72 protein-coding genes, 7 tRNA genes and 1 pseudogene (1 of these 80 running past the window's edge) are annotated in these 55,862 nt (G+C 44.4%); 65 read left to right on the forward strand and 15 right to left on the reverse strand.

The genetic code is table 11. The annotated features are described in order from the left end of the window. The 4 genes from KGF65_RS07885 to KGF65_RS07900 all read left to right on the forward strand — a co-directional run. On the forward strand, positions 1-1,329 hold a 1,329-nt coding region (locus tag KGF65_RS07885; protein ID WP_216748300.1), incomplete at its 5' end, for a peptide MFS transporter. Positions 1,330-1,390: 61 nt separating this feature from the next. Beyond that, positions 1,391-2,224 carry a metallophosphoesterase gene (locus KGF65_RS07890; RefSeq protein ID WP_216748347.1) on the forward strand — a complete coding sequence of 278 codons (834 nt, stop codon included), beginning with the start codon at positions 1,391-1,393 and terminating at the stop codon, positions 2,222-2,224. A gap of 74 nt (positions 2,225-2,298) precedes the next feature. Further along, positions 2,299-2,381: transfer RNA gene (locus KGF65_RS07895), tRNA-Tyr, on the forward strand. Positions 2,382-2,390: 9 nt separating this feature from the next. Continuing rightward, positions 2,391-2,462 (forward strand) — tRNA-Gln (locus tag KGF65_RS07900). A gap of 153 nt (positions 2,463-2,615) precedes the next feature. Here KGF65_RS07900 and KGF65_RS07905 read toward each other — a convergent pair. Both KGF65_RS07905 and KGF65_RS07910 read right to left on the reverse strand, forming a co-directional pair. Continuing rightward, complete coding sequence (locus tag KGF65_RS07905) at positions 2,616-3,761, reverse strand: site-specific integrase (protein WP_216748301.1); 1,146 nt, start codon at positions 3,759-3,761, stop codon at positions 2,616-2,618. A 51-nt stretch (positions 3,762-3,812) separates the two neighbouring features. Beyond that, positions 3,813-4,595, reverse strand: coding sequence for a helix-turn-helix transcriptional regulator (locus KGF65_RS07910; RefSeq protein ID WP_216748302.1), 783 nt, complete (start codon positions 4,593-4,595; stop codon positions 3,813-3,815). Between the two features lie 5 nt (positions 4,596-4,600). Between KGF65_RS07910 and KGF65_RS17415 the strand changes: the two genes are divergently transcribed. The 15 genes from KGF65_RS17415 to KGF65_RS17035 all read left to right on the forward strand — a co-directional run bounded on the left by KGF65_RS17415 (position 4,601) and on the right by KGF65_RS17035 (position 15,225). After that, complete coding sequence (locus tag KGF65_RS17415; RefSeq protein WP_313819595.1) at positions 4,601-4,966, forward strand: helix-turn-helix transcriptional regulator; 366 nt, start codon at positions 4,601-4,603, stop codon at positions 4,964-4,966. Between the two features lie 12 nt (positions 4,967-4,978). Next, the gene (locus KGF65_RS07920; protein ID WP_216748303.1) at positions 4,979-5,659 is read left to right on the forward strand and encodes a Rha family transcriptional regulator; all 681 of its coding nucleotides are present in this window, start codon (positions 4,979-4,981) and stop codon (positions 5,657-5,659) included. Positions 5,660-5,711: 52 nt separating this feature from the next. Continuing rightward, entirely contained in the window at positions 5,712-6,005 is a 294-nt protein-coding gene (locus KGF65_RS07925) for a hypothetical protein (RefSeq protein ID WP_216748304.1), read from the forward strand. 312 nt (positions 6,006-6,317) lie between these two features. Continuing rightward, entirely contained in the window at positions 6,318-6,746 is a 429-nt protein-coding gene (locus KGF65_RS07930; protein WP_216748305.1) for a hypothetical protein, read from the forward strand. After that, a complete protein-coding gene (locus KGF65_RS07935; RefSeq protein WP_216748306.1) occupies positions 6,739-6,960 on the forward strand; it encodes a hypothetical protein in 222 nt (73 codons plus the stop codon). The genes KGF65_RS07930 and KGF65_RS07935 overlap by 8 nt, the downstream gene beginning before the upstream one ends. A 12-nt stretch (positions 6,961-6,972) precedes the next feature. Next, positions 6,973-7,752, forward strand: coding sequence for a bifunctional DNA primase/polymerase (locus tag KGF65_RS07940; RefSeq protein ID WP_216748307.1), 780 nt, complete (start codon positions 6,973-6,975; stop codon positions 7,750-7,752). Positions 7,753-7,763: 11 nt separating this feature from the next. Further along, entirely contained in the window at positions 7,764-9,182 is a 1,419-nt protein-coding gene (locus tag KGF65_RS07945) for a virulence-associated E family protein (RefSeq protein ID WP_216748308.1), read from the forward strand. A 612-nt stretch (positions 9,183-9,794) separates the two neighbouring features. Beyond that, a complete protein-coding gene (locus KGF65_RS07950; RefSeq protein ID WP_114637829.1) occupies positions 9,795-10,166 on the forward strand; it encodes a hypothetical protein in 372 nt (123 codons plus the stop codon). Between the two features lie 52 nt (positions 10,167-10,218). After that, complete coding sequence (locus KGF65_RS07955) at positions 10,219-10,593, forward strand: hypothetical protein (protein ID WP_027822221.1); 375 nt, start codon at positions 10,219-10,221, stop codon at positions 10,591-10,593. Position 10,594: 1 nt separating this feature from the next. Further along, on the forward strand, positions 10,595-11,008 hold the full coding sequence (locus KGF65_RS07960) for a hypothetical protein (protein WP_216748309.1): 414 nt from the start codon (positions 10,595-10,597) through the stop codon (positions 11,006-11,008). Positions 11,009-12,105: 1,097 nt separating this feature from the next. Beyond that, positions 12,106-12,432: a hypothetical protein gene (locus KGF65_RS07965; RefSeq protein ID WP_216748310.1), complete on the forward strand. Its 327-nt coding sequence runs from the start codon at positions 12,106-12,108 to the stop codon at positions 12,430-12,432. Between the two features lie 1,224 nt (positions 12,433-13,656). Beyond that, the gene (locus KGF65_RS07970) at positions 13,657-13,974 is read left to right on the forward strand and encodes a cupin domain-containing protein (protein WP_050339277.1); all 318 of its coding nucleotides are present in this window, start codon (positions 13,657-13,659) and stop codon (positions 13,972-13,974) included. A 44-nt stretch (positions 13,975-14,018) separates the two neighbouring features. Continuing rightward, complete coding sequence (locus KGF65_RS07975) at positions 14,019-14,354, forward strand: cupin domain-containing protein (protein ID WP_101874056.1); 336 nt, start codon at positions 14,019-14,021, stop codon at positions 14,352-14,354. 32 nt (positions 14,355-14,386) lie between these two features. Beyond that, the gene (locus KGF65_RS17030) at positions 14,387-14,749 is read left to right on the forward strand and encodes a metallophosphoesterase (protein WP_253954404.1); all 363 of its coding nucleotides are present in this window, start codon (positions 14,387-14,389) and stop codon (positions 14,747-14,749) included. Beyond that, a complete protein-coding gene (locus KGF65_RS17035) occupies positions 14,704-15,225 on the forward strand; it encodes a hypothetical protein (protein WP_253954405.1) in 522 nt (173 codons plus the stop codon). Before KGF65_RS17030 ends, KGF65_RS17035 begins: the two co-directional genes overlap by 46 nt. A 133-nt stretch (positions 15,226-15,358) precedes the next feature. Here KGF65_RS17035 and KGF65_RS07985 read toward each other — a convergent pair whose 3' ends face one another. Further along, positions 15,359-16,459 (reverse strand): SLC13 family permease, encoded by a 1,101-nt coding sequence (locus KGF65_RS07985; RefSeq protein WP_101874054.1) that lies wholly within the window; start codon positions 16,457-16,459, stop codon positions 15,359-15,361. Between the two features lie 279 nt (positions 16,460-16,738). Continuing rightward, positions 16,739-17,551: a nicotinamide riboside transporter PnuC gene (gene pnuC / locus KGF65_RS07990; protein WP_216748311.1), complete on the reverse strand. Its 813-nt coding sequence runs from the start codon at positions 17,549-17,551 to the stop codon at positions 16,739-16,741. Between the two features lie 364 nt (positions 17,552-17,915). Here pnuC and proC point away from each other — a divergent pair, with 364 nt between their 5' ends. The 3 genes from proC to KGF65_RS08005 all read left to right on the forward strand — a co-directional run bounded on the left by proC (position 17,916) and on the right by KGF65_RS08005 (position 20,646). Beyond that, entirely contained in the window at positions 17,916-18,704 is a 789-nt protein-coding gene (gene proC / locus KGF65_RS07995; RefSeq protein ID WP_216748312.1) for a pyrroline-5-carboxylate reductase, read from the forward strand. A gap of 80 nt (positions 18,705-18,784) precedes the next feature. Beyond that, positions 18,785-19,921 carry an N-acetylglucosamine-6-phosphate deacetylase gene (nagA, locus tag KGF65_RS08000; RefSeq protein ID WP_003637724.1) on the forward strand — a complete coding sequence of 379 codons (1,137 nt, stop codon included), beginning with the start codon at positions 18,785-18,787 and terminating at the stop codon, positions 19,919-19,921. 23 nt (positions 19,922-19,944) lie between these two features. Beyond that, on the forward strand, positions 19,945-20,646 hold the full coding sequence (locus KGF65_RS08005; protein WP_050339271.1) for a GntR family transcriptional regulator: 702 nt from the start codon (positions 19,945-19,947) through the stop codon (positions 20,644-20,646). 138 nt (positions 20,647-20,784) lie between these two features. Here KGF65_RS08005 and KGF65_RS08010 read toward each other — a convergent pair whose 3' ends face one another. Then, on the reverse strand, positions 20,785-21,522 hold the full coding sequence (locus KGF65_RS08010) for a WecB/TagA/CpsF family glycosyltransferase (RefSeq protein WP_050339270.1): 738 nt from the start codon (positions 21,520-21,522) through the stop codon (positions 20,785-20,787). 157 nt (positions 21,523-21,679) lie between these two features. On the opposite strand from KGF65_RS08010, the gene KGF65_RS08015 reads away from it, so the two are divergent. The 9 genes from KGF65_RS08015 (at position 21,680) to KGF65_RS08055 (ending at position 34,109) form a co-directional block, all read left to right on the forward strand. Further along, positions 21,680-23,158: a nicotinate phosphoribosyltransferase gene (locus KGF65_RS08015; protein WP_050339269.1), complete on the forward strand. Its 1,479-nt coding sequence runs from the start codon at positions 21,680-21,682 to the stop codon at positions 23,156-23,158. Continuing rightward, on the forward strand, positions 23,158-23,985 hold the full coding sequence (gene nadE / locus KGF65_RS08020; protein WP_003637728.1) for an ammonia-dependent NAD(+) synthetase: 828 nt from the start codon (positions 23,158-23,160) through the stop codon (positions 23,983-23,985). The genes KGF65_RS08015 and nadE overlap by 1 nt, the downstream gene beginning before the upstream one ends. Positions 23,986-25,549: 1,564 nt before the next feature. Beyond that, complete coding sequence (locus KGF65_RS08025; protein ID WP_216748314.1) at positions 25,550-28,204, forward strand: cation-translocating P-type ATPase; 2,655 nt, start codon at positions 25,550-25,552, stop codon at positions 28,202-28,204. A gap of 55 nt (positions 28,205-28,259) precedes the next feature. Beyond that, entirely contained in the window at positions 28,260-28,694 is a 435-nt protein-coding gene (locus tag KGF65_RS08030; RefSeq protein ID WP_050339268.1) for a hypothetical protein, read from the forward strand. A gap of 420 nt (positions 28,695-29,114) precedes the next feature. Continuing rightward, positions 29,115-31,295, forward strand: a complete 2,181-nt coding sequence (locus KGF65_RS08035) for a Tex family protein (RefSeq protein ID WP_105923659.1) — start codon at positions 29,115-29,117, stop codon at positions 31,293-31,295. Then, positions 31,288-31,746, forward strand: coding sequence for a SprT family protein (locus tag KGF65_RS08040; RefSeq protein WP_050339266.1), 459 nt, complete (start codon positions 31,288-31,290; stop codon positions 31,744-31,746). The genes KGF65_RS08035 and KGF65_RS08040 overlap by 8 nt, the downstream gene beginning before the upstream one ends. Before the next feature lie 52 nt (positions 31,747-31,798). Beyond that, complete coding sequence (locus KGF65_RS08045) at positions 31,799-33,085, forward strand: homoserine dehydrogenase (protein ID WP_101874051.1); 1,287 nt, start codon at positions 31,799-31,801, stop codon at positions 33,083-33,085. 8 nt (positions 33,086-33,093) lie between these two features. Next, the gene (thrB, locus tag KGF65_RS08050) at positions 33,094-33,969 is read left to right on the forward strand and encodes a homoserine kinase (RefSeq protein WP_101874050.1); all 876 of its coding nucleotides are present in this window, start codon (positions 33,094-33,096) and stop codon (positions 33,967-33,969) included. Between the two features lie 55 nt (positions 33,970-34,024). Next, positions 34,025-34,109, forward strand: a tRNA-Leu gene (locus KGF65_RS08055). A gap of 150 nt (positions 34,110-34,259) precedes the next feature. On the opposite strand, the gene KGF65_RS08060 is transcribed toward KGF65_RS08055, so the two are convergent. The 9 genes and pseudogenes from KGF65_RS08060 to KGF65_RS08095 form a co-directional block, all read right to left on the reverse strand. Continuing rightward, complete coding sequence (locus tag KGF65_RS08060; protein WP_050339263.1) at positions 34,260-35,417, reverse strand: site-specific integrase; 1,158 nt, start codon at positions 35,415-35,417, stop codon at positions 34,260-34,262. Positions 35,418-35,589: 172 nt separating this feature from the next. Continuing rightward, positions 35,590-35,680: transfer RNA gene (locus tag KGF65_RS08065), tRNA-OTHER, on the reverse strand. Positions 35,681-35,727: 47 nt separating this feature from the next. Continuing rightward, positions 35,728-35,910, reverse strand: a complete 183-nt coding sequence (locus tag KGF65_RS08070; protein ID WP_050339261.1) for a hypothetical protein — start codon at positions 35,908-35,910, stop codon at positions 35,728-35,730. Positions 35,911-35,936: 26 nt separating this feature from the next. Continuing rightward, positions 35,937-36,033, reverse strand: a tRNA-OTHER gene (locus KGF65_RS08075). Between the two features lie 5 nt (positions 36,034-36,038). Then, positions 36,039-36,112 (reverse strand) — tRNA-Ile (locus KGF65_RS08080). Between the two features lie 14 nt (positions 36,113-36,126). After that, positions 36,127-36,212 (reverse strand): annotated as a pseudogene (locus KGF65_RS08085). A gap of 190 nt (positions 36,213-36,402) precedes the next feature. After that, entirely contained in the window at positions 36,403-36,603 is a 201-nt protein-coding gene (locus KGF65_RS17040; protein WP_003641358.1) for a hypothetical protein, read from the reverse strand. Between the two features lie 64 nt (positions 36,604-36,667). After that, positions 36,668-37,081 (reverse strand): ImmA/IrrE family metallo-endopeptidase, encoded by a 414-nt coding sequence (locus tag KGF65_RS08090; protein WP_016511001.1) that lies wholly within the window; start codon positions 37,079-37,081, stop codon positions 36,668-36,670. Between the two features lie 6 nt (positions 37,082-37,087). Further along, on the reverse strand, positions 37,088-37,414 hold the full coding sequence (locus KGF65_RS08095; RefSeq protein ID WP_105961247.1) for a helix-turn-helix domain-containing protein: 327 nt from the start codon (positions 37,412-37,414) through the stop codon (positions 37,088-37,090). 256 nt (positions 37,415-37,670) lie between these two features. On the opposite strand from KGF65_RS08095, the gene KGF65_RS08100 reads away from it, so the two are divergent. From KGF65_RS08100 to KGF65_RS17280, 4 genes are read left to right on the forward strand one after another with little or no spacing between them, the layout of a single operon-like run. After that, positions 37,671-37,892, forward strand: coding sequence for a hypothetical protein (locus KGF65_RS08100; protein ID WP_015380504.1), 222 nt, complete (start codon positions 37,671-37,673; stop codon positions 37,890-37,892). A 14-nt stretch (positions 37,893-37,906) separates the two neighbouring features. Next, positions 37,907-38,605, forward strand: a complete 699-nt coding sequence (locus KGF65_RS08105; protein WP_216748315.1) for a Rha family transcriptional regulator — start codon at positions 37,907-37,909, stop codon at positions 38,603-38,605. Positions 38,606-38,616: 11 nt separating this feature from the next. After that, positions 38,617-38,826: a hypothetical protein gene (locus KGF65_RS08110; RefSeq protein ID WP_050339257.1), complete on the forward strand. Its 210-nt coding sequence runs from the start codon at positions 38,617-38,619 to the stop codon at positions 38,824-38,826. A gap of 12 nt (positions 38,827-38,838) precedes the next feature. Beyond that, positions 38,839-38,970: a hypothetical protein gene (locus tag KGF65_RS17280; protein ID WP_015380502.1), complete on the forward strand. Its 132-nt coding sequence runs from the start codon at positions 38,839-38,841 to the stop codon at positions 38,968-38,970. Here KGF65_RS17280 and KGF65_RS08115 read toward each other — a convergent pair. Next, positions 38,942-39,268 (reverse strand): hypothetical protein, encoded by a 327-nt coding sequence (locus KGF65_RS08115; protein ID WP_016058354.1) that lies wholly within the window; start codon positions 39,266-39,268, stop codon positions 38,942-38,944. The two genes, KGF65_RS17280 and KGF65_RS08115, sit on opposite strands and share 29 nt — an antisense overlap. A 67-nt stretch (positions 39,269-39,335) precedes the next feature. Between KGF65_RS08115 and KGF65_RS08120 the strand changes: the two genes are divergently transcribed. The 30 genes from KGF65_RS08120 to KGF65_RS08265 form a co-directional block, all read left to right on the forward strand. Then, complete coding sequence (locus KGF65_RS08120) at positions 39,336-39,614, forward strand: hypothetical protein (RefSeq protein WP_050339256.1); 279 nt, start codon at positions 39,336-39,338, stop codon at positions 39,612-39,614. Positions 39,615-39,748: 134 nt separating this feature from the next. Beyond that, positions 39,749-39,988, forward strand: coding sequence for a hypothetical protein (locus tag KGF65_RS08125; protein WP_050339255.1), 240 nt, complete (start codon positions 39,749-39,751; stop codon positions 39,986-39,988). A gap of 11 nt (positions 39,989-39,999) precedes the next feature. Further along, positions 40,000-40,200, forward strand: a complete 201-nt coding sequence (locus tag KGF65_RS08130; RefSeq protein WP_065674474.1) for a hypothetical protein — start codon at positions 40,000-40,002, stop codon at positions 40,198-40,200. Positions 40,201-40,211: 11 nt separating this feature from the next. Next, positions 40,212-40,436: a hypothetical protein gene (locus KGF65_RS08135; RefSeq protein ID WP_216748316.1), complete on the forward strand. Its 225-nt coding sequence runs from the start codon at positions 40,212-40,214 to the stop codon at positions 40,434-40,436. A gap of 48 nt (positions 40,437-40,484) precedes the next feature. Further along, positions 40,485-40,655: a hypothetical protein gene (locus tag KGF65_RS08140; protein WP_191982859.1), complete on the forward strand. Its 171-nt coding sequence runs from the start codon at positions 40,485-40,487 to the stop codon at positions 40,653-40,655. After that, on the forward strand, positions 40,656-40,961 hold the full coding sequence (locus tag KGF65_RS08145; RefSeq protein WP_088770050.1) for a hypothetical protein: 306 nt from the start codon (positions 40,656-40,658) through the stop codon (positions 40,959-40,961). It begins immediately after the preceding gene. 98 nt (positions 40,962-41,059) lie between these two features. Further along, entirely contained in the window at positions 41,060-41,854 is a 795-nt protein-coding gene (locus KGF65_RS08150) for a replisome organizer (RefSeq protein ID WP_216748317.1), read from the forward strand. Positions 41,855-42,009: 155 nt separating this feature from the next. Beyond that, entirely contained in the window at positions 42,010-42,723 is a 714-nt protein-coding gene (locus tag KGF65_RS08155) for an ATP-binding protein (protein WP_253954964.1), read from the forward strand. 156 nt (positions 42,724-42,879) lie between these two features. Continuing rightward, positions 42,880-43,188 (forward strand): hypothetical protein, encoded by a 309-nt coding sequence (locus KGF65_RS08160; RefSeq protein WP_050339248.1) that lies wholly within the window; start codon positions 42,880-42,882, stop codon positions 43,186-43,188. Beyond that, positions 43,181-43,348 (forward strand): hypothetical protein, encoded by a 168-nt coding sequence (locus tag KGF65_RS08165; protein ID WP_101809556.1) that lies wholly within the window; start codon positions 43,181-43,183, stop codon positions 43,346-43,348. Before KGF65_RS08160 ends, KGF65_RS08165 begins: the two co-directional genes overlap by 8 nt. Positions 43,349-43,428: 80 nt before the next feature. Continuing rightward, on the forward strand, positions 43,429-43,605 hold the full coding sequence (locus KGF65_RS08170; RefSeq protein WP_162985048.1) for a hypothetical protein: 177 nt from the start codon (positions 43,429-43,431) through the stop codon (positions 43,603-43,605). 266 nt (positions 43,606-43,871) lie between these two features. After that, on the forward strand, positions 43,872-44,063 hold the full coding sequence (locus KGF65_RS08175) for a hypothetical protein (protein ID WP_216748319.1): 192 nt from the start codon (positions 43,872-43,874) through the stop codon (positions 44,061-44,063). Positions 44,064-44,350: 287 nt separating this feature from the next. Continuing rightward, entirely contained in the window at positions 44,351-44,779 is a 429-nt protein-coding gene (locus tag KGF65_RS08180; protein ID WP_003638317.1) for a transcriptional regulator, read from the forward strand. A 700-nt stretch (positions 44,780-45,479) separates the two neighbouring features. Then, positions 45,480-45,551, forward strand: a tRNA-Ile gene (locus tag KGF65_RS08185). Between the two features lie 306 nt (positions 45,552-45,857). Beyond that, positions 45,858-46,166 (forward strand): hypothetical protein, encoded by a 309-nt coding sequence (locus tag KGF65_RS08190; RefSeq protein ID WP_216748320.1) that lies wholly within the window; start codon positions 45,858-45,860, stop codon positions 46,164-46,166. Continuing rightward, complete coding sequence (locus KGF65_RS08195) at positions 46,150-46,326, forward strand: hypothetical protein (protein ID WP_216748321.1); 177 nt, start codon at positions 46,150-46,152, stop codon at positions 46,324-46,326. Before KGF65_RS08190 ends, KGF65_RS08195 begins: the two co-directional genes overlap by 17 nt. 134 nt (positions 46,327-46,460) lie before the next feature. Next, positions 46,461-46,817, forward strand: a complete 357-nt coding sequence (locus KGF65_RS08200; protein WP_216748322.1) for a hypothetical protein — start codon at positions 46,461-46,463, stop codon at positions 46,815-46,817. A 46-nt stretch (positions 46,818-46,863) separates the two neighbouring features. Then, entirely contained in the window at positions 46,864-47,328 is a 465-nt protein-coding gene (locus tag KGF65_RS08205) for an HNH endonuclease (protein WP_225351371.1), read from the forward strand. A gap of 102 nt (positions 47,329-47,430) precedes the next feature. Further along, on the forward strand, positions 47,431-47,931 hold the full coding sequence (locus tag KGF65_RS17045) for a phage terminase small subunit P27 family (RefSeq protein ID WP_050339241.1): 501 nt from the start codon (positions 47,431-47,433) through the stop codon (positions 47,929-47,931). Then, on the forward strand, positions 47,924-49,801 hold the full coding sequence (locus KGF65_RS08215; RefSeq protein ID WP_056952840.1) for a terminase TerL endonuclease subunit: 1,878 nt from the start codon (positions 47,924-47,926) through the stop codon (positions 49,799-49,801). The genes KGF65_RS17045 and KGF65_RS08215 overlap by 8 nt, the downstream gene beginning before the upstream one ends. An 11-nt stretch (positions 49,802-49,812) precedes the next feature. Further along, positions 49,813-49,986: a hypothetical protein gene (locus KGF65_RS08220; protein ID WP_159257459.1), complete on the forward strand. Its 174-nt coding sequence runs from the start codon at positions 49,813-49,815 to the stop codon at positions 49,984-49,986. Between the two features lie 5 nt (positions 49,987-49,991). Beyond that, a complete protein-coding gene (locus KGF65_RS08225) occupies positions 49,992-51,164 on the forward strand; it encodes a phage portal protein (RefSeq protein ID WP_216788193.1) in 1,173 nt (390 codons plus the stop codon). Further along, positions 51,161-51,838 (forward strand): head maturation protease, ClpP-related, encoded by a 678-nt coding sequence (locus KGF65_RS08230; RefSeq protein WP_050339237.1) that lies wholly within the window; start codon positions 51,161-51,163, stop codon positions 51,836-51,838. Before KGF65_RS08225 ends, KGF65_RS08230 begins: the two co-directional genes overlap by 4 nt. Continuing rightward, positions 51,839-53,047 (forward strand): phage major capsid protein, encoded by a 1,209-nt coding sequence (locus KGF65_RS08235; protein WP_216748323.1) that lies wholly within the window; start codon positions 51,839-51,841, stop codon positions 53,045-53,047. Positions 53,048-53,072: 25 nt separating this feature from the next. Further along, the gene (locus KGF65_RS08240) at positions 53,073-53,426 is read left to right on the forward strand and encodes a head-tail connector protein (RefSeq protein WP_216748324.1); all 354 of its coding nucleotides are present in this window, start codon (positions 53,073-53,075) and stop codon (positions 53,424-53,426) included. Further along, positions 53,410-53,757: a phage head closure protein gene (locus KGF65_RS08245; protein WP_216748325.1), complete on the forward strand. Its 348-nt coding sequence runs from the start codon at positions 53,410-53,412 to the stop codon at positions 53,755-53,757. Before KGF65_RS08240 ends, KGF65_RS08245 begins: the two co-directional genes overlap by 17 nt. Then, complete coding sequence (locus tag KGF65_RS08250; RefSeq protein WP_216748326.1) at positions 53,750-54,187, forward strand: phage tail protein; 438 nt, start codon at positions 53,750-53,752, stop codon at positions 54,185-54,187. Before KGF65_RS08245 ends, KGF65_RS08250 begins: the two co-directional genes overlap by 8 nt. After that, positions 54,184-54,558 carry a DUF806 family protein gene (locus KGF65_RS08255; protein ID WP_159257450.1) on the forward strand — a complete coding sequence of 125 codons (375 nt, stop codon included), beginning with the start codon at positions 54,184-54,186 and terminating at the stop codon, positions 54,556-54,558. The genes KGF65_RS08250 and KGF65_RS08255 overlap by 4 nt, the downstream gene beginning before the upstream one ends. 14 nt (positions 54,559-54,572) lie before the next feature. Continuing rightward, positions 54,573-55,232, forward strand: a complete 660-nt coding sequence (locus KGF65_RS08260) for a phage tail protein (RefSeq protein ID WP_159257448.1) — start codon at positions 54,573-54,575, stop codon at positions 55,230-55,232. Positions 55,233-55,255: 23 nt separating this feature from the next. Further along, positions 55,256-55,862: the 5' portion of a hypothetical protein gene (locus KGF65_RS08265; protein WP_216748327.1), read on the forward strand. 278 nt of this gene lie beyond the right edge of the window; only the first 607 of its 885 coding nucleotides appear in the window; the start codon lies at positions 55,256-55,258; its stop codon lies beyond the right edge, outside the window.

Here is a 55,862-nt window from a genome sequence, read left to right on the forward strand (position 1 = left end):
AAGGGTGGCTTGGGATTCGACCAAGTCACCGCCGCATCAATCATGTCAATTTATTCGGCCTTAGTTTACGTTTCTAGTGTTCTCGGTGGCTTTTTAAGTGACCGGGTCTGGGGGAGCCGTAAGACCGTCTTTATTGGTGGGGTCTTCATCATGTTGGGGCATATCGTGCTCTCAACCCCATTTGGCGTTGGCGCACTATTTGTTTCCATCGCACTGATCGTTATTGGGACCGGGTTATTAAAGCCCAACGTTTCAGATATGGTTGGTCAATTATACACCGCTGAAGATACGCGCCGGGATGCCGGCTTTAGTATTTTCGTCTTCGGGATTAACTTAGGTTCACTGGTCGCACCAATATTAGTTGGCCGAATCGGATTGAGCGTGAACTTCCACTTAGGGTTCTCATTAGCCGCCATCGGGATGTTCTTTGGCCTGTTACAGTACTACTTTGATGGTAAGAAGAACTTAAGTACGGCTAGCCTTTACCCAACTGATCCATTGGAACCCGGTGATATGAAGAAAATCACCACACGGACCACACTGGGTGTCATCGGAATTGCGTTAATCTTACTCTTAATGTGGTTAATGCATGCCTTGACACTCGACAACGTGATCAGTTTGATCAGTATTCTGGTTATTTTGACCCCAATCGTCTACTTTATCTTGATGTTAACGTCTGAAAAGACGAATGCAACTGAACGTTCACGGGTTCGTGCCTACATTCCATTGTTTATTGCCGCAGCGTTATTCTGGGCCATTGAAGAACAAGGATCAGCCGTGTTGGCATTGTTTGCCGCCAACCGCGTTAACCTTAACATTGGTATTTTTCACTTAGCTGCCTCTGATTTCCAAATGTTGAACCCACTGTTCATCATGATTTACACCACACCGTTCGTTTGGTTATGGACGAAGTGGGGTAAGAAGCAACCTAGCTCACCAGCCAAGTTTGCGGTTGGGTTAGTATTCGCCGGTGCTTCATACTTGATCATGGCCATGCCAGGTGCGCTCTTCGGAACTGCCGGTAAAGTTAGCCCACTCTGGTTAGTGGCTAGCTGGGCAGTCGTTGAAATCGCCGAAATGCTGATTTCACCAATTGGGTTATCTGTGACGACTAAGTTAGCGCCAAAAGCGTTCGCTTCACAGATGATGAGTATGTGGTTCCTGACCGACTCTGTTGGTAGTGCAGTTAATGCGCAGATTGTTCGCTTCTACTCAACGAAGACTGAAGTGCCATACTTCGCAATTATTGGGATCGTCAGCGTCTTACTCGGGATCGTGCTGTTTACGATGGTACCGATGATCAAACGGTCAATGCAAGGCGTTCGTTAAACGCAATTTTAATGAAGGTATGTTATCTTATTGATAGCATATCTTTTTTTTGTGAGGAGGAATTGACATCGTACGGCTAGCTTTCAGTAGTGATAATCATTTTGATGTGAATCGGATCGATGCGGCCGCGATGATGCGCGCCCAAGCGACCTGTTTATTGCAACAAGGCGTTCAGTGGTATTTAGTTGCTGGCGACTTGTTCAATGATTTTCAGCGCAGCGAACAGTTTATTGTCGATTTACAGGCGTTATTAGGCGATCAGACCCACGTTTACTGGATTGCGGGTAATCATGACATGGTTCACGGTGTTTCGTTTGACGAGCTTGAAACGGGCCGATTTGCGGGCTATCTCCATAACCGCTACGTTGATATTCCCGGGACGGACTGGCGCGTGATTGGCAATAACGGCTGGTATGATTATCAGTACGCCGCCCAGGAGCCCGACACGACGACGGCCGACTTCTTGCACTGGAAAAATGCGTTTTGGATTGACCGGGCCATTAAACAACCAATGAGCGATGGGGAACGGACGGCGTTAATGCTGAATCAAGTCAAAGCGCAATTGGTCCTGGCAGCCGCTGAACAGAAACAAGTGGTGTTTATGACTCACTTTGTGCCGCGGGCCGACTACTTGCAGTTTGCAACCGGGAAGCGGTTTTGGAATATGGCCAACGCGTTGATGGGGACGCCACGTTTAGGCGAATTATTGGAACAGTTTAATGTCGCCCACGTCTTGTTTGGGCACTTACACGTTCATCCGAAGCCACGGACCTTTGGACAGACGACTTACTACGATCAGGCGGTCGGATATGGCCTCAAACGAATCAATGAATGGCGGGCAACTAATTTCATGGCAGAGTGGTATCAAGATACCCAAATCATTGATTTAAAATAAATTCAAAAAAAGTTTTGAAAAAGCCTTGATTTTTTATTCAAAATTATGTATTCTAATATAGTTGAATGATTCACGGAGGGGTAGCGAAGTCTGGCTAAACGCGGCGGACTGTAAATCCGCTCCTTCGGGTTCGGTGGTTCGAATCCACTCCCCTCCATTTCATTTTTGGGCTATAGCCAAGTGGTAAGGCAACGGGTTTTGATCCCGTGATGCGCTGGTTCGAACCCAGCTAGCCCAATAGATAACACACAATAGTCGTCAATGAGACTCAATGAGCCTTGTATGACGGCTTTTTTGTTGCCAATGACACACAATAAGGCACAATAGGGCACAAATAAAATGCACCACAATTGCACCAAAAGTGCACCACAGAATGCACCACGGATTTATATTAAATGTCCATGTAACGAGCTAGCTTAGAAGCCGCCTCGTTTCGTTGTTTTTTGGTAACGTGTAAATAGATCTGTTGTGTGATCTTTAAATCAGCATGACCGAGAGTTTTAGATACTTCGTTAATAGTGGCACCGGCTTCGAATGATAAAGTACAAAAAGTGTGTCTAAAAGCATGAATCTTTATGCGTCTTAGATCGTATCTTTTACAGATACTACGATTCCAATGGTCAGGCATACTCGGTGAAAGTGGTTGATTATCGTTGCTAGCAAAAACAAGCTGTTTAGGGCTTTTTGAATTGAATCCTAGTTCGAAGTATTGCCTAGCTTGGGTCATCCGCCACTTATGAAGCCATTGCAACGTCTTAGGGTCAATCGTGATAGTGCGATAGCTGCTGTTTGTCTTAGGCGTCTGCACAACAATTCGCCAGTTCTTACCTAGTGATTGTGTCTTATTAACCGTTATTTCGTTGGTTTCAAAGTTAATGTCCCGCCACTGTAATGCTAGTGCCTCGCCACGGCGTAGACCAGTGAACGCTAACAGACGGAACAACATAAAAGCTTGTGGGTTGTCATAATCGTAGGCACAATCAAGAAAATGCACTAGCTCGGACTTCTCATAAAAATCTATGTGAGGTGCTTGCTGGTGCTTCTTTTGTTTAGGAATACTAGTCTTAGCCATTGGGTTACGGGTAGTTAATTCCATCCGGACACCAAAATCAAAGACGCTGATGACATACGTCCTGAAGCGGCGGTACTGTTTGAGACCTTGATTAAGCCAGCTATGCACGATTGATTGGCATTGGGCGACAGTGATACGTTTAACCCGTTGAGATCCTAATACGGGCAATATATGCAATCTGAATATATCTGCTGTCTTAGCCCATGTTGATTCTTTGACTTGTGATTGGTAGTCCTCGCTGAACCACTTTTCGTATAACTCATTAAAAGTAATATCGTTGCTTGATACATAACCTTTTCTAGTAAAATCTGTCTGAACATTGGAAGTCCATAATTGGGCTTCTTTTTTTGTCTTAAAACCACGCTTGTGCATCCGTTTGGCTTTGCCGTTGGTATCTTTACCCACGGATGTAAAAGCCTCCCAGAAAGCACCAGACTTAGTTTTATACTGCTTGAATGTAGCCATATTGATTATTCCTTTCATACCAGCTGGCGGGCAAGGTATGTAGGGCAAAAGTTAAAACAGCACATCTTCGTGACGCATATATTCAACAACATCTCGTTGTTTGTAAACAGTAATAAATTCGTGTTCAGTAGCAGCTTCGTTTTCTTTCAACTTCCAATGAATAATATAGGCAGGTAACCCTGTATTTTTTATTTTCCAAATTTCATCGTTATATTTGCGCTTGGAATTCCCGATTACCATACAAAATCGAAGTAAAAACTCGATTGAAAAATCATGCACCAGTTTTTTTTCTAATTGATTTGATTCTTCCAAAAGATTAGAAAACCGATTGGATTGCTTATTATAAGTGCAATCTATATCTTCTAAATTGTGTGGAAGTGGCGCATGTAAGTAATTTTTAGTTGATAGCGTTGGAGTGTCCTTGGAGTTTGTTACCAGTTTGAAGAATGCAGCCCAATTATTTTCCCCGCTCACTGGGGTAGGACATGAGAAAGAAAACATACTATCGAAATACGTAAAGGTAGTTGTTAATAACATTGACTTGCTTTCATGAGTTGTTTTATTGCTGTGTTCAGCTAGAAAAGTTACAACGTTATCATCAGTAATTGTTAAAGCAGATATAGTGATAACTTCGTCACTGGAAAAACTTAATATTTCATTTGCAGACGTTCCAAGCACATTAATTAAGGTATTTAGTGTGGAAAACTTAATTCCGTTACTTTTATTATCTGCAAGCTGTGTCAGTGTTTTTCTGGATATTTTAGTTAATTTTGATAGTTCCGAGATTGATATATCGTTCCTGTTTAGAATTGAACGTAAATCACTTTCGATCATAGTGAATGGCTCCTAACTATATTGATTTATTACACATTATTGCACTTAAAGGTAACAAAATCAACAAATTATGTGAATTATGGGTTGCACAAGAATTGTCCTGGGTATATCGCATACATATAACAGATATAATGATACCCATAGGAAAGGAATACGCTATGAATAATAATTTTTCTGAAATCTTAGGTGCACGACTGATTTCAATTTCAACCGTACAAGAAGCAACGGGAATTTCGCGTAAAACACTTACTGATTTGTATTATAGAAGAACAAAAAACACTAAATTTGATACGTTACGGAAACTCTGCGACTATTTGCAGATTCCACTTAGTGAGCTGATCGAATACAAGCCGAAACCAGTAGCCAAGTAAAGGAGGCCAAGTATGAACGATTTAGTCACACTGACGTCACAGCGGTTGGACGCCACGGCGTACACGACATCCGATATTATTGCGGATAATACTGGAATTAACCGCCGTTCGTTAAAACGTACGATTCAAAACCATAAAGGACGGTTAGAACATTTTGGAAAGGTGGGAACGGTATTCACACCTTTATCAAGCGGGCAGACGGCAGTTTCTTATCAGCTAAACGAGCGTCAAACAATGCTGCTATTTTTCTATTTGAGCCACACGCCACAAGTTGAAAAGTTTCAGGAGCGACTAGTAAACCAGTTTGCAGTAATGAAACGCGAAATAATTTTGCGTCAGGCTAAGTTTGAACTGGGAAAGGACTTTTCTAAGTCATTGCATGAAGCAATTAGAGAAAGCCCGGCGCTAGGTGAACACGGCCATTTGTATGTGAATATCAACAAGTTGGTGTATAAGCAGGCACTGGGGGTTAACGTGAACGAGTTGCGCAAAGCTCGCGATATTCCTAAGACTGAGGCTATTACTCACTACTTAAGTTCTAGTGAGGCGGATGCAGTCAAGCGGGTTAAGCAGCAAATTAGAACGCTGCTTGAAATGAAGATGGACTACCAGCAAATCAAACAAGCATTGCAGATTCAAGGCGTGATTTACCGTATTGAGTTGCAATTGCCAGCTAAAGCATCCGTCAAATAGGCAAAATTGGCTTTACCGACACTGGAACCTGATTGATAAGGATTGAAAGGCGGTGAGGATAATTACAGAACCGATTAAGGTGTTATTAAGTGATGAACAGGCGCAGGCACTACGAGACTTCGTATACCAGCTAACTACGGATTCAATCAGTCAGGCTAAGCGTGATGTGGGTGCTAGTCAGCAGTGGTTACGCAAGAAGAAAGCGGCGGCGTATGCGGATGTATCAGAGGGAACGTTTGCAGGTTGGACGAAGCAAGGATTAGTAGGTCACGTCATTAATGGATCGGTGCTATTTAATAAGCACGACATAGATTTTTATATCAATCACAATGGGAAAATGAAGTAATAAAATCCGGCTGGCGGGCAATTGCGGTTGATGAACACATAATAAATTCGAGTGAGGATGGTAACTATGATTGGAACACTATTGATGAGTTTAGTTAAGTTTATGATTATTTCAGCGGTTGGCAACGTGTCATTTAAATTGATTGCTAATCCGGGTAAGTATTTCGGTTAGGTAGATTAAGGGGTTAGAACATGAATGAGCGTACAAAAAAGTCCGTGTCTTTACTTTGGCGAGTAACACGGACAGCCTGAAAACACTACTGTTATGGGCTTTTTGTATACTCATTTTACTACAAAATGAGGAGTAAACACAATGGGCAAACCAATTTATGAATTATCAAAGTTAAATGATATTAGTAAGGCGTGCAAGCAGGCCGCTATCACGATAGAACGGGTTAATGTGGCGAATGCTAGTATTTCAGCTATCAGCGAATTAGTTACCCCAACCTTGAAACAGGCAATCACTGGTGACGATAACGTTAATTATTTTGAATTAAATGACGACGAGTTGCGAGACTTCATCGATGAGCAAGGCAATACCATCTATAACACGATGTGTGTATTAACAGAAATGGACGAATTATCAGCGCTTATTGATAGCAAAACAGCCGCTATAAGCGGGGTTATTGATGACATTAATAGCACTGTAAACGGGATTAATGACGATATTAATTCTATTTTGGATGGTGTTAACTCGGATTACAGCGATGATAACTCACAGGGGGCGACTGATCATGAATAATGCGCAAACCCGACTAAACCATGCTAGACCGACTTTACAAGGTACTTTATTGCAACTGGACTACTTACAAGAGCTAGTCAATCAAACGGTAATGCGTGATAGTCAGCGGACTAAAATTAGCCAGCAAATCCATAACATTGAAGTGAACAACCAAGGCGCATTGAAACAACTTGCATCCGTCTATGAAGTCCCGTTAGTCGGGATAGCAAAGTAGGATGGTGAGCGAATGAAAACTAATGATAGACTGACGAGAGCACTACAGCTTGCTCGTGACGGTGTTGTGGTTTACCCCTTAGCAAGTAACAGCAAAGTGCCGTTAAAAGGCACACAGGGCTATAAGGACGCTACCACGGATGTAGAAACGATTAAAGGTTGGTTTGAGCATGTCCCAAGGGCGAACCTTGGCATCCGTTTAGACCAAGCTAAGTTAATCGTGGTGGATATTGACCGACATGGTGATATTGATGGCACGGAAACATTGAGAAAACTTAATCAGCAAGGCAAACCCTTACCGAGTGACACTTATATTGAGCAGACCCCGAATGATGGCTTACATTACTTCTTTAAGTTGCCGGTTAAGCTAGATATGAAACGGCGAACAGGTCTATATCCGGGTATTGATGTGCTGGCTGACTTCGTATTAGTAGCACCGAGCGTGATTAATGGTAGTGCTTATAGGGCGATTGAACCAACTAACGATATTGCTACGGCGCCCCAGTGGTTACTTAATGATCTGCTACCCAATCAACGGATGAACAAGACACCACAGCACGCCTCACAGATTCAAAAGACATGGGCGGGGCGGATGCTTGATGACTTAGTGGCTGGTACTGGCGAGGGTAGTCGCAACAGCTACCTGACTTCGTTATTAGGGAAGATACTACGGACTGGCTGTAATGGAATGACGGCCTACGAGCTACTGCAATATGCTAACGAGCGATTGCAACCGCCACTACCGGATAAAGAGGTTAATACCATTTTCAAATCTATTATTAAACGGACGTAGGAGGTGTCAATGTGTCAGAGGATAAGAACTTAAAGCAAGCCATCCAAGAGCATGACAAGCGGATTAATAACGTCACAGCTTTAAAGGGTGATGATTGGCAAGACCAACTCCGATTAACGACCCAAGGGGCTATTCGGCGGAGTTCGCTATACAATATTTTACTGTTTATTGAAAATGACCCGAATTTAAAAGGTGTGTTGGCCTATAACGAGTTCTCGGATCGAGTGGTGAAGTTACGTTCTAATGATAAAACGGGACTAAAAAAGGGCGATTGGCGAGATACGGATGACTCCTTACTACGGTTTTATTGTGACGCACAATATAACATTTTGCTGTCAAAGGATAACTTGCTGGATAGCATTGTTAAAGCGTCACAGGAACATGGCTTTGACCCGATGAAAGAACGGATTGAAGCAGTGCAGTGGGACGGCCAGCCAAGGGCGGAAACCTTTTTCATTGATTACCTTGGTGCCGAGGATAATCACTATACACGGATGGTAACTCGCAAGTGGTTAGCTGGGGCGATTGCAAGGGTTTATCTTCCTGGAGTGAAATTTGATATTATCCCAATCTTAGAGGGCGCTCAAGGGCTTGGGAAGAGTACCTTGGTGCGTCAGTTGGCACCCGATTACTTCAGTGATGACATGAAGAGCATGAAAGACAAAGACGACTACCAAAAGTTAATGGGGAGCTGGATTATTGAACTTGCTGAACTGTCAGCCATGAATAAGACTGATATTGAGAGCATTAAGAATTTTACTAGTGCCCAGTCTGACTATTACCGCAACACTTATGCACGCCGGCCAGAACAACATCCGCGCCGGAATGTCTTTATTGGTTCGACCAACCATCGAGACTATTTAAAAGACGCCACTGGTGAACGGCGCTTTTATCCAATTAAATGTGGGGTACAGCCCGTTACTAAGAACCCACTAAAGGCGAAGCAAGCTGATATGTTACAAATCCTTGCCGAAGCTAAGACTTGGTTTGACGCTGGCGAAAAGCTTTATTTTGACCAGCAGACGCTTAATGAGGCCAAAACCTATCAACAAGAAGCCCAAGTTATTGATCCCATGCGTGAGGCTGTGAATGATTATCTGACAATGATGGTACCGACTAATTGGGAAGAATTAACGATTAGTGTTAAACAATCATATTTCACGGCTATTGAGAATGGTAATCCGATTGATTCGGATTCAGAAAGCTGGCTACATGCAAAACTAGCACCGAATAAAGAACCAATTCAGCGCACGACTACCCGTGAGATCATGGCTGTTGTTTTTGACCATGCGACTAACAAGTATTTTAGTGGTCGGACTAACACCGAAGCTAAGAAGATTAAGTTGATTATGGATAATATGGAGGGCTGGGAATATAGGCGAACAAGAATGAGCAATAAACAGACACGAGGCTACGTAAGATTAAATTAATCTTTTTTTACTTGTTTAACGTGTCATCGTGTCACAGATAGTCTATAAACCTTGAAACAATAGGGCTAAGGCGTGTGACACGTACCCGTCACAACGTGTCACTACCCGGCACATATTGTGACACGTTATGACACGTTGAGACAGGTAACATCTTCACTTAAACGTTGTTATATCAAGCTTTGCAACACTGTGACGCGTGTGACACGTTTTTCGGCTTTTAAAAAGGTAAAAAATGAAATAAAGCTAATCATAGATCATACAGAGGGCTGGGAATACAGCCAAAATTTAGTTATTAACAGCAAGCGTAGTCGGGGGTATCAACGTCCTTAATTGGTACTTTAGTAAATAACCCGTGTAACCTGTGTAACGTGTGTAATCATTGATATATCAAGGTTTAGGATTCAGTGAACGCGTGTGATACGTGTGTTAACCCGTGTAGAAACTACACACGTTGAGACACGTTACACACGGCTATGGTTTGAAATAAACGTTGCTATATCAGCGTTTTACACAGGTACACACGTTACACGGGTATTTGAGTTTGTAAAAAGGTAAAAAATGAAATAAAGCAGATAAATGAAACGATAAAAAACAACATGGAGGAATTTAAAAATGAAAAAAGAGCGAATTTGGACAGTGCTTCATGGCAAAGACTTGGATCAATTAATTAACCAAGCACATACAGCCAAGCAAGGCAAAGATTATCAAGTTAACAGTATTCAAACCCAGTATTTAAACAATGAGTACGTGGTAACTGTGATTATGGAACGAGCTAAGCCCCAGCATTATGAATTAGTAGAAGACCAATGGCTAGACGGTAATGATTCGTTACCAGCTCCTTGCCGGTTGAGTGACCAGCTAAAGCAATTAGCAAAGAATGGTATGGATTTTGAAGTCGTCAGTTACACCAATGAGAACCGGATTAATAGTGATGGCCGCGATGTTGAATACTCAACGGCACTGTTACGAGTGTACGATGTCTAATCTGGGTGTATTGAGTTCATCCGTCAAATAAGAAAAGGTAGGTGCCATTAAAATGACGTTATCAATGACTGAATTTAAAGTGTTAAACATGTTGCCTCGTGGTGCAGGTTACCCAATGACAACACCTAATATCTGCAAGGTAACCGGGCTTAAAGAACGGGATGTCAGAGAAGCCATTAGTATCTTAATTAATCAACACGGCGTGCCAATTGTCGCTAACCGGAGCGGTCATAATACGGGGATGTTTATTGCAACGGATGAAGCCGAGTTGAATATCGGGGTCACTTCGTTTAAGAACCAAGTTACTACGATGAACGCCCGTATTAGAGCCATAGAGCAAGCTGACTTGAACGGCTGGGAGAAAGCCCTAAGACCAGACATTAAGCGCTTAGAGACACAAGTAAGCCACGATAAGGAGGCTAACTAGTATGCGAGTACTTTACCCTAAGTTAGTTGAAGAAGCCTATAATTACATTGCTAAGGCTGAACCAGCCGTTAAGAATGCGCCTAACGCTGTTAAGTCAGAGATATACAGCAAGATGGTTAATGACGGGATAATTGATGAGAATGGCGAACCAACACAGACAGCTATTGATCGGGGCTTCATTGATGGTGATAGCGAGCTAGATTATGAACCTGATACGCTGGCCGAGTTTAAAGCAATGCACCCATGCTATAAGGAGTATGATGATAGCCATTTCAGCCATACGAAGCAAGGCTGGGTGATTGACAGCTATGTGATGAAGTCGTTATCACTTAAAGCACTGCATGATCCGGACAGTAGCGAAGAACAACGCGCATTCGCCCGTCATGCGCTACAAGAGATTGAATGGTTTAGTTAATAAGCATAAACGAGTATCGTGCTAAAAAGTACGATGCTTTTTTTAGTTGAGCGAAGTTGTCCCGTTAGTTATTTATATGAAAATGGCTTGTTATATCAATGGTTAAAAGGCTTTGATGGCAATATAAAATATTGGAAAATAATGGAATCAAAATGTTAGAAAATGTTAGAAATAAAAAACGGGATAATGCTAACAATTGCTAACCTAAAAGCCGAATAGGGGTTACAAAAGTTTACTAAATGGATAGTATTGTGAAGACTGGAAAGCCTTATAAAGCCTTATGCGGAACGACCTATTAAAACCTATTATTGTTTTGCTGTGTAAACTGCTTGTTTCTGCTAATGTGTGGACTGCTCGTTGGATTGATTGTAGGTCGAAAATTTCGACTTGTCCTGTACAGAGTTAAAAAAAGTGATCGCTACAATTGATTAAGCACGTCTACAACTTGACAAAACATGACATTGTTTTGCAAACTCATAGGGTGCACCCCGTAACACCGATATTTCAACAATATGGTGCAACCCTATGTTGGTAAATGTTGATATTATTCGTACAAAACGGACACCATATAGTAAGTGAAAAGTAACCCGACACGGTTAGATGGTATATTTGGCCGGAGTGCTGTTATATCAACGCTTGATGGCTAATGAGAACTCGTAAAATGTCGGATTATGTCGGATTTTTTACTGGAAAATACTGGAAATTGAACATCACTAGTTAGTTAATAGCTTGAATGCTTGTTATGACTGGCCTTAGAGCTGTTTTAAATAAATGAAAATGTTGGAAAATGTAGGAATGTAAAAACGGATGAGTATGTCAGCTGGCTTAGATGGCGTTGGGTTACTGGTTGGGCTACTTGTGTGCATATAATGCAGACAGTCGTTCGTGAAGTAGCACGGACACCATGTTATAATTCGATTGTGGGGATTAATTGTAGCGTTGCCAGGAATGGCAACATACGTTAAAAGGGATGTTTGCGGGGTGGCTAGCGTCCCTTTTTTTGATGATTAGCAAGTGGTATGATGGGTTTAAGGAGTAGGGCTAGAAAACGTCAGCTGTAAATGCTGGCGCTTTTTAGTCTTTTAGGGAGCGAAAGCATGGAACAGTGGTATCGTAGCGCACGCCAATATTTAAAGCAGTACCGTTTTTACCATGGGATTGTTGAGCAGGCAGTTAATGACTGGGAAGGGGCAGAGAAGCCCAAGCGATTGCAACAAATGGAGTTGTATTGTCAGCGGGTTACTAATGCAATTGATAGCATCCGTGATGAACGTCAAGCCAATCTATTGCGTAATGAGTTCATTGTGGCGGATGGTAGCCAACGGGTGGCCTATGAACTATCGGGACTAAGTAAGTCGCAATATTATGTCATCCGTAAGCAGGCTATGCGTGAATGGTTGCAGTTAATCAATCAACACAAATAAGTTAGAGAAAACTGGAGTTTTAGCGTGTTTTGGATTAATCGTAAACACTGATATAGCAATGCCATTGAACTCTGTTATCATAGCCATAGCATTGTTATTTTATTAACAACCGTACAGAGGGTACGCCTGTTGTACCGATCCTAAAATGTTAGGAAATGTTAGGGTGCAAGTGTAACGGCTTATACGGTTGTAAATAATGGTGCAACAAAAAAGCCATCCGTTAAGATGACTTTATGTATTGCCCGCCAGCATGATTAATCGGTAAATTTATGTGTTTTGAAGATAAAATGCACCAAAAAGTGCACCACGGACTATTTTTGAAGCCTGAAAACACTCGTTATCATTGGTATATCAGCATTTATATATAAGACTGGTTCGAACCCAGCTAGCCCAATTAGGGAAATTCGATAACCGGCAATCAGGTGTAAAAGCCTTGATTGCCGGTTTTTTTGTCGCCAAAATTGCAATTTGCAAGTGCTCGAAACGGCTACGCTGAGATGCAAAGGGTTCCGGCTCTTCGTCAAGTGGAGTTGAGACAATCTTTATGAAGTAGGGTCCCAAGTTCAAATATCGTCATCTCCCTTGGTGATTGAATCCGTATCGGATGGTGCTAAGTGCTAGAGCAGGATTTAAGGACGACATTAGATGCAACCGAATGCTGTGAATGACTTCAACTCGAGCAGAATGTGGGCGATTGATCATGGCTTTCGGTGTGATTAGCTTAGCCGCTGAGCAGCCGCCATTTTAATTGCTTCATTCGAAGATATCCTCAAAAAGAATGAATTTTTATACGCAAAACTGGTATCGCTTTCTTTGCTGATACGGTAAGATAAGATTGAAGTTGGCAGTTAAACCTCGCCTGGAGCAACAAAACCAGCATTACGATAATGCGCTTGGAGCACCTGAACAGCGCCACTTTTCACGCCTTAAAGGGATAGTGACGGCGTTTAAATCCAAGTTCGGGTATAAATGGATATAGGCCAAGTAGATGTCACTGGTAAATGGCAGTTTACGGGCTTGGCGAGCGTTACTATGTGCGTTTGTAGAGTTTGGTGCCTTTTTATCCATGATTAGTGGGACGCACTTTAAGGAACTTTTCTAGGCTGATGGGGGACAAATTGCCACTCGCGCAAAATTACCGTTAGCGGTAAGCTTAGTTCAAGCCTGATTCGTTTTTAGCGAAGCAGGCCTTGCTAACTAAATCATGACGAGGAGGAACCACGAATGCCAGTTACAAAAATTAAGTTACATGAAACCATGACCTACCGCGAACATGCGATTACGAGTAAATCATTTTCCCGCAAACTCGGTATCGACTTACCATTTGCAATGTACGCGATGGCCGCCGGTGAAAGTATCAGTGCCGAACAGTCGACCTTGACGCGACTCTTTGAAGTTGTAGATGGAACGTTGACCGTACAGTTTGCGGATGAGAGCCAACAGACCGTCGCCACTGGAGAAATGCTGGTAGTACCTGCGAATACGGTGCATACTTTGCTCGCAGCGCAGCCCTGCCAGTTTATTCAATTCGAGACCAAGTAAGGTACTATCAAGTTAATCAGTAAGCCTATTGAGGAGGAATTTCAATGAGTTTAATCGACAAAATCGACCATGCCAAAGTGCTTAAATTGACGGACCAAATTCCACTAGATGAGGATCAAGTTAATAGTCGGACGTTGGTTCAGCGTGACGATTTGAGTATGACGCTTTTTTCAATCGCGACCGACCAAGAGATTGGCGGTCATTCGGCGCAAGGTGACGCCATGGTCAATGTTTTGAGCGGTATCGCGGAAGTGACCATTGAAGAAACGGTATATCGCTTGACGGCGGGGCAGTCCATCGTAATTCCTAAGGACGCGCGGCATTCGTTGTATGCGGTGGAAGGCTTTCAGATGTTGCTGGTGGTCGTCAAACCAGCTTAGACGGGTGCTTATGGGAAAGGGACGGTGGTCCGATGGCCGAATATACCTTCATTGGTGACATTCACAGTGCGGCGGATGACCTGGCCGTATTGCTAGCTGATACGAGCATTACGCAAACGCGGCTGATTTTCCTGGGTGATTACATAGATGGAACGGCTGGTCGTCATTTGGGCCATCTCACGCAACCAGCACCGCTGGATCCGTTGGGTGTGATAGCTCAAGTTCAGCAGCGGGTCAGAGATTATGGTGACGTGGCATTGTGTGGCAACCACGATGATTTTTGGGTGCAAACGGCCCGCGGTGATGATGAGGCTGCCGCGACCTGGGTTTTGAATGGCGGGCACCGAACTTGGCGCAAACTCGGCGCAAACTCGGCATTTATACCTCGAATCTGAACACGGTGCGGCGTGCGCTGAATCAGGAACCACTATTAGCGGCGACTAAATTTCTGGCAAGCTTACCAACGATTTGGCAACAAGGACACTTAATTGCGATGCATGCAGGCGTGGATTGGCGATGGCCGTTGGCACAACAGACCCGCGATACGCTACTTTGGATTCGCGACGACTACTATTTTGATAGCGGCGGCCAGCCACACCGCAATTTATTTGACCGAGTACTGGTGACCGGTCATACCCCGGTTCAAAGCTTCGAAAATCCGCAGATGGGGTACGTGAAGCTTCAGGCGGATGCAGAGGACACGCCTCGTTACGTTATCGACGGTGGAAGTCGTTCCGGATTGTTTGATGGTGGTATCTGTGCGCTAACACTGACAACGCAAGGTAAAGTGGCCCGGATGAAACGGGTCATCAACCGTAAAATCTACGACGGCCAACAACTGGTGACGCCGGAAATGGTTAGCGGGAGTTAGTGACGTTCCGTAGTCCTGCATAGATGAAAGTTAATGGCACCTCACACACGCATAAACGTCAGTAAAACGGCCACCATCGGTCAATTGAAGCCGATGGTGGCCGTTTGTGCACGCTGACTAGCAACCGTATCCCTTATAAGAGATACAGCCAGCCTAAGCCACCTAGAATAATTAGAGCCAATAAATTAAGACCAGTAAAGACTTTTAAGAAGTGTCGGAGTGGTTGTTGGTCATCAAAGGACAATTGTTTGAGTGCCAGCAAGTTCGCCAGGGATGCCACTAGTGACCCTAAGCCACCGATGTTGACGCCGATAAATAGCGCTGGCAGCTGCTGGGTGAAGTGGGCGAGTAAAATGACAGCGGGGACATTGCTGATGACTTGGCTTGTCAGGATACTCGTCAAATATACGGTTGATGGCGTCTGAGTTAGCCAAGCCACCCCTTTCGTGACCGTCGTGTTATGGCTGATGGCGCTCACGGAGACGAAGAAGCAGATGAAGGTGAGTAACAGTGCGTAGTCAACTTCATAAAAAGTTTGGCGGTTGATTCCAGCGGCAACGAGCATGCTGATCAGGACCACTAACCAAATCGGTATCAGGCCGAAGATACCCGCCATTATGAGAATTAAGAGCGCACCTGTCAATAGTGCTTTGTTGGTGTCGACAGATTGACACTCTGTTTGCGGTGGCACTAGTGGTTGTCGTGGTAACCAGTGACTAAGGACCAATAATAAGCCGAGACTCGCTAACATGAGCGGGGTCGATAACTGAAAAAATTGCCCTAAGTTGACGTGGAAGAAGGTTACGAGAAACAAGTTTTGGGGATTGCCAATCGGCGTAAATGCACTGCCAAGATTAGCAGCCATGACTATTAGGGTGACTGGGTAAGCAATTGACAAACGTTGCTGCCGTGCAACGACCGTAAAAAGTGGAATTAGTGTTAAAATCGCGACATCGTTAGTCAATAGCATGGCACCGCCAAAGGCCAGTAAGATGAAGAACTGACACATTTGCCGGGTGTTTGCAGATTTTTGAAGAAGCCAGTCACTCAAACGATTGAGCAGGTGTAGTGCGCGCAATAATTGAACGCAGAGCATCAAGGCAAATAGCGTGCCGATAGTTGTCCAATTGATGTCCTGGATGCTCGGCGTGCCAATCAACAGACTCATAATGGCACAAGTTAAGGTAATCAGGAAGATTTTGTCGCGTAACGTTCGCTTCAGAATGGTCGCCAAGGCCCGCACCTCCTCGTAGCTAGATTGGCCTTAACTTAACCATACTGAAGGTGGACCTGTAAACTGATATACATCTCCCTCTCGTCAAACCTCGCTTAGCTGGCGGACTGTGGGTGACGTATCCGAGGCCATTGCAGGAATCAGCTTGACAGTGGATGTTTTGCTAAGCAGTGTCGGGGGTGCAATGGGAACCGGGCATGTTAAAGTAAAAAAAAACGGTTTGAAGCTCGCAAACTTCAAACCGTTTTGATTTGTTATCGATTATTGTTCATCATATAATCAGGCGTCATGCCGGTGTGCCGACTGGCCAAAGAACCACAGATAAGCGCCATAAATCGCGTTGGCCAACATCACGAGTTGGAGTGCCAACATCGATGCCGCGGCTGGACTGAAGCCTCTCAATTGGTTGAACCAAATGATGACGTTAATGACGTCCAACGTGATCCAAGCGACCCACTGAGAACGATAGCCGTTGACCATCAACACGCTACCGACGATACCTAGTGGGAGTAACGTCGCATCTAAGTAGATTTGATTCCCGTTCAGTTGCTTACTAAAGTGTAAGACGATCGCATAGACGAGTACTGCTAAGATGAACCAGCTCAGCCCAGCAAGTTTGCTGAGCTTGCGGCCAGTCAATTCACTGGAGTCCGCTTGGGCTGCCATTTTGCGGTGCCAGACAGTGATTCCAACAAACTGCATGACGAGGTAAAAGGACTGCGCTGCAATGTCACCAATCAGCCGATTCGTGATTGCAGTGGTCAGCCACGCCGCACAGGCAATGATGCCCCAGCTGTAGTTGGTCAAGCGACCCTGGTCAACTAAAATCAGGTTGATGACCACGGTAATCCCGGTGAGTAGACCGATCCAGCCATGCAAGCTGTAGTCTTTTCCCAAGATAAAGCCTAAAATCGTGACGATCAACATGGTGGCCATCATCAGTTTGGTCGCTGGGCGTAGCGTTCTTAATTCGGTAACGCCCCGTTGCCAGTTGAAGACGGCGCGCATCGCCGTTGGTAGCGTGGTGACATCCTGCTTGAGTTGCCGGACTAGCATGTTCAAATTGTGCAGTGCCCGTTTGCTTTGATTCATATTAAATAACACTCCTTAGTTGTTTTTAGACAGCCGTGATCGGAAGCAACGCTGTTTATTTAATGTTACACGTTAGCCCGTTTGTGGGGGGCTGTCAACAGTGGGGCGGGCCAGTTAAACCGTGTTATTAATACGTTAATGGGGAAGAGGCTATTCATAACCAAGAGATGCCCCGTTCAACTCTGTAGGCAATATTTATTTATTCATGGCACGATTCAGTTTGCCGAGCGATTAATCACCCACATTGACTGAAATATTGGTATAGTAGAATAGTAACCGGGAATCGAGTCTGAGTCTCGGATGGTACGAAGATTGGTTTATAATAATCACAATAAATTGTCATTGATGAAGGAGCGGTTTACGGATGAAAATCGGATTTATTGGTGCCGGGAACATGGGACGGGCCATTATTGATGGGTGGCTGAAACAACAAGCAGTCACCCCAGCAGATATCTACCTGCACAGTGCCCATGCGGCGAGCTATCAACCCTACGCGCAAGCAAATGGGTTGAACGCCTGTGACACGAACCTGGCCGTCGCACAAGCGGCAGACGTGATCGTACTCGCGGTGAAGCCCAACATTGCGCTTGACGCACTCAAAGAAGTTCAATCAGCTTTAACGGGCAAGTGGGTCATCACGATGGTCTCTGGACTCAATTTGGCAGACTATGCGACGGTCATGCTTGACTTGCCAGTACTGCGGATCATGCCAAACGTCAACGTGGCGATTGGTGCCGGGATGACGGCGCTAGTTGGTAATGACGCCTTGACGACCGAACAATATGCGGCGGGACAACGGTTGTTTGATGCGATTGGTGCGACCAGCGCAGTCGCTGAAAAGGACTTTCCAACCTTTTCAGCCTTGGCCGGCAGTTCGCCAGCTTACATTTACTTCTTTATTGATGCGATGGCGCGCGCGGGAGTCAAGCATGGGCTAAGCAAGGATGCTGCGACCAAAATCGCCGCTCAGGCAACGTTGGGCAGTGCCCAAAATGTCTTAGCTTCAGACAAAATTCCGTTTGATCTGATCGACCAGGTCTCGTCACCGGGTGGCACAACGGTCGCTGGTTTATTAGCGATGGAAGAAGCTGGCTTTATGACGGCTGTCGTGAAGGGAATCGATGCGACGATCGCCAAAGAACTCGGCGAATAACAAAATACTTGGTGCTGGTGGTTGCAAGCTTGGTCTATACCGATTATAATTAAACCAGTAAATCCAAGGAGGAATTGTTCATGAGCAAAGTGTTAAAACATGCCATCATTTATACGGGGTTAGAAAAAATTGATGACGGCTACATTCGTTTCGGTAAGGAAATTGAAGCGGTTGGTCCAATGGATGAATACGTGGCCCAACCCGACGATGATATCGAATTTGTGAGTGGCAAGACGATTGTACCGGGCTTTATCGATGTTCATAGCCATGGTGGTTATAGTTTTGATTCAATGGACGGGAATCCAGCTGAAATTAACGAAATGGTTAATGATATGGTTGCCCGTGAAGGGATTACGTCATATTTCTGCACGACGATGACCCAATCCAACGAAAACTTAGATCATTCGATGGAAGGCATCAATAAGGCGGCTGAAGAAAATCCAGTGATCCAAGGGGTTCATTTGGAAGGCCCATTCATTTCTGCCACGTTTAAAGGCGCCCAACCAGAAAAGTATATTAAGAATCCTAACGTTGACTTACTGGACAACTGGAACAAGTTATCTGGTGGCCGCGTCAAGTTAATTACTTACGCACCAGAAGATCCTGGTTCGCGTGAATTCGAAAAGTATTGCTTGGAAAACGGTATCGTGCCTTCAGTTGGACACAGTAACGCGACTCGTGAACAATTATTAGCAAGTAAGGCGACCCACGTCACTCATTTATACAATGCGCAACGTGAATTTAAGCACCGCGAACCAGGGGTTACTGGCCATGCCATGCTTGAAAACAACATGTATTGCGAATTGATTTGTGATGGCTTCCATATCGTTCCAGATATGATTAAGTTAGCCTATGAACAAAAAGGGGTCGACCGGATCGAATTAGTCACTGATTCAATGCGTGCCAAGGGTGAACCTGATGGCATTAGTGAATTAGGTGGCCAAAAAGTGATCGTTAAGGATGGTCAAGCGCGCCTTGAAGAAGGTAACTTGGCTGGTTCAGTCTTAACATTTATCAACGCCTTCAAGAATATTCAAAAATTCACTGGCTGTGGTATTGCGGAAGCCGTTAAGATGGCCTCAGTTAACCAAGCGCGTGAATTTGGATTAACGAAGAAGGGGACTTTGGAAGCCGGCAAGGACGCGGATATCAACATCCTGGACGGTAACCAAGACTTAGTCGCAACTTATAGCTACGGTAAAAAAGCAGCTAAATAAATTAGAAGTAAGGGATGAGTACCATGAGTTCGCCAATTTATATTCAAATCCACAACCAAATTAAGCAGGCGATTGAAGCAGGTCGGTGGGCCGTTGGTGACCGGATTCCGTCCGAGCGGGAACTGGCCGGTCAGTTCGATGTGAGTCGGATGACCCTTCGGCAAGCAATCCAAACGTTGGTTGACGAAGGAATATTAGAGCGGCGAGTCGGCGCCGGCACGTTTGTCGCCAACCAAAAGGTACAAGAAAAGATGTCCGGTGTCACCAGTTTTACTGATTTAATGCTGGCTCAGGGCAAAGTCCCATCGAGTAAAACGATTTCTTACCACGTGACCAGTCCGTCACTGTCTGAAAGTGAAAAGTTGGCCCTGAAAGCCAACGAACAAGTGCTACGGATGGAACGGATTCGCTACGGCGATGATGTGCCGATTTGTTTTGAGGTTGCGACGGTGCCAGAACGGCTCGTTAAGCAATTTACAAAGGATGAAATCACCAGTTCGCTATACCGGACATTAGAAGAAAAAGCGAGTTTGATGCCCGGCAAGGCCCAACAAACGGTTTCAGCGATGTCAGCGTCCGAACGAATCGCGGAATATTTATCCGTTCGCCGTGGCGACGCCCTCTTACGATTACGACAAATTTCGTATTTACAAACGGGTGAACCGTTTGAATATGTGCGTACGCAATACGTGGGCAACCGGTTCGAATTTTATCTCGAAAAGTAACCAGTGACGTGCTGACTCAGTGGTCAAACCGTTACCGGTGGTGAAAAGGTCAAAATAAATAGCTCGGCTAGAAATTAATCTAGTCGAGCTATTTTGATGCCTAAAATACATGCCCCACTCATCAGTTAGACTGATTGACTAGTGGGCTTGCTGCCGGGCGATCTTTTTGACCAGCCGCAAGTAACGGGGCAAGACCAGCATGCGTTTGAAACGCGTTGGTTCTTGAATTAAGCGGTACAGCCATTCGATATGATGCTTTTGCCAGAATAACGGCGCACGTTTGACCGCACCTGCGATCACGTCGAAGCTACCGCCAACACCCATCCAGAGCGCATCGACGCGTTGTCGATATTGCGCAATGAAGAATTCCTGCTTGGGGAAGCCAGTCGCGACAAAAATCATGTCAGGTTTGGCGGCAACGATCTCATCCACCACGGCCTGTTCGTCATCATAATAGCCATCCCGTGCGCCCGCAACAACGATCCCGGGATAGTCGCGCTGAACGATGGTTGCAACTTGTTGTAAGACGGCTGGTTTGGCACCTAATAAAAAGATGCGTTGGTGTTGTTGGCCACCCCATTTCAACAACGTTAATAGCGTATCGTAGCCGGTAATCCGCTCTGGTAATGGCGTGCCCAGAATCTGAGCGCCCTGGATGACACCGATGCCGTCGGGCGTAATATAATCGGCTTGGGTGAGCACGTGCTGATAATCAGGATGTTCACGGGCATACATCAGAATTTCAGGATTGGCGGTCACCACGAACCGGTTATGGTGGGCCAAAATATCCGTTTGGAGTTGCTGGACGAAGCCAGCGTTAGTTGTCTTGATAAACGGGACGTTTAAGATGGCAACCGTGTCAAAAGGTGCTGACATAAGGAACCTCGCTTTCTAATCATAATTAAAGTATAGGTAAATCACGGAATTCTGCAACTTTTTGAGTACTTAAGCGCATTCCTTTTATAAAAAATGCTAAAATAAGCTTAACTTACTGTAAATACGGTTATTACCTACGAAATGGAGAATTATACTCATGACGCAAATCTATCCGGATGATAGTTTCACCTTGCATACGGATGCTTATCAGATCAATATGATCCAAACCTACTGGGAACAAGGAATTCATAACAAGCATGCGGTGTTTGAAGTGTTCTTCCGTAAGATGCCGTTCCAAAATGGTTACGCGGTGTTTGCGGGTCTGGAACGAGTAGTTAATTATATCAATCATTTACATTTTACGGCAACCGACATCGCGTACTTACGCGAACTCGGCGGTTATTCAGATGGCTTTTTAGATTATTTAAAGAATTTTAAATTTGATGCCACGATTCGGGCCGTTCGTGAAGGGGACCTAGTCTTTAACAACGAACCGCTATTACAAGTCGAAGGGCCACTGGCAACCTGCCAATTGATTGAAACAGCGTTATTAAATATTATCAATTATCAGACGTTGATCGCGACGAAAGCAGCGCGTATCAAGTCGGTCGTTGGTGAAGACGGCTTGCTAGAATTTGGGACGCGGCGTGCCCAAGAATTCGACGCGGCGATTTGGGGCACCCGGGCCGCTTATATCGGTGGCTTCGATGCCACGAGTAACGTGCGGGCCGGCAAAATTTTTGGTATTCCAATCAGCGGAACGCACGCACACGCGCTCGTGCAGACTTATCGAAATGATTATGAAGCGTTCAAAGCCTACGCCGAAACACATCACAACTGTGTCTTCTTAGTCGATACGTACGATACGCTACGTAGCGGGGTGCCAAGTGCGATTCGGGTGGCCAAGGAAATGGGCGACAAGATCAATTTCCAAGGCGTCCGCATTGATAGTGGTGATATGGCGTACTTGTCTAAACGGGTGCGGGAGCAGCTGGACGAAGCTGGTTTCCCAGATGCCAAGATTTATGCCTCGAACGATTTAGACGAGAAGACGATTCAAAACTTGAAGATGCAAGGCGCCAAAATCAGTGTCTGGGGCGTCGGAACTAAACTCATCACGGCGTTTGACCAACCAGCGCTGGGGGCCGTCTACAAGATGGTTTCGATTGAAAATGACCACCATCAGATGGTCGATACGATCAAACTGTCGAATAACGCGGAAAAAGTTTCAACGCCGGGCCAAAAGCAGGTGTGGCGGATTACGAAACGTGCGGATGGCAAGTCTGAAGGCGATTACGTGACCTTGTATGACGAAGATCCTCGTAACGAAGAGTCGATTTACATGTTCCATCCAAGCTACACGTATATCAACAAAACGGTCAGTGACTTTGACGCGCGGCCATTACTCGTACCAATTTACGACCGGGGCCAACAAGTTTATCAACTGCCGACCTTGGATGAAATTCGTCAGTATTCGTTTGAAAGTCTGGATGCCTTGTGGGATGAGTACAAGCGTGACCTGAACCCTCAGGATTACCCAGTCGACTTGTCACAGAAGCTGTATGACCATAAAATGAATATTATTAATACAGTTAGAGACTATGTTAACCACAAAGATGAGGAAGGAGCCTACTAATGCGGGCATTACAAGCTGAAATTATCAAAGCGTTACATGTAGCACCAACGATTGATCCAGAAACCGAAATTCGGCGGAGTGTGGACTTTTTAAAAGCCTACCTCAAGAAAAACACGTTTTTGAAGAGTTACGTCCTCGGCATTTCAGGCGGGCAAGACTCGACCTTAGCTGGTAAATTAACGCAAATGGCAATCACCGAAATGCGCCAAGAGACGGGCGATGACAGTTACCAATTCATCGCCGTCCGGTTACCATACGGCAATCAAGCGGATGAAGCGGATGCGATGGCAGCGATTGACTTCATGCAAGCCGACGTGACGGATCGTGTTGATATTCAACCGGCAACGGATGCGATGGTCACGGCACTTGAAGCCAACCAACTGACGATTCACGATTTCAATAAGGGTAATATTAAAGCCCGTCAACGGATGATCGTTCAATATGGGATTGCAGGCGAGATGCACGGGGCGGTGGTCGGAACTGACCACGCTGCCGAAGCCGTGACTGGTTTTTATACTAAATACGGTGACGGGGGTGCCGACGTGGTTCCGCTATGGCGGCTCAACAAGCGTCAAGGGAAGCAATTACTGGCAGCCCTGAATGCACCTAAGCACTTGTACGACAAGGTCCCAACCGCTGACCTGGAAGAAGACCGGCCAGCCTTACCTGATGAAGTTGCACTTGGCGTCCGTTATGATGACATCGACGATTACCTTGAAGGGCGGACTATCAGTGACGCGGCTGCAGAAAAGATAGAAGCCTGGTACTTGAAGACGGCTCACAAGCGGCACGCAGCCATTACGGTATTTGACGATTTCTGGAAGTAACCCCAGTTCGTCTGATTATGACAATTGAGATTCAAATGATTAGTTAAAAACGAGATTCGGATGAGCCTTTTGAAGCGGCCCATGCGAATCTCGTTTTTTAGGTGCTTGTGTTCAAACCAGTTATATCACAGGTTTATTTATTAGCGTTGGAACTGAAACGTGGTCTATTGTAAGCAAACGCAGATGCCTTTTGAAACGTGCTGGTTCTTAAGTTCAAATGCAGCCAGCTTAGACCCGCTGGAAGCAGTGCGAGTTACCGTAAACTTTCTGTTGTAGTTGCGTCCTAGTCCGGCTTCCAGGCATTCTGGGCAATGGCCGGAACGTGATGGACGCAGATTTAAGCCGACAAACCACGTCTTAAATACTGGTCTTTCACTAACCAAGCACAAAACGCTTGCTAAGTGAAATTTCACCACTGGGCCTTGCCCCAAATACCTTCCAGCCGGGACAGTATTCGAAAGGCAGACATGGGTGTACCCAGCTTTTTAATGAAATGTCCGCTGATTTGCAGTAAACAGTCGTTTTGACCTTCAACTGTCAGACTTGTTCATAATGATAGCTAAACTTTTTCCCTAGTCTTTAGGTCTTCAAATCATCGGGTTCACTGGACTTTCCATACCTTTCTATGTTGCCTAAGATAATAAAACCGTGAATTCTAAACGAAGAGAATTTTATCGATTAAATTCAAGACTAGTGTCCGTTGAAATTAATGAATCATATTTTAGCAATCTTCTCAGTACTTAAATGTCGTAAAGTATCAACGATACCACTTTAAAGTTTGCCTGAAAGGCCGGTCTTCCAACATTCAGTGGTCAATTGCACCCAAATAGGTGGCCGTTTATCAGCCATTCGAGCGGGTTCCCGACTGTCCGGCCCGCCGGACAATGATCAGTAGCCAAATTATTCTTAGTCGGAAGTGGGCTGCTTCCGGCTTAGAATAAGACTCGTATTTGAAATTGCGCAGTGGGTTTCTGCGTGAGTTCAAATCGATGTCGGCTTACGTTCCAGCAATTGTCAGCCGGCCCCAGAAGTCGGAGTAGGATGCGCAAATGCTGACGAACATTACACCAACTAACTGGCACGTTTCAATCATGAGCCATGACATCGATTCTCACACGCATCATAACGGAACTTGGACCATAAGCGCACACAGCCGTTTTATCTAGCGTTTGATACCGTTTTCGTGGCTTTGGGCTAATATAAGTATTAAAATTGAGGTTAACAAAATAAGTGAACATTTGACTGTACTAGAACAGGAACATCATAAGTTATCACGGCGTTGACGGTATAAAGTGCGCAGGAGTTGAAATCGCGTGATTGATCGTTCAAGCGATTATTTTGCTAGACAGCCCCCATAGAATCTGTTATTCTTACGTTACAATCATAAGGGAGTAACTAGCAGAGTCATTCTGCGGCAATATCGTCAGCAAGAAGCCAATCCGGTATTGTCTTAAATAGTGAGACTTATGCATGTCCACACAATTTTGCGTGCATACATGAGTCTCATTTTCTATCTGGAGAACATTTAGGAAGTGGGGCTCGGATGCCAGAAAAGGAGCATAAGATGAGTACAAAACCTGAGTATCAACAGTCATTGCCAGCCATATATCAGGAGTTAGAAACTGATGAACATGGGTTGCAGCAAAGCGCCGCTACCCAACGGCTAGAACAATATGGTCCGAATGCGTTGAACCAGCAGAAGACCACGTCCCTGCTACAAAAGTTCATCGCCCAATTCAAGGACTTCATGATTATCGTGTTATTAGTGGCTGCTTTAATCGCCGCGTTTACCGGGGAAGCCGTTGATGCGGTCATCATCCTGTTAGTAGTCGTTTTGAACGCGATTTTTGGGGTTTTCCAAGAATCCAAGGCAGAAGAGGCCATCAACGCGTTGAAGGAGATGTCGGCGCCGGATGCCACGGTGTTACGTGATGGTCAGTTACAAACGGTCAAGAGTGATGCGTTGGTTCCTGGGGATATCGTTTCCTTGGAAGCCGGTGACATCGTTCCAGCTGATTTGCGATTGATTGAAAGCGCGTCTCTCAAGGTGGAGGAATCCACACTGACCGGGGAATCCGTTCCGGTCGAAAAACAGGCTGAAATGGTGGCTGATGGCGAATTGCCAATCGGGGACCGGTTGAACATGGCCTATATGAACAGTAATGTTACCTATGGTCGTGCAACGGGGATCGTGGTTGCTACTGGGATGCAGACTGAAGTTGGTCGGATCGCCGGCATGATTGAAGCCGCTGATGAAACGACGACGCCACTGCAAGCCAACTTGACCCAATTAGGGAAGTCGTTGACCATCTTGATTCTGGTTATCGCGGCTGTCGTCTTTGGGATTGGGATGTTGCGGGGCCAAGAGAGCCTGATCAACATGCTGCTCACGGCGATTTCGTTAGCGGTGGCGGCCATTCCAGAAGGACTCCCCGCAATCGTGACGATTACCTTGGCTTTAGGAACGCAACGGATGGCCAAACGCCACGCCTTAGTTCGTAAGTTGCCAGCGGTTGAAACGCTTGGTAGTACTGATATTATTGCTTCCGATAAGACCGGGACGTTGACACAAAATAAGATGACGGTTGAAAAGTTAGTCCTCAACCAGGAATTAGTCGATGCCCGCACGACCGAATTACCGCTTGATAGCCACTTAGCACAAGTGATGATTTTAAGTAATGATACGAAGATCATGTCGGATGGCTTAGCTGGTGACCCGACCGAAACGGCTTTGATTCAATATAACCTGGATCAGAACTACCCAGTCGACCAGTTATTAGAACAACGTCCGCGGGTCAACGAAGTACCATTTGATTCAGAACGGAAGTTAATGTCGACGGTTCATCCGCTGGAAGACGGCCGCTTCTTGGTCGCTGTTAAGGGTGCGCCGGATGAATTGCTCAAACGGGTGACGCAGGTCGAAACGAACGGCGAAGTTGAACCGTTAACTAAGACCAGTCGTGACCAGATTTTAAGTGTTAACCACGAATTAGCAACGCAAGCCTTACGAGTGCTCGCATTTGCTTACAAAATTGTGACGTCAGTGCCTGCTACCGTCAATAGTGACACGCTCGAAAATGACTTGATTTTTGCCGGGATGGTCGGGATGATCGACCCTGAACGGCCAGAAGTTGAACAAGCCGTTGCTGAAGCTAAGTCTGCGGGGATTCGCCCATTAATGATTACGGGTGACCACCGGGACACGGCTGAAGCGATTGCGGTTCGTTTAGGAATCATCGACGAGGGCGAAGACGATGCCGTGATTACTGGGGCAGAGTTGGACGCCATGAGCGATGATGAATTTGGTAAAAAAGTTGGGGACTATTCCGTGTACGCTCGAGTGGCGCCAGAACATAAGGTCCGAATCGTGAATGCTTGGCAAAAACGTGGGAAAGTCGTTGCCATGACAGGTGACGGGGTCAACGATGCGCCCGCCTTGAAAGCCGCTGATATCGGTATCGGAATGGGAATCACCGGGACTGAAGTTTCCAAAGGGGCCAGTGATATGGTCTTGGCGGATGACAACTTCGCGACGATCGTGGTGGCCGTTGAAGAAGGACGGAAAGTCTTTGCCAACATTCAAAAGGCCATCCAATACCTCTTGTCGGCTAACTTAGGTGAAGTCTTAACACTGTTCGTCATGACGATGCTTGGTTGGCAGATTTTAGCGCCAGTCCACATCTTGTGGATCAACTTGGTCACTGATACCTTGCCAGCGATTGCGTTAGGGGTCGAACCAACTGAAAAGAACATTATGCAGCACAAGCCACGGGGCCGTAATTCGAACTTCTTCTCCGGCGGGGTCTTCAGTAGTATCATCTACCAGGGGCTGCTCGAAGGTGGAATCACGCTATTTGTTTACTGGATGGCGTTAACGTACCCTGTTCATGCAAGTGCTAGTTTGGCCCACGCGGATGCCTTAACGATGGCCTTCGCAACCTTAGGATTGATTCAATTGTTCCACGCCTTCAACTCGAAGTCGATTCACGAATCACTCTTTACGGTCGGCCTGTTCCGCAACAAGTTCTTCAACTGGGCCGTCCTGATCGCCTTTGTCATGTTGGCAATCACGATCGTTGTTCCTGGGTTGAACGGCTTATTCCACGTGACCCACTTGGACGCTTACCAATGGGGGATCGTCGCTGCCGCCGCACTTTCAATGGTAATCATCGTTGAAATTGTTAAGTTCTTCCAACGTCGGCACATGCGGCGCGCCTAATCCACATAATTGGCGTAGAATGAGACTAACTAATTAATAGAAAAGAGTTCTAACCATGAAAAAAGCAACGGTTCAAACGTATATGCCGGTTCTATCAAAGATCATCGAAAGCACGGAAAAGATGGGGGAAGAATTGAATCCTTCGTTTGAAAAACTCCGCAAAGCTATTGATGACGACGCGGTCGCCGAAATGGTTCCCGCTGAGTTCAGCGATATTCAACTGGAATTCAGTGACGGAACGGAACAGTACGAACAGAATTTGGCCCAATTGAAAAAGGTCGGTGTTCCGGCGCGCTTGATTGGTCGGCACCGTAATTTGATCAACGCCTATGAAGCTTATACCAAGGCGTGCGCGGCCATGACGGCTAGCATGGACCTCGAAAATCAGACCATTGATGTCGCTGCTTTTAACCAAGCGGAAAGCGACCAGGAAACTGAAATGGGCCGGATTTCGAACAACGTCCAACGCATTATGTCGACTGTGATGTAAGCTAGTTCGGTAGTACGCCTTTGGACGATTAAAAATTAATCACGTCGTTAAACGCTCAGTAACGGTCCGCTGTTGCTGGGCGTTTTTGGGCGCTTCGTCAAGTGGCGTTGTTTATGAAGTATCTGGACCTAAGTTGGTCTAGGTGCTTTTTTGGCCCGACAATTTTTAAGTCCACCATCAATTGTTTTTGGCGGTGGGGACGCGGAAAATCGGACTAAAACGCGTATAATATAATAGAACATCGGCTGGCAAAATCGGCTGGAAGGTTGCGACTGGTTATCGGCTGAGACAAGTCGAACCGCAGTCGTTCAAGGTTGGTGGCTGTTAGTCGTGATGGCTATCTAGGTTGTTAACCGAAATTAGTGGTGACGACCTGCCATCCCGGTGATGAGTGATGAGATTAAAAGATTGGGTGAAATAATGGATAATCAGATTTTAACGTTAGTGAACCGCGCGCTAACGAAGTTTAAACCGCAACAGATCAAAGCGGTATTAGGCCTCATGGATGAAGGCAATACGGTTCCATTCATTGCCCGGTATCGGAAGGAACGCACCGGCAATTTAGATGAAGTTGAAATTCGGGAAATCAAGGAAAATTACGACCGGCTCGCTAATTTGGAGAGTCGCAAGGCCGACGTCATGAAGTTGATTGCTGAGCAGAATCACTTGACGCCCGCTTTAAAACAGGCCATCGAGAAGGCCGATAAGCTGCAGGACGTCGAAGATTTGTATTTGCCGTATAAACAAAAACGGCGGACGAAGGCAACGATTGCCAAAGATGCTGGGCTGGAGCCGTTAGCCGCATGGTTGTTGCGTTTTCCAGCGAGTGGCATTGAAGCCCACGCCGCACAGTTCGTTAACCCTGACCAAGAGGTGGCGGATGTGGACGCTGCATTGGCAGGTGCTCACGAAATATTGGCGGAAGCTTTCGGTGATAATGCTAGTTTACGTAACTGGGTGCGGAACTATACTCGGGACCGGGGCTCAGTTGTCGTGAAGGTCAAACCTAAGGCGGAAGCGCTGGACGAACAGGGTGTCTATCAACAATATTATGATTTCAGCAGTCGCATTAAGCAGATGGTGCCGTACCGAGTCCTCGCCATCAATCGTGGTGAGTCTGAAAAGGTGCTGAAGGTCAGTATTGACGTGGACCGGGCCGGTATCGACCGTTACTGTCATTTCCGCTTCGTCGGGCAACACCAAGGGCCAGCTGTCGAGTTGATAGAAGCGGCGTACCAGGATGCTTACAAACGGTTCATTGGACCAGCCATCGAACGTGAGTTGCGCAATGAACTCAGTGCGACCGCCGACGAACAGGCCATCAAAGTCTTTGGCGATAATCTGTATCATTTACTGATGCAGGCGCCGTTAAAGGGCCGCGTCGTTCTCGGGTTTGATCCGGCTTACCGGACTGGTTGCAAATTAGCAGTCATGGATGCTAACGGGAAGTTCTTGGACAAACTCGTGATTTATCCCCATAAACCAGCGCCAACGGCCAAACGAGAAGCAGCAGCCGGCGAATTTAAGGCCTTCCTCGAAAAGTATCAAGTCGAAATGATTGCGATTGGGAACGGGACCGCTTCACGTGAATCCGAAGAATTTGTCGCCCAAGTCTTAAAGACGCTTTCGCGGCCAGTTTACTACGTGATCGTGAACGAAGCCGGCGCTTCCGTTTATTCAGCGAGTGCCAAGGCGCGGGCAGAATTCCCAGAATTGCACGTTGAACAACGGAGTGCCATCAGTATTGGGCGTCGGCTGCAAGATCCGTTAGCGGAATTGATCAAGATCGACCCGAAGTCCGTCGGCGTGGGTCAGTATCAACATGATGTGCCCCAAAAGGCGTTGACGGCACAGCTGGATACCGTGATTGAAACGGCAGTCAACCAGGTCGGGGTTAATCTGAATACGGCTAGTTCAGAGCTATTGACCCATATTTCAGGGCTGTCCAGTACGATTGCCCAGAATGTGATTGCTTATCGCGATGAGAACGGTGAGTTTACCAGTCGGCCGCAATTGAAGAAAGTGCCGCGCCTTGGACCTAAGGCGTACGAACAGTCCGTGGGGTTCTTACGAATCATCGATGGCAAGAACGTTTTCGATAACACCGATATTCATCCGGAAAGTTATCCGGCTGCTAAGGCCCTGCTAGCTGCGGCTGGGTTAAAGACGACTGATGTTGGAACCGCAAAAGCCCAACAGCTGAATCGGCTTGACTTGACGCAACTGGCAACCACGACCGGTGTGGGTGAGTTAACGCTGAAAGATATTATCAGCAGCCTCCAAAAACCAGGTCGGGACGTTCGTGATACGATGCCGGCACCACTATTACGGCAAGACGTATTGAAGATGAGTGATTTGCGACCAGGAATGCAGTTGCAAGGAACGGTCCGCAACGTCGTCGATTTTGGCGCGTTTGTGGATATTGGTGTCAAACAAGACGGGTTGGTCCACGTTTCCAAGCTGACGGACAAGTTCCTGAAGGATCCACGGCAGGCCGTTGCTGTCGGTGATATTGTGACGGTGTGGGTCGAGACCGTCGATGAACAGCGGCAACGCATCGCTTTGACGATGATTGCCCCAAGTGAACCTGCTAATGACTGATTCAGAACTCCAACAACTCGTCATGACGATTTCACAGCAGGATTTTCACCGGCCGTTTCGCCACCGGGCTTATTTTAACGCACGCTTACGGACGACGGGTGGTCGCTACCAGTTGGCCTCACACGACATTGACATCAACCCGAAGATGCTGACGGATTTTGGTGAAGCGACGCTGATTGGGGTCATCAAACACGAGTTGTGTCATTACCACTTGCACCTGAGTCACCGTGGATATCAGCATCGAGATCCCGCGTTTAAACAGCTGTTAGCTCAAGTGGGCGGCTCACGGTATGCGCCGGCACCCAAGCATCCCAAGGTACAACCGTATCGTTACCTATACAAGTGTCAGGATTGTGGGCAGACCTATCCACGTAAACGGCGGATGAATACGGACCGCTATCGTTGCGGCCGTTGTCGTGGACCGCTTAAGTTCGTTGAAAAGGTTTGCTAAAGCGGTACGCTTCCGATAGAATTAGCTTAACTATTGATATGGAGGGATTAAGATGGAAACGATTAAAATTGGTGTGGTCGGACTAGGAACGGTCGGCACCGGCGTTGTTAAAATGCTTCAAGCGCATCAGGAGAAGATTTCGGAAATCACCGGTCGCAAACTCGAACTGGCCTGCGTGGTTGTCCACAACTTGAAAAAGCACGAACAAGTTGATTTGGGGGACGTGCAGTTGACCGACCAAATCGCCACCGTCCTTGATGATCCGTCCATTCAAATCATGGTCGAAGTCATGGGCTCGATTCATCCGGCGAAGGAATACATCACACAAGCGCTGCAAGCTGGCAAACACGTGGTAACGGCCAATAAGGACTTGATTGCCCAGTACGGGCGTGAATTAGTTCAAATCGCGCGTGAGAACCATCGTGACCTCTTTTATGAAGCGAGTGTTGCTGGTGGGATTCCAATCTTGCGGACAATCGACAATAGTTTTGCTGCCGACCGCATTCAGCGGGTGATGGGCATCGTCAACGGGACGACTAACTACATCATGACGCAGATGTTGACCAAACACTGGTCATACGACCAGGCCTTGAGTTCTGCTCAGGACTTGGGTTTTGCGGAAAGCGACCCCACCAATGATGTCGAAGGACTAGATGCAGCCTACAAGATGATTATTTTGACCCAGTTTGCGTTTGGCATGAGCCTGTCCTTAGACCACGTCAAGGTCCAAGGGATTACCAAAATCAGCCCAGAAGATATTGCAGAAGCCCATCAACTCGGCTATACGATCAAGCTACTCGGGATTGCGGAAGAAGTCGATGACCGCATCGCCGTGTCAGTCGGGCCGGTGCTCGTCTCGGATCAGCACCCATTAGCGACGGTTCAAAATGAGAACAACGCCGTGATGGTAACGGGGACTGCAGTTGGTAATACGATGTTCTACGGCCCTGGTGCTGGTGAATTACCGACTGCCAACAGTGTGTTGAGTGATATTACGACCGTGGCGAAAAACATCGCGCTGGATACGACCGGGAATACGTTTAACTCCTACCGGCAAGAAACGGTCTTGGCGACGCCAGAAGATGTCGTTTACCCGCACTTCATTGCGTTGAAGATGCGGGACGTTCCTGGGATGATGATGCAGTTGACGGCAATTATGACGCGTGCAGAAGTGTCGTTCAGTCGGATCATCCAAAATCAACTCGGCGACGGCAATGCCCGGGTCGTTATCATCACTCATGAGATGAACGACCAACAGTTGGCCGATATCACCCGTGAAATCGGTGAACAGGATAATATGCAACTGTTGGCAAGCTACAAAGTTTTGAAGAATGCGTAGGTGAGTCGATGTTAACCATTTCTGTTCCAGCAACTTCCGCTAATCTCGGACCTGGGTTTGATTCAATCGGCTTGGCGCTCGACATGCAGCTGACGTTACAAGTCTTGCAGCCGAGTGATCACTGGCAGATCGATCACCCATTTGGGGCGGATGTTCCGACGGATGAACGTAATCTGATCATTAAAACCGCGTTGCACTTGGTCCCAGACTTGCACCCGCAACACTTACAGATGGCGTCCAAGATTCCGCTTGCGCGCGGACTAGGAAGCAGTTCGACCGCGATTGTTGCAGGCCTCGTTTTAGCGAATGAATTGACGGGGGCAACGCGCTCCTCAGCCGAGTTATTGGCAGTGGCGACCCAGTTAGAGGGCCATCCTGACAACGTGGCGCCAGCGCTCTTAGGCGGCCTGGTAGTGGCAACCTATGTGGGCGAACAAGTGCGCGCCGTCAAATTACCATTGCCGACCCTGTTTGCCAGCGTTTACGTGCCCAATGAACCCTTACTGACCAGCGCCAGTCGCCAAGCGTTACCAGCCGAATTAGATTATCATCAGGCGGTAGCGGGTAGCAGCGTGGCAAATACGCTAGTCGCAGCCTTAGCGACGCAAAATTGGGAGGTAGCCTTGCCGCTGTTAGAGCAAGACCAATTCCACGAGCAGTATCGCGCTAAGCTCGTGCCAGCACTACAACTGGTGCGCGAACAGGCGCATGCACTCGGGTTGACGGGGACGTATCTAAGTGGTGCCGGTCCGACCGTGATCACATTAGGCGACTACGGTCAGCTGGCCACTTTACAGACCAAATTAAGTCAGGATGACCGGTTGAACGGGCAATTATTCTTATTGCCGATGGACGCAACCGGAGTAAAAGTACAAAAATCTTAAAATAAGCTTGTCAGACTCACAAAATTTTGTTATTATATTTTTTGTGAGTTGTGATGCGGCCATGGCGGAATTGGCAGACGCGCAAGATTAAGGATCTTGTCGGGGTTAACCCGGTGGAAGTTCGAATCTTCTTGGCCGCATTTTTTATGCAGAATAGTCGGTATTGATACGATTAATCGTTGATATACCGGCTTTTCTTTTATACATGATAGTGAATAATACGGAATAAAACGGAACAAAAACGATACTATTTTGACAAAAGCGATACCAGAAACGATACCAGATTTTGATTATTGAGCCAGTATTTTACTCATATCGTAGACCTGTGCAGACAGTTCCTGTTGGGATAGATGAGCATAAATATTGAGCGTAATTTTAATATCACTATGACCCATTTGCATTTGTAGTGCTTTGACGTTGATATTATTTGCAACTTGAATTGATGCAAACGTGTGACGTAACCCGTGGACTGTGATTGTGGGTAAGTCCGTTTCACCTATCAAGGCCTCGAGCCAATGGTTGGGTGTCATCACTGACATGATTTGGCCTTTCTTGTTGGTAAAGATAAGATCTTTAGCCCGCGGGATGGCTACTAACGACTTGCGATACTTTTTAAGTCGGTCGATTGTTGAGCTATCCAGTGAGAGTGTGCGGTAGGCATTTCTAGTTTTGGGTGTTGATATTATCTGATGGTTATCAATTGAACGAGAGATAGTTTTACTGATTGTTACCATCCCATTCTTAAAATCAATATCCGACCATGTTAACGCAAGTGCTTCACCTTTCCGCATACCTGTGGTAGCAAGTAAATAAAACAGTGCACTACGGTCATACCGTGGTTGTGTTCTGTGTCCGTCGGTAGCATCAACAACTGATAGAAATGTAGCCAATTGCTCAGCAGTCCAAAAATTATCAGCTGCTTTATCCTTTGAATAGTCAACGGGAACTTTTGGGACGTCAACTAATTTCATTGGGTTGGTAGTAATAACGCCCATTTTTTGAGCTGTCCGGAAAACTAGTGCTGCATATTGGGATAGCTTATTGAACTGCTTAACACTCTCACGCCACTTTAAAGCTTCTTCTTGGCACTTTTGCCATGTAATCGTATTAATCCTCATGCCACCGAAAGAAGGCATTATATGGTGCTTAAAGATGCCTTCAACGCGATTCAAAGTACTTTCTTTTACGCCTAGCTTGTAAGTCTTTAGCCATACTTCGTAAACTTCATCGAAAGTAGGATTATCCATAATAGCAGCTGGATTGTTTTTACGCTGATCAAATTCAACTTTGGCGCGATCAAACGCTAACTTAGCAGCCTTACTACTACTAAAGCCCCCGTGGTGATAGGTTTTAGTTTTGGTGTTACCGTTAATATCAGTATACTTTCCAAGGTAGCCACGAACGTCATATACCCGTTTGCTACCAATTATTTTATGTGTAATTTTCATTTTATTTTTTCCTCCATATTGACTATGCGAGGGGCCAAATTATTGGAAAAAATATTGCAAGCAACACCTTCTTTCAGTAAAATAGAGTATACAAAAGGGGTACATGATTAATGTATTCTGGTGCAAGCACATCTCAAACTTTGACCGGTGGGGATGTGCTTTTTTGTTACAACGCGAGCGGCAGGAGTTGGACCTGCATAGTAGTCCAAGAAAGAATGGGCTTCAAGACTTGGAATAATGTTCTACCGCTGAACTACGCTCGCAAGATGCCAACTGAAATGATTCAATTGGCTTGACTGGCAAAATTTTACTATTCCTCTCTTTGCTTGAAGCGTGTCACCAAATCGTCTTTAATTCCTTTAAGCATACGGTCGTATTCTGCTTCGGAATAGCTATCTTTTGATAGGTAGAGAATGGCGTCAGATTTTACAAAGGCTGTTAAGTCACTGATAATATCTTCTATTAGTTCGTACCTTGAAATATCTTGATGCATAGTATTGCCTTCTTTCTTTATTTTAATGCGAGCGGCAGGGGTCGAACCTGCATCTGAATAGTAGTTTGAGTTATTTAATCGAGGGAAAATAAAGCAACCGTTCTACCGTTGAACTACGCTCGCAAAGATGGACCTTGTTGGACTCGAACCAACGACCGGACGGTTATGAGCCGTCTGCTCTAACCAACTGAGCTAAAGGTCCAATGAAAATTTAAATGCGAGCGGCAGGAGTCGAACCTGCATCTGAAAGTATCTAGTCAGCAACTCAAAGGAGTACTATTCTACCGTTGAACTACGCTCGCATGTTGCCCGCTAGGCTGGTAGTGGGCGAGGGTGCTACTTTCGTTTATGAATCCAGTAAACTAACATGACGACTAGCGCTATGAAGCAAATGATGCCAATTGCAATGGTAAAGTCGAACACGTGTGTGCTGTACGTTCCTACATACAATTCCATAGCTTTTACCCCGATTAAAATATATTTATAATAGTTCTACTTAGCATGTTTATACCCGGCCAAACCGATAAAATATAATATCGCGATTGGCACCCAAATTACCATAACGATTGCTTGTGAAGGAATCCAAGTCGCCAGGATAAATAACACGGCCAATATTGGTAAAAAAATGTGGCCTAGTGTTCCTAATATCTTCCATAGCGCTAGAAAGATGACGATCATTATTAGTAGTCCCATTACAATTATTCCTCCAAATTCCCCAGCTTTTACCGACATCCGTATCTGGTCAGTAAGTTAACTTCTAGTTACTAACATTAGTGCGGAAGGCGTTAACGACATCATCTTCTAATCGTTTGGGTATACCAAAATTTTCCATAAACGGCATGACACTATTGTCAGCATACGTATCAACTTCGCTTAAATAAATTGGAATAAGTATTTTCAATGCTTCTAAATTAGCCATGCGCTCGTATTTAGATTTATTGCTAAAACTAGAAAAATATAATATTCCTTCATCATGGTTGATAACGTGGCCTAGTTCATGTGCCATTTGAAAGGCGATTTCAGACGGATTGTGCCATTTTAGGTTAATTAAAACGATGTTATTTTCCGGTTTGGCTGACGACGGAGTGTATGCATCTAGTTTGTCTGTTAAGATGCAAGATATTCCATGATCCCAAGCATACTGCATTAAACGCTTGATGTAGATATTCAAATATTATCAGTCCTTCCCACCGTTTAAGATGCGTTTGATGTACTCCATATCTTCAGGAGGGATAGGCTTACCCTGATAGGTCATAATATAGTCGTCATCTGTAATATCAACTTGTTTGGGCTTCATTGAAGTAGAATTGTCATCCGTTTTGCCCAATAAGTAATCAACAGAAACATTTAGAACATCGGCAACGGCTTTGACCTTGTCGACAGAAGGTGTTTTTGTTTTCCATGAATAAATAACGTTATGTTTAAATCCCACTTTTTCGTTTAATTGGGCGAGGGTTAACCCTCTCTTTTTAGAAATTTCTTTTACTCTATCAAACATTGTCATAATGGTATTTCCCCCATGTTTGATGAACAAAAATAAACTTTAGTTATAAAAGCCTTGCAATAATTAAACTATAGTTGTATTATTAATTCATCAAGTAATCAAGCAACAAATCATAAGCCTATCAAAACAATAACTTTGGCGAGGAATTGCGGTATTAGTAGGCTTTGAACTGCTTATTTAATATGCCTTAATATTAAACTATAGTTTAATTAAAGTCAATAACTTGATGAATAAATTATGTAAAGGAGGAGTAAAAATGCCAGAACAAACAATCGAAGATGTCGCATTGGAAATTGAAATTAAATACAAAACTGCATTGAGCCGCCACAAAATTTCTCAAAAAGAAATGGCTGAAATGCTTACCACTAAGTCCGAAAAGGTCACACCGCCACAAGTTAACCGTGCAATCAAAGGTGGCAACGAACCCAAGTCAAGACGGATTCGGTCACAAATGGCCAAAATTTTAGGGATTCAATGAAAGGAATGATCCACATGAATGATTTAGTAATTATGAAGAACCAACAAGCCGTTACTAGTAGCTTGCAAGTAGCTGAAACGTTTGAGAAAGAACATCGTAATGTATTAGCAACAATTGGGGGTCTGCTTAAAAATAAGCATACCCAACACATGTTCGCAAAGGAGACATATATTAACGAACAGAACGGTCAATCTTACCCAATCTATTATATGAACCGTGATGGTTTTACTTTGTTAGCAATGGGATTCACTGGTACTAAAGCACTTAAATTTAAACTTCAGTACATTGAAGCATTCAACTCTATGGAAGAACAAGTGAAATTGCCAACATCACCACGAGAGATTGCAAGATTGGCACTCCAAGCCAATGAGGAAACTAATCAACGACTGGATAGCGTGGAGGGCGATGTGAAAGACCTCAAGGAGAACCAAGTTATTCCAAATCCTGAATACAGCGCACTTAGCCGGCGTGTTAACCAACGTGTGTCAGAAGTGGCTCACAGTTATGGGCGCATTACGAAGAAACAACGAGGTGAGCTGTTCAAGGATATTAACGGTGGCATCAAGAAGATTGCTAACGTGAGTGCTCGGTCAATGCTACGCAAGAAGGACTACCAGATGGTAATGGACTTCATCAACGATTGGGAACCGTCTACAGCAACTAAGACAATCATTCGACAGACGTCACTTCGATTCGACAAGGAGCCAGCATAGGAGGTAAAACAATGGAATTTGAAAATGTACGTGAAGCACTGAAATTCTTGCTTGAGTATAACGATACGATGTTGAACCCTAACCTTAAATCTCGGGTTAACGGTGGTAAGTGGGAGCCGAGCACAGTTAGCGAAGTTCAAGCGACGAACTATGACGCTTTAGCACAAGCAGCGGACATGCTTGGTATGAGCGACCTTTACTTAAATGAACAGCCAGCATAGGAGGTGAGTTAGATGGAACAATTAAATGTAACAATTGAAAGTTTAGATGAATTAAAAAAGCTGCTTGACGAGGCATCAGACCAGGTCAAACAACTTCAAAATACGATGTCTAAAATTACTGAATATCAAATGAAGTTCCATTAGATAAGCCATTTAGAACATAAAATTCAATAGCTTCATCTCGCATTTCAGTAAAACTTGAAAACTGTGAATTTTTGTTAATGATTTCGTCAACTACAGGTTTATCAAAATCATCAAAGGATTTAACGTTATCTGCCGGGATAGCGCTTAGCAAATCACCTGTTGTCTTGAAGCTTGTATATTTGTTCAAGAAATCATTGGTAAATAAATTCTCAAAGGAAACTTTATGATCGCCATCAAGTTCTTTGGCATTGTTGCTCATGCGATCAAAATCGGACACCAGTTTATCCAAACCATCCATATCTTATCACCTCGATTTATTGGGATAAGCAAAGTATACAACTAAGCAAACATAGGAGGCGAGTTACATGGAATCTAACGACATCTCTTTAAGCCTGCCTAGCAAGGTATTAGAGCCAATCAAGCAAGAGCTAACAGGGATAATCAAATCTGTATTTAAAAGTATGATGGACCGTGAAGCTTTACCGTATTGGATGAAGAAACAGGAAGCTCAAATTTACATGAATGTTAGTGACAAAACTTTAGACAAATTCATTGTTGACGGTTTGAGGGTTTCCGTTGTTGACGGAGTTCAACGGATTTCAAAAAAATCCGCTGATAAATATTATGAAGATCATGAATTATAAATAGTCTATGCGAGGGGCCATTTATTGGGAGGAATTGCCATGGTAGAAGTAGCGGCATTAACCTGGGCGCTAACAACCGTGTGGTGCAAACGCCGAGAGATTAGAAACTGGTTTGGAATTTAGGAGGAAACGATATGTATGAAGAAAACATTGAGCACGCGTTAAGAGCACGTAAGTATAACGCAATTCGTGCAGATGAACGTGAGCTGATTAACGCTATCACGTACGATACAGATGGAATCATTAAGCGGCGGCCATGCTTTGGCTATTCAGAAGAATTTATTGGTGAATTGCAAGAACACGATATTAATGTTTGCGAGCCAGATGAAGAAAACGACGATGGATGGACATTTACATTGCCACCAATGTATTAGGAGGAATGATCATGAAAGTTCATGTAGGTGATCGAGTGAGTTACAAGGCTGAGTATAGTTGCGGCCAATTAATACGAGAAGCCGGTGTTGGCAGAGTGGTTGAAATTAAGCAAATTCCGTTCACGTTGCGTACAAAAAAAGAGGTGGCTGTAGTAGAAGAGAATAGCCAGCAATTTGAAATCATTACTAATGGTATTCAAGTAATTAAGTAGGAGGAATGATCATGCAAAAAGTATCAATTTTACCAGTTAATGAATGGAAACGAGCGCAAAAAAGTCCATCGCTAGTATCGGCTAACGACGGGCTAATGGAAGAGATGATTAGTACCAACATTTACTTTATTCCAAAGCAGTCTCGTTTGCAAGCTAAAAGACAAAAATACTCCCTACTGGAGTGGATTACAAGAGTAGGGAGCAAGAAAACAATTCAAGGTGTGCGTATATATTAACGCTAACTCGAAATGTTTGCAAGTGCTGAGAAAGAGAGGACGGTAGTTATGGATAATCCATTACCTTACAAAGAACAACAGGATTGTATTCTTCATGGTATTACGCAGATTGCATCAATCGATCCACAAGAATTGACTCCAGAATTACAGCTAATTGAAAATAATATGGCGATGGCATTTTACTTGAATGTTTTGATGCTTAATAGGGGGCTGAAATAAATGGTGGACTTACTATCTGAATGCCAATCATTTGAAATGAAACTTAATCGTGTAGAAAAAAAGTTATCTGCAGCTACAAGTGCTGCTGACTTTGCCTACAAGGCAGTACAGGCACGTCAACAAATTGTTTCGTTTGACGACCTAGACGATGAGGAAAAGATTGCACTGCTTAACGAATATGACTGGTTGTTGTTAGAAGTAGAAGGTTACTTAGGTGGATTGCAACAGCAATTTGAAGATGCGGATGAAGGCCTGGCTGGTGGAAAATTTTTGTTGGAGACTTTAAAAGATAAAAAAGTGATTTAGGAAACACTAAAACGAATTGGCTTGCACTAAAAAATACAGCAGTGACTAATACACCGGGTGGGTGGAATGCCTACTAGTAAATAAGGGAGGATTAAAAGATGGCACAGAGAAGAATGTTTAGTAACCGTATAACTGATAGCGCCAAATTTTTAAAGATGCCGTTGAGCAGTCAGGCACTCTATTTCCATTTGGGGTTGCATGCGGACGATGATGGTGTTGTGGAGGCGTTTTCAGTTATGCGGCAAACTGGTGCTGTTGAGGATGATTTACGAATACTAGTAGCTAAGAATTTTGTGAATGTTTTGAACGATGATCTAGTGGCCTATATCACGGATTGGAACGAAAATAATCGAATTCGAGCGGATAGAAAAGTGGATTCGATATATAAGGACTTGCTATTAGAAATCTTGCCAAACATAGAATTAACTGAACCAAAACCACGTGCTGACACGGGTAAGGTTACTGGACGTCCAATGGACAACCAATGGACGGACAATGGACCGCATAGGTTAGGTAAGGATAGGTTAGGTAAGGTTAGTAAAGGTAAGTATATAGAACCAGGTAAGCCCAAGCCAGGCAAAGCCAAACCAACACGACACAAATATGGACAATACCAGAATGTCTTACTGACGGATGAACAATTGGAGAAACTCAAATCGGAGTTTCCTTCTGACTGGCAGGGCCGAATCGAACGCGTTTCTGAGTATTGCAGTATGAATGGTAAGACGTATAAGAACTATCTGGCAACCATCCGCAACTGGGCTAAAAGGGACAAACAAGGGCAAAGCCAATTAAATCAACCACGGAAAGAATTTGGACGTTCAGGAAGTGGTCGGTCTAACGGTTTTACCCTTGAGGGTAGAGAAGTTAAGGATAGTGACCAGCCATGGTAAAGACCGTAGGCGATGTAGTCACTAACCTAATGTCTAAGGTGTTTGAAACCTATGGGGTTAACTGTCCCGTTTGTGGGAAACCGTTACTACGACCACAGATTTTAAACAAGCGCACGGGCCAAAAAATGGCCGGCGCGTGCCCTAGTTGCGGCTATATGGAAGACATTAACCACCGTGAAATACCAGATAACAAAGCCCTGACAGCATCCGCACATAAAAACGAAGCGCTAGGCTATATTAACACCTACAGTATTTTCAGCAGCTTTGATGTCTTTAATCGTCGCTTTAGTAATTATACAGCATCGAGTGATGCTAGCAAACAAGTCTTAGAGCGTAGCCGTACGATAGCTAATCGCATTATTAACGGTGAAACAATCCACACGTTGATGATTGGCGCAACCGGCCGTGGGAAAACACATCTTGCGGTAGGTATGATGTACTGGATATTAGAGCGGTCTGGTTACAAGTTATTAAAGACTGTGATGAAGAATGGCAAGCCAGTTGAAACGTTCTTTAGTTGGAAAATTATCTTTATTGACTGGCGTGAACTTATCGAACGCAAGAAACAGTCTTTTAATGACGATCAGATGGCAAAACAAATCAATAAAACCATGGCTGAGATAAAGAACGCTGATGTCGTTATTTTAGATGATTTTGGTAGTGAACGTGGCACCGAGTATTCGTTAGATTTGGCGGATGCATTCTGGCGTGACCGAGAAAACAAGACGGTGATTGTGACCACTAACTTAATTGGTAGCGACTTAACTGCAAGATATGGTGACAGAACATTAAGCAGAATGAAAAACCACGGTGTTAATAATGGAATCACGTTTGCAAATATTTTAGACCACCGCGGATTAGTTGAATAGAAAGGAGCGAGAAGTGTATGAGTTGTGAATTATGTCATGGTAGTAAAGTCGTTCAACAACCACTTGGGAGTTATGGTTTCACATTTGACCCATGTCCTAACTGTGTGAATAATAAACATAAACAATATGAACAAGAGTTTGAAAGGAAGATTGTTTATGACAAGCAAAAATTGGTCGAAAGAGCTGGAAGTAATTCATAAGCTAGAAGTGAGATATGGCAGCATGGCTAACGTGCCTGAGAGCAAATTAGCTAACTTGCATAAGATGCCTGGAATTAAGACCGTATCAGGCGATTACATGGAGATTACGCGTACCCAGTATAATGCCATTAAATTAGTCATGGAAGGCAAGCAGGGTAAAACTAGGACGTCTCAGGAGCTAAAACACAGTAACGCTTGGCTTGATAATCGTATTCGTGCGATTGACGAAAACAAATACTACATTACGGAGGACGAGAATGCCTAAACACACTAAGAAGCGTTCAACGATTAAACGGAAGCACCGGCGAATGAAGCAACATGCCGAAGCGAACACAGCTAAAACGCTGGATAGTAAGCAATTAGCTAAGGAATATGAGCCATACAACATTAATAAGCGGGCGTTTGAAGCGTTCGGGGAGGATTGAAAATGAGTGAATCAGATGAAGTAATAGAATGGCTTTTAAGTCAATTGGCACAGGCTTGCTAGCGATTGGAGGTAGTAACGATGACCGATGAAATGAAAGAATTACGTAAGCGGCTTAACAATGTCATTATTGATAGCTGGAATGAGGGACGTTTCGAGGATGTCAAAGGAATTAAGATTGCTTTATATGAGTTGGAACATTTAGACGAACCTTATATGGGCACTGATTATTCGCAAGGAGGTGATGACGATGATTAAGTTTAGGGGTATTCCAACGATTAGTACTGAAAACATGAAAGTCATTAATGCTAATTACGATGGGACATTTGTGTATGGAAATTTGATTAGTGACGATGATCGAGCTTTCATTATTGTATCTGGTACTTAAACGGCTAGGTTCAAACCTGATTGGACAAGCTGCTATGATGAACTTTTTGACACATTACTATTCAGTGAAGCTTAAGAAAAGTAGATTTGTTAGATGGATTATTAAATAAAATTCTTATTTTATAGGAGGATGAACAATGACAAAAGAAATTGAACCACGAGTTGATGATGAAGGTACTTTAATTAAGAAACATGATGTGTTGGTTAACGTGAATAACGGTGAAGTTGTGCTGGTGATTGACACTACTAATCAAGCGGGCGTCAGTGGACTCGCTGTTGAAAACAGGTATGCAGGCATTGGTGACTGGCTAGATGTATACCCAGATTGAGCATTTCATATCGTAGGCAATGCTGATACTTCGATTGGTTAAATAAAAAAACGCAGCCATTGCTGACTACGTTTACTTACTTGGAATAGGCAAATTCTACTACAATTACCAAAGCATTGCAACGTTACTGGATAATTAAAAACCCTACACTGATTAGGGAAAATGTAGGGCTGGGGGAAGCGTATAGAACGCTTACAAAGTAAGTTTACATCAAAAATAACAATTTTACAAAAAAGTATTGCTATTGCTGACAGTGCTATGATTAATGACTACAAGGAGGAATTAGTTTGCGACTTTCAACTATCCGCAAAGTGGAAGATATCTTGCGAGACTACCCGAAGATTGACAAATATATCGAAGACCGTGAACAAGAATTGCGATACCCGGTGAAACCGGCTGATGACAACGTGGGTGGAGGCAAGGCACAATATAAATATGGTAGCCAGACGTTAGACATATTGATTACAATTGACGATGATCGGTGCATTAATACCTTAAGGCGACAACAAAACGTGATTACTGACTGCTTGGATGATGCTGGCAAGGATACGGAAGTCATTATTAATGAGTTGTATTTTCGTAAACGACCGCAGTATACAATCGATGGTCTTATTGCAAACCACCTAATTAACGTTAGTCGTCGTAATGCGTTTAGATTAAAGAATAGTTTCATTAAGGAATGTGCAAAAGGTTTTGGTCTTTATGATATTGACTAAGTTGGCACTATTTTGGCACTTTCGACCCCTAAAAACGTGATAAATTAGTAGTATGCCAAATGTGATTGACGTGCATGAAGTAATCCTCCAAATTACAGACTGGTAGTCGCTGTGGGCTAATTGGTAAGCCACAATGGGATGTAGGTTCGAGGCCTACCAGCGATATAGTTATACAGCATGGTCACTCATGAGGGCTAAAACTGTATAACGTGTGCTTGTAACTGGTGATGATCTACCAGAAGAAAGGCGGTTTGAATCCGTGTGTGGTTCGATTCCACACCAATCACATTGACCCAAGCAAGTCACTAAACTGCTGAAAGCTTGAGATGTGGCTGGAGTCGTGTTTGGAATTAACTTCATAACATGAACTCCCATCGTCTTGTTTACATTGGCTGTGCTTGTGCCGTTAATTAGTCTGGCAGCCATGTAGTGTGCAAATCCCTACCAAGCACATTAAGCAAGTAAGCATGCAAGCGATAGTGCGTGAAATCATTTGAATCAACGATAACTCAGCTTACTTGCTTGCCATTCAGCGTGGAAAACTGGACGGCGCTTACATAAGACGCGCAATCAAACGGCCACCAGATTGCCTGCAGGAACAGGCGCGCTGTGGTAACGAACATAATTAGATGCATTGGAGGCGATAGCCTTCATGCCTTCTCAGTAATTGCTAGCCGGATTCAAGCCCCGGGTAGCGCATATTCCCGCAGCTCAGTGGCAGAGCGCCCAACTTATAATTGGGAGGTCGCTGGTTCGATGCCAGCCAGGAATATTGCCAGCGGACATTAGGGAGAGTGAGAGCGCTCCTCTCACCGCTGGCATAGTTTATTAGTTTAGCGGCCTAGATACTCACGAATTTCTTTGATTGCTCAAACTAAAATCCTTCAAACTGCTCTCGCTTATTGGCGGGAGTTTTTTTGTGAAGTACTTTAGTGCGTATTACAACTCAAATAATGTGAGATATAGTATTATATGAAATCGTATTGTTGATTAATGGGATCGCCATCTTATGAGACAGCAATACATAAGTCTGACTTACGTCAGGCTTTTTTAGTATATACGATTAGGAGGTATCACAATGAATATTAAAGACGGTCAAGCTATTGCAAGTGATTTCCGGAAAACGTTTCAAGACATGGAACGTGGGCTTAATAAGTATATTAAGCAACATCCCCAAATTGCAAAGCATGCTAAAAAGCAACAAAGCTTCAACTATAAAGATGGCTATGGCGAAGAACTAAGTGTAGTCATTAATCCATCAAACGGATTCTTGCTAGCTACCGATGATGTTAGCGGTGACAGCGTAGCAATGGCGATTAGTTTTAGTGAGTTGAGACGACTGGCTAAGATAATTGATGACGAGGTACCCCATGGTAAAGTTGATTAAAACCAAATACGGCTACGTCACGCCACAAGAAGCGGAGATGGATGCCCACTTAGATAAATGGTGTAAAGACAAGCGTCGTGCAAAAAAGCATGGCGCTTTTAGTTTGGAGAAAAATAAGGAGGTGCAGCATGGAATTACCTGCAAATGTTCCAAAGAGTGATGAGCTAATTGAGTGCCTACATCATGGTCAAGGACATCAGGTTTGAACTATGCAGACTCATGGCAATTCGTACTCTTAACCGTGCGTGCTAATCAATTACAAGAACACAATAACAGCAAAGGAGCTGACAAGTAATGAAACTCAAAGCAATTACAGCAGATAATGTAGATGACGTACTTGGCGAAGTGAAGGAGAGCTATGCACAAATCAGTGGTAGCCCACTCAAGTTAGACTCTCTGACATTCCACAAGAAAGCTTATGACGTTATGACTGCTGAAGACTGGGAGAAAGTAAACAAGGAAGTAGCAGATGTGGCGTTAGACTTCACTACCAAGTATTTACTATTTAGTTCAACCAAACCAATGCTGAGCCGGTTCAAAGTGTTACAGATTGCTGAAGCGTTCTATAACGCTAATTACCCTGTAAACTATGATTACACGAATGACGGTACAGATAACAACATTAATGTGTATGTAGACTTATGCCGGTGATGTTATGAGAATGAAAGTCTGTCGCATGTCAGGTTGTAATGAGCTGGTGAGTTATGAGCAAGAGAATCCTTTCTGTGCTAAGCACGCTAGTTGTTACAAGCCTAGACCTTATCAGCACTACAACAAGTGGGAACGCAAGCAACTCAGCAAGGATTACAACCACAACTATCGTGACAAGGAAGCCAATGCTTTCTATCACAGTGTGGCATGGCGCAAGCTTAGCAGAGTTGCTAAAGAGAGAGCGTACATGACATGTGAATGCTGTGGCCATACTGCTCTTGGTAAAGGAAAGCTAGTTGTAGACCATATCACACCAAGACGGATAGACAAGCGCAAGCAATTAGACAGCAACAATCTCTGGGTGCTCTGCTATAGTTGCCACTATTGGAAAGGACAGCTTGAGCAAGACATTTATGAAGACGGAGATGAAAATTTTATTTCAAATTTAGATGTTGCGACTCAGTGGAACAAAGAGAGCTGCAGAGAGTGGATTTTAGCACACAAGCACTGAAAAACACCCCCCGCCTATGAAGCTCAGGGAGAGCTCACACAAGCACTCTCAAAAACAAACAAAACTGCGAAAATTAAAAGGTTGATCAAGGTGGTGATACTAGTGAATGAAAAACATGCAGGAAGAAAGCGCAAAGTCACTCATGACGGTGATTATCATAAAGAGATTCATGAAGAAGATAAGAAAATTTCAAAAATTCAAAGCGGGCTTGCTGATATTCAATTGACACCCCCACGCCACTTAAACGGGTACGGGAGGGCACTGTGGAAAGTCTTAGTACCTGAATTGAGAAAATTGAACAAAGTGAAGCAGTTAGACCGTACCAGTTTAGAGTTATTTTGCTCTGAATATGGGTACTATCGGAGTGCTGAAGAGAAGCTTGAAGAATATGGTGAGTATATCTCTAATGATGACGGCATACCCGTAAAACGTTCACCAGCACTTGTGACGGTTGAAACGGCTGCAAGGACTCTGAAGAGTCTAGGCGCTGACTTAGGACTCTCATTTGACGCACGGAGTGGACAGGTACTTGCAGAAACTCATGATGATGAAGACGACAGTGCCAAAAGCACCCCGTTGAAGGTGGTGAAGTTCAGTGTCTGATTATGTTGGAGTAGAAGACATCAAGCAAGCCATTATTGAAGAAGAGCCTACTTATAAGGCACTGCTGTCAGATTATCCTGACGCTGCCACACAGTACGCCTATGACGTACTCTTCACTGATAAATACATAACTGGTCAAGATACTCAGCTTGGCTGTATTCGTCACCTGAACGATCTACTGCGTCAGGGTGATGAAGATTTTCCGTATATCTACAATTTAGACATGGTGAACGCAATAGAATACTTTGCCCGTACCATTCCTGACCCTACAGACATTCATACGCTAATCAATCCTATGCCGTGGCAGTCTTTTATCTTGGATAACTTGATTGGCTGGCGTGATCCTGTGCATAAAGGTAGCAGATTCCATACTGGAATTGTTTCAATCGCACGGCAACAAGGGAAGACTTGGCTTGCTTCAATCTTGGTTAATTTCAGCTATTTTGTGATTGGTCTACAGGCCAGCTCTCAAGATTTTCTTGTGGCAAGCTATGACAATGAACACGCTAAAAAGCTTTTTGACTACGTTTCTTTGCAAGCTCAAGTGATTATCAAGTCGCCTGATTTTAAAGAAGACGCTGCAAAGCAAGGCGTTGAAGCTCAAACACGTCAGGTAATTGGCCATAAGAACAAGAACACTATTCGTATTGGTTCAGCACAGGCAGGGGGATTTGATAGTTACCACAACCTAATTGCTGTGTTTGATGAAATTGGAAACTTGCAGCCTAAGATGAACGAAAGTGTTAACCAGATTATTTCGGGACAGTCAAAAATCAGTAACCGTCTTTTTCTTGAAATTTCAACCGCTTATCCTAATGTCAAAGTTAAATTCAAGAATGATCAGGACGTTATGCGCAAAATAATGCGACAAGACAGCCTGCGCGACGCTGAAGATACTTTCATGATGATTTATAGCCAAGACAATGATAGTGAAGTCTTCAGTCCTGAACTCTGGGAGAAGTCAAACCCGTTGCTGGGACACCCTGAACTTAAAGACCAGTTGTTAGACGGCCTTATCAAGCTTAGAGATAAGCAAGAGCGTGAAGGTGAGCTTGCTTCATTCGTGAACAAGTCGCTTAACGTGTGGAGCCGCCGCTTTCAAAATAGCTTCATCTCTCTTGAGAATATCAAGAACAATATTATTGACGGCTTTGACGTTGACAATCGTGAAGTATACGTTGGTTTTGACGCAAGCCAGACCAATGATAATACGTCTTTTGGATTGATTTACCCTTATCAGGTAGGAAAGAGCAACCGGTTCTACGCTCAGCAGTACAGCTTCATTCCGTTTGCGGCCGCTAAGTCCATTGGTGCTAAAGAGAAACAGGACGGGTTAAATTATCGGCAACTTGCTGAACGTCATCTCTGCGAAGTCACTAGAAACCCTGCTGGGACAATTAACCAGCAACAGGTTTACCAATGGCTGGTAGATTACGTTTATCAGCACCAGTTAAAGATAAAAGCGGTAGTTGCCGACCCTAACTTAGCTGCTTGGTTCGTTAAAATGATTGAAAATTATCAACCAGAATGGCCACTGCTGACTTTAGCACCTACTTCTTATAAGTTGTCTGTGCCTACTAAAGAATTTCAGACACAGTTCATAAACGGCAATATTAAAATGATTGATGACCCGCTCATGACAGACGGCTTGAACAACGCTGTACTTGTTGAAGACAGGGGTGGTGCAATCAAGATTGACCGTCAAAACTGGGTCAGTGAGCACATTGATACGACAGACGCACTGATCAACGCATACTCACAAGCAATGGATTATTTTAAAGGCTACAGGCCAGATGAAGGCTACAACCCTTTGAATAATTTGAATCACAGTGAGCGTGCGGACTTCTTCAAAGCAATGTTTGGGGGGTGATGATACTGAAAGTGATGAAAGCTATTGGCTTCTTTTTAGCTAACTGGTTATCTGTAATTCTGTTCATTGCAGGATTAACATTTCTTGACTTAGCAGCCTTTAATGTCAATTTCACTCTTGGCCTTCTGGTGGCCGGTCTTGCCCTGATCACAATGGCTTTGGCCTATGCACATGAAAGGGGGTGAGATAAATGGGATTGATGACACCAAGCAATTACAGACGGCCAAAAATTCGCAATGACATGAGCTATCCTAGCACTAGTGAGCAGCCCACCTTTGTGACTAATATCGCTGGTAATCCAATTAGCTATACACCCGCACGCAGTGCTTTTAATAACACTGACGTTTATGCGGTTGTAGTCCAAATTGCCAGCGACATTGCCAGTGCAAGGCTGAGCACGGAAAATACAGCGGTTTTAGACCTTCTTGAGCGCCCTAATCCTTTGATTGGACGCTTTTCTTTTTGGCAAGGTGTAATTATTCAATTGCTGTTAGCAGGTAATGCTTATGTGCCATTGAATGGCAACCAGTGGGAACACGTGCCGCCGTCTGATGTTCAAATTAATTACAATTCAGGCAATCAAGGTATCACGTACACTGTTATGGCCAATAATGACCGGCCAGAAATGATTTTGCCGCAGTCACAAATGCTTCACTTTAGATTGAGCCCTGACGCACGCTATCGGTATCTGGTAGGGCGTTCACCGCTAGAAAGTCTGAAGGGTGCGCTTGATATTGCCGAAAAGACGTATCGCTCAAATGGTAAAGCATTAGATAGTCAAATTGCCCCTTCAGGGACATTGAAACTATCCAATTTTATCGGCAATGCTGCTGATTTGAAGTCAGCACGAGAAGAGTTTGAGAATGCGAACGCTGGCAATAACGCAGGTAGAGTCATGGTCTTGACTGACAGCATGGAATATAGCCCGTATGAAATGAAAACAGACGTTTTCTCTGTGCTCACGGAGAACTCAAACTTTAGTGCTGATCAAATTTCTAAAGCGTTTGGCGTTCCTAGTGATGTGCTGGGTGGTGGTACTTCTACTGAAAGCAATCACAGTAACATTTCTCAGGTTAATTCTGTGTACCTTTCAAATTTAAACTCGTACATTTACCCGCTAGTTGAAGAATTAAAGCTCAAGCTTGCGGTGCCTGATTTGACAATTGACACCAAGACTATCCAAGACGCAAATGACACCGTGCTTGTGAACCAAGTCAATGCACTGGTTACAAGCGGGGCGATTGATCAAGGGCAAGCTGAGTTCTACTTGAAGTCAAAAGGCTATTTACCGCTGAATTTGCCAGAGTTTAAAGCACCGGCAACGGGGACTACTTCAACATTGAAAGGAGGTGAGAAAGAATGAACGTTTTAAACGTCAATGGAGTAATCACAAATGATGATGACGCTGACATCTATCGTGACTATATTGGTATGACGGTGGTTTCACCTAAAGACATCATTGATAATTTGCCAAGTGACGGCAGTGATGTAGTCGTTGACATTAACAGCTTTGGTGGTGAAGTTGACCCTGCTGCTCAAATTTATACGGCGTTAAAAGACTACAAGGGCAAGGTAACTACAAAGATTAGTAGCTCTGCATATAGTGCGGCCACGATTATTGCAATGGCTGGTGACACAGTTCGTATCAGTCCTGCCGCTCAGATGATGATTCACAATGCTTCTTCAAGCGCAGACGGTGACTATCATGATATGGATAAAAGTTCAGGCATGTTAGAAGCTACTAACCGCACAATTGCTGGGGTTTATGCAGCCAAAACTGGCCGTACTACTGATGAGTTTTTGCAATTAATGGATAAAGAAAGCTGGTTGACACCACAAGACGCTCTTGATCTTGGCTTAGTTGATGAAATTATTGACTACTCAAAAGAAGCGGTGTTCAACGCCGTGCCACAGATACCAATTAAGCTGATGAACAAAGTGAAGACCATGTACCACAAGCAACAAAAGAAGCAGGAAGACAGTGCAAAGCTGTCTTTAACACAACAAAAGCTAGAGATTTTAAAGGAGGATTTATAAATGGATTTACAAGAAAAATACCGGCAAATTAGTGATAAGTGCAGCGATTTAAACGCACAATTACAAGCTGCATTAGTTGATGACAGCTTCAATGAGAAAGATTTTAAGGTAATCAAGGACGAATTACACAATGCGAAAGTACAACGCAATGCTCTGCGTGAACAGTTAGCTGAAGACGACAAGGACAACGGCGCTGAACCACAACCAGTGTTAAACAAGAAAGGCGAAGACTTAACGCCTAAGAAGAGCAATCTGGAAAAGCAAAAGGCTGCCATTAATGACTTTGTACATAGCCGCGGCCGTAAAATTTCAGATGATGCTGCAACTGCTGTGACGTCAACGGTTGTCGAACCGTTAGTGCCAGAAACAATTATCTATGATCCTACGTCTGAAGTTAACACAGTTGTTGACTTATCAACTTTAGTTACTAAGTTGCCTGTAACTACTAAGAAGGGGACTTATCCAATTTTGAAGCGGGCAGATGATTCCTTAGCTTCAACTGAAGAATTGAAGACTAACCCTGAACTAGCTGCGCCAGAATTTGAAGAAGTTGATTGGTCAGTTTCTACTTACCGTGGTGCATTACCAATTTCTGAAGAGTCAATTGATGACGCTCAAGTAGACTTGACTTCTTTAATTGGCCACTCTATCGGTGAAAAGAAGGTCAACACGGTTAACAAGGCCATTGCACCGGTATTACAATCATTCACGGCGGTTTCAGCAGAATCAAGTGACTTAGTGGACACTATCAAGCATATCTTGAATGTTGATCTTGATACTGGCTATGCGCGCACGATTGTTGCCAGCCAAAGCATGTACCAAGCTCTTGATACGTTGAAAGATAAAAACGGCCAATACTTACTTCACCAAAGCATTACAGAACCTTCAGGCAGCGTTTTGTTAGGCGTTCCCGTGAAGGTTGTCAATGACAGCTTGCTGGGCGCTGACGGTGAAGCAAAAGCCTTTGTTGGTGACCTGAAGCGTGCCGTTCTCTTCCCTGATCGCAAAGAAATTTCACTGTCATGGATTGATAACCCTACCTATGGTCAATATTTAGGTGCTGTCATGCGGTTTGGTGCACAGCAAGCTGATCCTAAGGCCGGTTACTTCTTGACCGTCACAGATTCAGATTCGACGACTACTACGACTGCTGCGGCTTCAACTACGACTGCTTCAACTACTACGACTACCACCACTACGGCAGCCTAGTTTATAACTGCAAGGAGGGCTGCTAATGTCTGAAACAACAGAAACAACCACTACAACGACTGTAGCGACTACCAGCGGCGTGACCGTTGCTGATATGCAAGAATATCTGTCTGTTGATGAACAGGATGATTTGTTGGCCACGCTAATTTCAATGGCTGAAACAGATGTTATTAGTAAAATAGATGATTCTATTGATGCCAGCGTGTACCGTGCTAATGACTTGTTCAACCAGGCGGTTAGAACGTTGGTAGACTTCACTTATAACAGCCGTGGTGGTCTATCGGACAGTGAATTAGCTTACCCGCCTGCTTACTTGTACTTTATCAATAGTATTAAATATCGCATAAAGTCGGAGGTGGACGATGAAACTGAAAGCTAACCGGCTGAATAAGCGGGCAGAGTTTGGTGAAATGGTGGCAGGTGATGAAGTCAACCCTAACACTGGTGATTCTATTGACGTGTTTCAATCTTCATTCTCACGATATGCAGGGCGCTACAGCCGTTCGTTTTCTCAACAGGTTGAAGTGGCCGGTACTACACTTGAAGATACGTCAGTTATAGTCATTAGGCATACTGATAAGGTCAATGACCAGATGAAGGTTAAGTTTGACGGCGATTTATATAACGTTGTTAGTATTTCATCTGACGACAGCACGGCCGTCAGTTATGATTTGATTACAGTGAGAAAGTATGTGGTTGCTCATGGCTAATGAACTTGATTCTGAATCATTAGATAACCTTATGGCCAGCCTTGAAACTGGGCTGAGCACTACAGAGCGCCTGAAAATCAACACTAAAGCGGCCGCTGCTTTTAAAACGGTAATGCTTAGTGATGACCGTATACCAAAAAGCGCACACGTTTATGGTGGCGGTACGGTTCACTTGCGTTCGGCGTTCATAATGCACATTAACGCACCGAACGGCTATGTAGAAGATGGGTTTTCAAAAGAAAGCAAAAAAGCATATATTGGCCGTTTCTTGAATGACGGGTGGACGGTCAAAGACAGAAATAAGCAGACTCATTCTCATGTGGCGGGGCTTCATTTCTGGGAACTCACACGGCTTGAGAGTGAGTCTGCTGTCAAAAAAATAATGATTAATGGCGTAAAAGGCGCTATTGATAAGAAGGTGAAAAGATGACCCCCGCTTCAAAGGTGGTTGCGCTGCTAAAAGCAAACACAGCAACTCTGGTGAATATAGATTCTTCAAATATTCACGCTTATAAAATTGCTGATAGCGACTGGGTAGATGACACCCCTATCATTTTAGTAACTGAAATAGATGTTGATACATATTTATACGGCAACGGCGTTGCGGTTAAAGCCTATGATGAAGTTCAGATTCAGTTCTATTATCCTTCTGATTATGATCAGGACATGAACACAATTGAAGAAAGCCTAAAAGTAGTGATGTTCAATAACGGGTATCGCTTTTTTAGTATCGGTGGCCATGCAATAACGCCAGACACGGAAAATATTATACAAACGATTAAATTTAGAAAATCGAACTAGGAGGAATATACATAATGGGTGCAAAAGGTGGATATATTGGCTTACAAAAAGCCAAGTTAGCATTATTGGACGACAACAACAAAGTAATCACTTCAGGTGGTTTAAATGATGACGGTGACGGTATTTACACTGTCACTGTTTCTGAAGATTTAGGGGCAAATGCTGCTTCATTAACTGGTTTAGCCGGTTCAACTACTTCAGTTTATGGTAACAACACACGAGTTAAGATGTCTGTTGGTAAGGCACAGCCAAGCATTGCTCTTACCGTCAATGCTTTTAACTATGAAACGTTGAATAAGATTCTTGGTCGTAAAGACCTTGGCAACGGTAAGTTCAACTTTGAAGGCGACCCTGTGAACTTAGCAATGGCCGTATATTCAAACACTGATGACGGTGGTGACATCATTTTTGGCTTCTATAAAGGTATCATGACGCCCGGTGATTTATCACTTGCAACTGATCAAGATACTGAAAACCGCGTCACTGACGCATTAACTTATACGCCACTTGGCAATGAAGACGGTGACTATGGTGTGATTGCTTGGTCTGACGCAGACGGTTATGAAGAATCAGATGTGTTAAATACCATTTTCCCGCAAGCAAGCAGTGACACAACGACTACTACGACTGTAGCCGCTTCAACTACGACTACTAGCACTACTACTGTAGCCTAGTTTAAAGAAGGGAAGAAAGCGATATGCACTATATTCTATGTCAACCAGCAATTCAACGTTTTAAGTGGGAACTTGAAGTGTGTTTGACCAACCTGATTGACAGCAATCACGTTAAACCAGCAGATATTATTCTGCTCTTTACGTCACACAACAATAAAATTCCACAGTTCTTTGCTGACAAGTACGGTGTAGAAGTGCATGTCTACAGAGACGAACGTGGGGACAAGCAATACATTCCAAGTGTTAAGCCGTATCTTTGGTGGAAGTTCTTGGAAGAAGACAGTTCACGCCAATATGAGACGTATTTCTACATGGATTCTGATGTGATTTTTCGTGAGAAGCCAAACATTAGCAAATTGCCTGCAAAGCCTAATTGCTGGGTGGCAAGCAACTGCAATGGATATTTGAATCTTGACTACATTCGTAGCCGCAAGAACGGGGAAAAGTTACTACATAAAATGGCTGACCTAATCGGGGTTACAGTCTCATCGCTAGAAACCATTAACGGCAATTCTGGCGGCGCTCAATGGCTTATTGTTCAGCCTAGTGTTGAATACTGGGAAAAGGTTTATAAGGACTGCACGCCGCTATATAGCTTGCTTCAGCAGGCTGATAGCAACATTCAAGCAT

The sequence above is a fragment of the Lactiplantibacillus sp. 30.2.29 genome (assembly GCF_018991255.1).
Lineage (GTDB): Bacteria > Bacillota > Bacilli > Lactobacillales > Lactobacillaceae > Lactiplantibacillus > Lactiplantibacillus pentosus.

Coding starts and splice junctions, on each gene's coding strand:
- KGF65_RS07905 (WP_216748301.1), bottom strand. CDS start 3,761: ATGGCTACATTCAAGCAGTATAAAACTAAGTCTGGTGCTTTCTGGGAG.
- KGF65_RS07910 (WP_216748302.1), bottom strand. CDS start 4,595: ATGATCGAAAGTGATTTACGTTCAATTCTAAACAGGAACGATATATCA.
- KGF65_RS17415 (WP_313819595.1), top strand. CDS start 4,601: ATGGCTCCTAACTATATTGATTTATTACACATTATTGCACTTAAAGGT.
- KGF65_RS07920 (WP_216748303.1), top strand. CDS start 4,979: ATGAACGATTTAGTCACACTGACGTCACAGCGGTTGGACGCCACGGCG.
- KGF65_RS07930 (WP_216748305.1), top strand. CDS start 6,318: ATGGGCAAACCAATTTATGAATTATCAAAGTTAAATGATATTAGTAAG.
- KGF65_RS07935 (WP_216748306.1), top strand. CDS start 6,739: ATGAATAATGCGCAAACCCGACTAAACCATGCTAGACCGACTTTACAA.
- KGF65_RS07940 (WP_216748307.1), top strand. CDS start 6,973: ATGAAAACTAATGATAGACTGACGAGAGCACTACAGCTTGCTCGTGAC.
- KGF65_RS07950 (WP_114637829.1), top strand. CDS start 9,795: ATGAAAAAAGAGCGAATTTGGACAGTGCTTCATGGCAAAGACTTGGAT.
- KGF65_RS07955 (WP_027822221.1), top strand. CDS start 10,219: ATGACGTTATCAATGACTGAATTTAAAGTGTTAAACATGTTGCCTCGT.
- KGF65_RS07960 (WP_216748309.1), top strand. CDS start 10,595: ATGCGAGTACTTTACCCTAAGTTAGTTGAAGAAGCCTATAATTACATT.
- KGF65_RS07965 (WP_216748310.1), top strand. CDS start 12,106: ATGGAACAGTGGTATCGTAGCGCACGCCAATATTTAAAGCAGTACCGT.
- KGF65_RS07970 (WP_050339277.1), top strand. CDS start 13,657: ATGCCAGTTACAAAAATTAAGTTACATGAAACCATGACCTACCGCGAA.
- KGF65_RS07975 (WP_101874056.1), top strand. CDS start 14,019: ATGAGTTTAATCGACAAAATCGACCATGCCAAAGTGCTTAAATTGACG.
- KGF65_RS17030 (WP_253954404.1), top strand. CDS start 14,387: ATGGCCGAATATACCTTCATTGGTGACATTCACAGTGCGGCGGATGAC.
- pnuC (WP_216748311.1), bottom strand. CDS start 17,551: ATGAATCAAAGCAAACGGGCACTGCACAATTTGAACATGCTAGTCCGG.
- proC (WP_216748312.1), top strand. CDS start 17,916: ATGAAAATCGGATTTATTGGTGCCGGGAACATGGGACGGGCCATTATT.
- nagA (WP_003637724.1), top strand. CDS start 18,785: ATGAGCAAAGTGTTAAAACATGCCATCATTTATACGGGGTTAGAAAAA.
- KGF65_RS08005 (WP_050339271.1), top strand. CDS start 19,945: ATGAGTTCGCCAATTTATATTCAAATCCACAACCAAATTAAGCAGGCG.
- KGF65_RS08010 (WP_050339270.1), bottom strand. CDS start 21,522: ATGTCAGCACCTTTTGACACGGTTGCCATCTTAAACGTCCCGTTTATC.
- KGF65_RS08015 (WP_050339269.1), top strand. CDS start 21,680: ATGACGCAAATCTATCCGGATGATAGTTTCACCTTGCATACGGATGCT.
- nadE (WP_003637728.1), top strand. CDS start 23,158: ATGCGGGCATTACAAGCTGAAATTATCAAAGCGTTACATGTAGCACCA.
- KGF65_RS08025 (WP_216748314.1), top strand. CDS start 25,550: ATGAGTACAAAACCTGAGTATCAACAGTCATTGCCAGCCATATATCAG.
- KGF65_RS08030 (WP_050339268.1), top strand. CDS start 28,260: ATGAAAAAAGCAACGGTTCAAACGTATATGCCGGTTCTATCAAAGATC.
- KGF65_RS08035 (WP_105923659.1), top strand. CDS start 29,115: ATGGATAATCAGATTTTAACGTTAGTGAACCGCGCGCTAACGAAGTTT.
- KGF65_RS08040 (WP_050339266.1), top strand. CDS start 31,288: ATGACTGATTCAGAACTCCAACAACTCGTCATGACGATTTCACAGCAG.
- KGF65_RS08045 (WP_101874051.1), top strand. CDS start 31,799: ATGGAAACGATTAAAATTGGTGTGGTCGGACTAGGAACGGTCGGCACC.
- thrB (WP_101874050.1), top strand. CDS start 33,094: ATGTTAACCATTTCTGTTCCAGCAACTTCCGCTAATCTCGGACCTGGG.
- KGF65_RS08060 (WP_050339263.1), bottom strand. CDS start 35,417: ATGAAAATTACACATAAAATAATTGGTAGCAAACGGGTATATGACGTT.
- KGF65_RS08070 (WP_050339261.1), bottom strand. CDS start 35,910: ATGCATCAAGATATTTCAAGGTACGAACTAATAGAAGATATTATCAGT.
- KGF65_RS17040 (WP_003641358.1), bottom strand. CDS start 36,603: ATGGGACTACTAATAATGATCGTCATCTTTCTAGCGCTATGGAAGATA.
- KGF65_RS08095 (WP_105961247.1), bottom strand. CDS start 37,414: ATGACAATGTTTGATAGAGTAAAAGAAATTTCTAAAAAGAGAGGGTTA.
- KGF65_RS08100 (WP_015380504.1), top strand. CDS start 37,671: ATGCCAGAACAAACAATCGAAGATGTCGCATTGGAAATTGAAATTAAA.
- KGF65_RS08105 (WP_216748315.1), top strand. CDS start 37,907: ATGAATGATTTAGTAATTATGAAGAACCAACAAGCCGTTACTAGTAGC.
- KGF65_RS08110 (WP_050339257.1), top strand. CDS start 38,617: ATGGAATTTGAAAATGTACGTGAAGCACTGAAATTCTTGCTTGAGTAT.
- KGF65_RS17280 (WP_015380502.1), top strand. CDS start 38,839: ATGGAACAATTAAATGTAACAATTGAAAGTTTAGATGAATTAAAAAAG.
- KGF65_RS08115 (WP_016058354.1), bottom strand. CDS start 39,268: ATGGATGGTTTGGATAAACTGGTGTCCGATTTTGATCGCATGAGCAAC.
- KGF65_RS08120 (WP_050339256.1), top strand. CDS start 39,336: ATGGAATCTAACGACATCTCTTTAAGCCTGCCTAGCAAGGTATTAGAG.
- KGF65_RS08125 (WP_050339255.1), top strand. CDS start 39,749: ATGTATGAAGAAAACATTGAGCACGCGTTAAGAGCACGTAAGTATAAC.
- KGF65_RS08130 (WP_065674474.1), top strand. CDS start 40,000: ATGAAAGTTCATGTAGGTGATCGAGTGAGTTACAAGGCTGAGTATAGT.
- KGF65_RS08135 (WP_216748316.1), top strand. CDS start 40,212: ATGCAAAAAGTATCAATTTTACCAGTTAATGAATGGAAACGAGCGCAA.
- KGF65_RS08140 (WP_191982859.1), top strand. CDS start 40,485: ATGGATAATCCATTACCTTACAAAGAACAACAGGATTGTATTCTTCAT.
- KGF65_RS08145 (WP_088770050.1), top strand. CDS start 40,656: ATGGTGGACTTACTATCTGAATGCCAATCATTTGAAATGAAACTTAAT.
- KGF65_RS08150 (WP_216748317.1), top strand. CDS start 41,060: ATGGCACAGAGAAGAATGTTTAGTAACCGTATAACTGATAGCGCCAAA.
- KGF65_RS08155 (WP_253954964.1), top strand. CDS start 42,010: ATGGAAGACATTAACCACCGTGAAATACCAGATAACAAAGCCCTGACA.
- KGF65_RS08160 (WP_050339248.1), top strand. CDS start 42,880: ATGACAAGCAAAAATTGGTCGAAAGAGCTGGAAGTAATTCATAAGCTA.
- KGF65_RS08165 (WP_101809556.1), top strand. CDS start 43,181: ATGCCTAAACACACTAAGAAGCGTTCAACGATTAAACGGAAGCACCGG.
- KGF65_RS08170 (WP_162985048.1), top strand. CDS start 43,429: ATGACCGATGAAATGAAAGAATTACGTAAGCGGCTTAACAATGTCATT.
- KGF65_RS08175 (WP_216748319.1), top strand. CDS start 43,872: ATGACAAAAGAAATTGAACCACGAGTTGATGATGAAGGTACTTTAATT.
- KGF65_RS08190 (WP_216748320.1), top strand. CDS start 45,858: ATGAATATTAAAGACGGTCAAGCTATTGCAAGTGATTTCCGGAAAACG.
- KGF65_RS08195 (WP_216748321.1), top strand. CDS start 46,150: ATGGTAAAGTTGATTAAAACCAAATACGGCTACGTCACGCCACAAGAA.
- KGF65_RS08200 (WP_216748322.1), top strand. CDS start 46,461: ATGAAACTCAAAGCAATTACAGCAGATAATGTAGATGACGTACTTGGC.
- KGF65_RS08225 (WP_216788193.1), top strand. CDS start 49,992: ATGGGATTGATGACACCAAGCAATTACAGACGGCCAAAAATTCGCAAT.
- KGF65_RS08230 (WP_050339237.1), top strand. CDS start 51,161: ATGAACGTTTTAAACGTCAATGGAGTAATCACAAATGATGATGACGCT.
- KGF65_RS08235 (WP_216748323.1), top strand. CDS start 51,839: ATGGATTTACAAGAAAAATACCGGCAAATTAGTGATAAGTGCAGCGAT.
- KGF65_RS08240 (WP_216748324.1), top strand. CDS start 53,073: ATGTCTGAAACAACAGAAACAACCACTACAACGACTGTAGCGACTACC.
- KGF65_RS08245 (WP_216748325.1), top strand. CDS start 53,410: ATGAAACTGAAAGCTAACCGGCTGAATAAGCGGGCAGAGTTTGGTGAA.
- KGF65_RS08250 (WP_216748326.1), top strand. CDS start 53,750: ATGGCTAATGAACTTGATTCTGAATCATTAGATAACCTTATGGCCAGC.
- KGF65_RS08255 (WP_159257450.1), top strand. CDS start 54,184: ATGACCCCCGCTTCAAAGGTGGTTGCGCTGCTAAAAGCAAACACAGCA.
- KGF65_RS08260 (WP_159257448.1), top strand. CDS start 54,573: ATGGGTGCAAAAGGTGGATATATTGGCTTACAAAAAGCCAAGTTAGCA.